Raw genomic sequence first — 44,376 nt, 5'->3', positions numbered from 1 at the left:
GCTGCCCGAACTGACCGGGCTGACCGGTTTGGCCGGGTTGGCCGGGCTGACCGAACTGACCCGGTTGGCCGAGCGGGCCAGGCTGACCGTAGTGGCCGGGCTGGCCGGGTGCGCCGGGCGCGCCGGGCTGGCCGAGCGGGCCGGACGTCACCGGCTGGCCGAAGACGTTGGTCGCCGAGCCGCCGGCCGGCGGGACGCCGAGGCCGACGCGACCGGTCTGGTACGCCGGCGAGGTCTGGGCGGGCGGGAACCCGGCTCCGGGCAGGGGCGCGGTGGTGCCGGGGCCGGTCGACGCCTGCGGCTGGCCCGACGGGAACTGCGCGGTGTGACCGGGGCCCGTCGCCTGGGGCGGCACGGACGGGAACTGCGCGGTGTGACCAGGGCCGGTCGTCGCCTGGGGCGGGCCGGACGGGTACTGCGCGGTGTAGCCGTTGGTGTGGCCATTGGTGTGGCCGGCCGGCGCCGCCCACGGCACCCCGGACGCCGGAATCCCGGACGCTGGAACGCCCGAGGCCGGAATCCCGGAAGCCGGGACGCTGTCAGCCACCGCACCACTGCCGCCCGAGACCGGCGCGGCCGCCGAGCCCCAGACCGGCGAGGCCGGGGAAGCGGGCAAGGTCGGCGGGGCCGGAGAGTCCGCGGCCGGCGGGGCCGGGGAGTCCACGGCGGCCGGGAAAGCGGGCAAGGCCGAGGAGTCCGAGCCGGCCGCCGCCGGCAACGTCGAGAAGTCCGTAGCCGGCGGCGGAGGAGAGTCCGCGGCGGCCGGGAAAGCGGACAGGGTCGGCGACTCCGTGGCGGGCGGAGCAGCAAACAGGGTCGACGGGTCCGGGGCGGCCGGCGAGGTCGAGAGATCCGCGGTCGGCGAGGCCGCGAAGTCCGTGGCGGTCGGGAAAGAGGGAGGTTCCGATGGTTCGGGAGAGTGCGGCTCGGTCGCGCCAGGGGCGGTCAACGGCTCGGGCCGCGACGGCTGCGACGATGGGGAGTCGGTCTCCCCGGCGGTGGACGGCGCGGCCCCCGGCGCGCTCCACTGGCGGTCCTGGTCACTCATGTTGTCCACCTTGCACACCACACCTCCGCCGAAACTGGATTCTGGCTGGGAGATAGCCGAGAGCCGCGAAAACCCCAAAGGGCCCGAGGCCGGCACGAACGGTACGAGCGGCCCCGGGCCGGGGAAATCAGGGCGTCCAGTCGGGTCGCAGCGGGTACGACGACACCCCGTCGCGGGTCGTCTTCGTGGCCAGGATCTGGTGCAGCTGGATCTCGTTGCGCTCGAAGGCGAGCCGGGACCCGGCCATGTAGAGGCCCCACACCCGGGCCGTACCCAGCCCGATCTCCTCCACGCACGCGTCCCAGTGCTCGACCAGGTTGCGGTTCCAGCCGGCGAGCGTCAGCGCGTAGTGCTGGCGCAGGTTCTCCTCGTGCTGCACCTCGAACGCGGCGTCGTGGACGGCGCTGACCAGGCGGCCCGGGGAGGCCAGCTCGCCGTCGGGGAAGACGTAGCGGTCGATGAAGGCGCCGGTCTTGTGGGAGGCCCGGTTGTCGGCCCGGGTGATGCAGTGGTTGAGCAGCCGGCCGCCGGGCTTCAGGCGGTCGCGGAGCGCCCCGAAGTACCGGGGATAGTTCCGGACGCCGATGTGCTCGGTGAGGCCGATCGAGCTCACCGCGTCGAACTGCTCGATGGGCGCGTCGCGGTAGTCGAGGTGCCGCACCTCCGCGAGGTGGCCGAGGCCCTCCCGCTCGATCGCGGCCTGCGCCCACTCGGCCTGCTCGCGGGAGAGCGTGACGCCGAGGGCCTTCACGCCGTACTCCCGGGCGGCGTGGCGGACCATGCCGCCCCAGCCGCAGCCGACGTCGAGGAGCCGGTCGCCGGCCTTCAGCGCCAGCTTGCCGGCGACCAGGTCGTACTTGTTGGCCTGGGCCTGCTCCAGCGTGTCCGACGGCGCGTGGAAGACGGCGCAGGTGTAGGTCATGGACGGGCCGAGGACCTTCTCGTAGAAGGCGTTCGACACGTCGTAGTGGTGGTGGATCGCCTCGGCGTCGCGGCCGCGGCCGTGGCGCAGGCCCTGGATGGTGCGCCGCCAGGCCGGGACGGCCTCCTGCGGCGGGGGCGGCGGCGGGCGCAGCCGCTCCCAGCCGAGGCCGCGGACGAGCCGCAGGACCTCGCCCGGGCCGGGCAGCCGCAGGTGCAGGCCGGTGGAGAGCCGGCGCAGCGCCTCGTACGGGTCGCCGGGGTGCACGCCGCGCACCTCGAGGTCCCCGGTGACGTAGGCGCGCGCCATGCCGAGGTCGCCGGGGGCGGTGAGCAGGTACGACAGCCCACGCTCGGAGACGATGTGCAGCTCGACCCGCGCGTCGGCCGGGCCGACGGAGCTGCCGTCGTAGGCGGTGATCCGCACGGTCGGCTCGCCGGCGGTGACGGCGCGGACGATGTCCGCGACCTTGGGCACCGGCGGCCGGCGGCGGCCGCCCGGTGTGGAGGAGTAGGTGCGTGATCGGTTGGTGATGGTCATCGTCGCCCCACAACCTTGTCGTAGAGGTCGGTCAGTCGGTGGTCGGGGTCGTAGCGGTCCTTGGCGGCGCGGTACGCGGGACCGCCGTAGAGCCGGTCGAAGGTCTCCCGGTCGTAGTAGGCGTCCGAGTAGAGGGACTTGTGCCCGCCGAGCTCGAACACCCGCTGTTCGACGGCGCGGTTGACGTCGCCGTCGCGGGCGCCGGGGGCGATCGGGACGGTGCCCCAGAAGCCGACGTTCACGTACGGGGTGCCGGCGTGCATCGGGTACAGCGGCCACTCGCGCTCGCGCAGCCGCAGCGGGCAGAGCCACAGCGGCGCCATCGGCACGTTGGCCGCGAACCAGCGCAGGAACTCGGCGGTGCGGTCCAGAGGGAGCTCGACGTCCTGCACCACGCGCTCGCGGTCGGGACGGCCGAGCCGGCGCTCGATCCGCGCGGCGACGCCGTAGCGGTTCTCCAAGCGCACGATGCGGTGGTAGACGTCGCTGCGGCGGTACCGCCGGGGCCAGATCCGGCGGACGGCCGGGTGCTGGGCGCCGAACGCGGCCGAGCACCAGAACCAGTCGGTGTCCCAGCGCCACAGGTAGTCGTAGGCGGTGAGCCCGTCGGTCGCCTTCGCGCGCAGCGACCGGTAGTAGACGTCCTGGCCGGTGTAGTCGCTGGCCGGGCCGTCGCTGCCGAACCGGCCGAGCACGAGGTACGACTCGCCGGGCCGGAACACGACGCCGTCCATGACGTCGACCGGGTGGCCGGCGTATTCACCCGTCCGCATCACCTCGCCGACCGCGGCGAGCAGCTCGTCCAGGTCGTCGAAGCGCAGGTTGCGCAGCAGCACCCGCTCGCCGATCGGCTGGAGCTCGATGCGCAGTCGGGTCGCGTAGCCGAGGCTGCCCAGCGAGTTGGGGAACGCCGCGAACAGCTCGGCGTGCTCGTTGTCGGCGCGCGCGGTGACGACCTCGCCGCTGCCGGTCAGGATGTCGAGCTCCGACACCGACTCGTGCGGCAGGCCGTGTTTCCAGGACGTCGCCTCGATCCCGAGGCCGGTGACGGCGCCGCCGAGCGTGATGGTCCGCAGCTGCGGCACGACCAGCGGCATCAGCCCGTGCGGGAGGGTCGCGTCGACCAGGTCCTCGTACGTGCACATGCCCTGGACCTCGGCGGTGCGGGCCACCGGGTCGACCTCCACGACCCCGTCGAGGCCGCTGACGTCGAGCCCGGCGAAGCCGGTCGCGGCGCGCGGCCGGAACAGGTTCGACGTGCGCTTGGCCAGGCGGACGGTGTCGCCGGGCGGGATCGCGGCGTACGAGGCGCGCAGGGCATCGACGGCGTGCCGATGCCGGGGCCAGCCCTTGAGAGGAGCCATTCGACCACCTCCTTCCGTATGCATCGAAGCAGAAAGTGGAGGCATGCCTCAGGCCAAACTTGCACAGTTGGCAAACTTGCGCCAACGCGGGGTGATCCAACTCACGGGGCCGGACTACCCAGGCGCCGCTGTAGATACCGGCGCTCCGCGTCGTTGCCGACGAGGTCGAGCGCCTCGCGGTAGGCCTCGGCCGCCTCGGCGGTCCGGCCGAGGCGGCGCAGCAGGTCGGCGCGGGTGGCCGGCAGGAGGTGGTAGCCCTCGAGCTCGCCGCCCGCCCGGAGCGCATCGACGAGGGCGAGGCCGGCCGCGGGCCCGTCGGCCATGGCGACGGCCACCGCCCGGTTGAGCTCGACGACGGGCCCGGGCGTGAGGCGGGCGAGCTCGCCGTACAGCAGGCTGATCTGGCGCCAGTCGGTCTCGGCGGCGACCGGGGCGGTGGCGTGGCACGCGGCGATGGCCGCCTGGACCTGGTAGCGGCCGGGCCGGCGGCGGCGCAGCGCCCGATCGAGGACGCCGACGCCCTCGTCGATCATCGCCCGGTCCCAGCGGCTCCGGTCCTGCTCCTCCAGGGTCACGATGTCGCCGGCCGCGTCGACCCGGCACTCGCGGCGGGCCTCGTGCAGGAGCATCAATGCGAGCAGCCCGTGTACCTCGGGCTCGTCGGGCATGAGCGCGGCCAGCACGCGGGCCAGCCGGATCGCCTCGCCGCTGAGCCCGGTGCGCAGCAGCTCGGCGCCGGCGGTGGCCGCGTAGCCCTCGTTGAACAGCAGGTACAGCACGGCGAGCACGGCCCCGAGCCGCTCCGGCAGCAGGTGTGCGGGCGGCACCCGGAACGGGATGGCCGACCGGCGGATCTTGTTCTTGGCCCGCACGAGCCGCTGGGCCATGGTCGGCTCCGGCACCAGGAAGGCCCGCGCGATCTCGGCCGTGCTGAGGCCGGCCAGGGTGCGCAGGGTGAGCGCCACCCGGGCGTCCAGGGCGAGCGCCGGGTGACAGCACGTGAACATGAGCTCCAGGCGGTCGTCCGGCACCGCGGACGCGTCCTCGCCGAGCGGGTCGTGCCACGGCGCCCGGGACTCGTCCACCGCGACCTCCCGCAGCTTCTCGGCCTCGACGGCCCCGCGGCGCAACCGGTCGAGCGCCCGGTTGCGCGCGGTCGTGGTGAGCCAGGCGCCCGGCCGCCGCGGCACGCCGTCGGCCGGCCAGCGCACGAGGGCCTGGGCGAAGGCGTCTTGGGCGCACTCCTCGGCGAGGTCCCAGTCGCCGGTGAACCGGATCAACGTCGCCACGATCCGGCCCCACTCGTCGGCATAGACGCGGGCGACAGCGTCACGCACCTCCTCTGACGAGGTCACGGGGCCTCCGCTTCGCTGCGACCCCGCGACCTCCTCTGAAGAGGTCACGGTTCCCAGAAGGGGCGGACCTCGATCAGCCCCGAGCGGGCCACCGGGTGCTGGGCGGCGACCTCGATCGCCTCCTCGAACGACTCGCACTCGACGATGTCGAAGCCGGCCATCTGCTCGCGGGTCTCGGCGAACGGGCCGTCGGTGAGCACCACGTCGCCGTTGCGCACCCGCACGGTGGTGGCCTCGGCCGGCGGCACGACCCGGTTGCCGAGCACCCGCACGCCGCGCTCGTCCATCTCCTTGACCCAGCGCAGCACGTCGTCACCGGTGGGCTCGTCGGTGACCGGCTCGTCCTCGACGGCGATCATGAGCAGGAATCGCATGACGTCTCCTCCTTCGCGGGGATGGTTCCGTCACGACGACGAACGGCTCACCCGCTCCTCGACACCCCCGGCGGAGGAGATTCCCCGTTGATCTCCCGCCCGGTCTCGCGCCACGCGAGCCGGCCGTCGGTGCCCGCGCCGACGAGACGTCCCTCGTAGCCGGCGAGCACCGTGCGGCCTGCCGCGTACCCGAGATTTTCCCACGCTTCGGCGCCCGGCGATGTCCCCGAAGTCCCCGGGACCGGCCGGCGCATCCGGATCCGGCCGTCTGGGCAGGCCCCGACGAGCAGGCCGCCGACCGCGGTGAGGGTGCTGACGCCGCCGCCGTCACCCGCGGTGACCCAGTCGTCCGGCTCCGCAATCGGCGCGCACCACAGGCGGTCGTCGGCGGTGACGGCGAAGAACCGCCCGTCGGCGACCGCGAGGGCCCGCGTGCCCGGCGGCGCCGCGCCGACCGGCTCCCACTCCGCGGGTTCGCGCACCGGCGGGCGGTGCAGCAGGCGGCCGCGCTCCGTCACCCCGTACAGGCCGACGGGCCGGCCCCCGACCGCCTCGCGCGGTGCGGCCAGGCACACCGGCGGCTCACCGCCCGCGACCACCGGCCACCAGGGGACGTTCTGGCCGCTCGCGCGGCGCACCAGCAGTACACCTGCCGCATCGATCGCCCAGAAGGCATGCTCACAGGCCGTGAGCGCGACCAGGTCGGGCGCCGGGCCGATCACGTCCCACGGCGGCGGGGCGGGCGGCGCCGACAGCCGGTCGAGCACGTTGCGGGTGATCCGGTCGGTCACCGGGTCGCCGAGCGACGCGCCCCAGTTCACGGTGGCCGCGGTGAACACCGTGCCCCCTCCCCGGCGGAAGACGCCCATGGTCGCGTGGCCGCCCTGGCCGTACCGCCGCCAGTGCCGCAGGTCGGCGGTGGCGAGCACGACGAACGAGGGCGGCGTGCCGTCACCGCCGGTCACCACCGGAACACCCCCGTCCTCGGCGAACAGGGCCGCGTCGGTCTCGTAGCCCACGGCGCCGAGCGCGAAGCCGTCACCGTCGCGCAGGCCGGTGCCGGCGAAGACCCAGTGGGCGGCGAAGCGGGCGGTGTACTCGGTCTCCTTCATGACGTCCATGAAGTCGCCCCAGGCGCCGGCGCCGTGCCGGTAGCTGACCCCGGTCATGGCGTTCTCCGGCCGGTGCACCGGGGCGGCCGACCACTCGACCGTGGCCCGCGCCGGGTCGGTGGCGGCGAGCGGGTCGCGGACGGCGTCGCGGTAGCAGACCATCGTGCGGCCGCCGTCCTCGAAGCGGGCCTGCCAGTAGGCGGTGTTGGCGGCGAAGCAGGCGAGGTTGCCGCCGGCGTCGACGAAGGCCTCGACGGCGTCGCGCATCTCCTTCGACCAGTACTCGTCGTGGCCGTTGACGACCAGCAGCCGGTAGTCGCGCAGCAGCTGCGGGCCGCGCTCGTGCAGGTCGAGGCCGGAGCAGAAGTCGGCCGCGTGGCCCGTGCGGCGCAGCCAGCGCAGCAGGCCCTCCTCCCAGCGCTCCGGCGGCGGGCCGATGCCGGGGCAGTCGAACGAGACGCGGTCGGCGCGGCCGGCCTCCTCGAAGTAGTACAGGCTCTCGCCGGGGACGCCCGCGCGGTGGTACGCGAGCCAGGTCGGGAACGGCACCGAGACCAGGATCGGCGCGGCCGGCGCGGCGGCCCGGACCACGAACCAGACCTCGTCGCCGGCGACCTCGGCGCGGTACAGCGAACTCGGCCAGCCGGACGGGACGGCGAGCTCCCACACGGGCGCGGTCGCGTGACCGATGTGGACGATCCGGTCGTCGGTGGCGTCGTACACGGTCACCGGCGAGTCCTCGCTCAGCGCGAACCGCAGGGTGCCGCCGGGCTCGCAGGAGGTGGCGTCGGCGTAGGCGGGCACTGCGGGTCAGGCGGGCTGGAGCGCCTCGGCGACGAGCAGCGCCTCGATGCCGCGCAGGTGCGCCTCCACGGCGGTCTCCGGGAACACGCTGACGTCGGCGAACAGGGTCAGGTCGAGCACCTGCGGGACCGCGTTGACGTGCAGGAAGTACCGGGCGCCGTACTGCTCGACCGGCTCCCACCGCAGCGTGGTGCCGGGCAGCAGCGCGCTGATGTCGCGGACGTCGGTGCCGGGCGGGGTCTGCGCGTCGAAGCGGCGGTCGTTGAACGAGCACGACAGGTCGACGCCGTGCTCCGCGAGCAGCTTGTCGAGGTCCTCCGGGTCGTACTGGGCGTGCAGGTACGCCTGCATCGACGCCTGCGCCGTCCGGCGGATCACGGTGCGCAGGTCGTCGTCGCCGACCTCGACCACGCACAGCCCGTCCTGCGACGCCGGCCCGACCGAGCCGGCCAGCCCGGGGCGGAACCGGTTGCTGACGATGACCTGGAGGACGGCCTCCCGCGCGCCGGTCTGCCGGGCCAGCTGGAGCGCGGCGGCGGCGAGGATGACGGTGGACCCGGACACCTGCTCGCGGTCGGCGAGCGCGCTGACGGCCAGGTCACCGGCGGGCGAGCTGAGGGTGGCGCTGGTGTACCGCGGGGGTTCGCCGGTCTCCTGGAACCGCTGCCGCGGCACCGCCCGCAGGTGGCGGTCCCAGTAGCGCAGCGCCTTGGCGCTCTGCCGGCGGCCCTGCGGCGAGGCCTGGTGCAGGGCCAGGTCGTACGGCTGGCGGTCGGGCGGCTCCGCGCTCGGCGCGCCGGCGAGCCCGGCGAGCACGTCGCCGACGAGGGTGTCGAGGCCGCCCCGGTCGGTGACGAGGTGGCAGATGACGAAGACGGCGTGGGTGACGACGCCGCCGGAGCGGACCATCCCGACGCGCAGCGGCCACTCGTTCGCGTAGTCGAACGCGGGCGCGGTGAGCGTCTCCTGGAGCTCCCTGGCTGCCCGGGCGGGGTCCCCGGCGTCCACCAGGTGCACCTCGATCACGCCCTCTCGGGCGACGACCTGACGCCCGTCGCGGACGTTGGTGCGCAGCGACTCGTGGCGGGCCATGACGTGCGCGACGGTCCCGGTGACGCGCTCGACCGGCACGCGGGTCGCGATGCCCTCGTCCTCGATGGCGGTCACCCAGCTCAGGTTGAGGCTCGCGTCGTCGGGCACGAGCCGCTGGATCGCCCGCCAGATCGCCGTCTGACCCCAGCTGAGCTGACACTCCCCGCCGCGTCCGCCCGTGAACCGCACGGCGACCCGTTCCGTCATCACACCCCGGCTTCCGTGCTCGTCAGATGGGTGGTTCCGGCAGCGCTCATTGCATCGGCCATGGTCGACGACTGTCAATACGTGGCCAACCCGACCATGCCCGACCACCTCGTTCACTCCCGGTAGGCGAGCCAGTACACCGCCCGCCCGCGGGACCGTGGGCGCATGACGGTGAAGGATCTGGCGACCCTGACGCCGAGCGGGTATCCGGCGGTCTCCCTGCTGATGCCGACCCATCGCACGCCGCCCGAGAACCAGCAGGATCCGATCCGGCTGCGCAATCTCCTCGCCGAGGCCAAGCGGCGGCTGGAGACCGACGAGGCCGTGCCGAAGCCGGTCGCCGCCCAGGTGTACCAGGAGATCGCCGACGCCGCCGAGCAGTTGGACCTGCGGCAGGTCGGCGACGGGCTGGCGCTGTTCGCGTCGCCCGGCCAGGTGCACGTCCGGCTCCTCGACACGACCGTCAACGAGCGGGTCGTCGTCGCCGACACCTACGAGGTGCGCGACGTCGTCGCCGACGCGGCGCGGCGGCACCGGTACTGGGCGCTCGTGCTGTCCGAGCAGCCGACCCGGCTGTGGAGCGGCGACGGGGACGACCTGGTCGAGGTGCGCTCGCACGGGTTCCCGTTCACGCACGAGGGGCCGGGCGGGACGACCGGGCTGCCGCGCGACTACGGGCAGAACCCGAGCGCGATCCGCGACGAGCGGCACCGGCAGTTCTTCCGGGACGTCGCCTCATCGCTCGCCGACGTCGACGCGCTCGACTCGCGGCCGGTGTTCCTGCTCGGGGTCGAGCGGTACCTCGCGTTCTTCGCCGAGGAGTGGGGGCGCCCCATCGCCGGGGCCGTCCAGGGCAACTACGACCACGCCGGGGCGCACGAGGTGTACCGGCTGCTGGCGCCGCAGCTCGCCGCGTACGACAACATGCGGCAGGTGGCCGCCCTGGAGGCGCTCGACGTGGCGCGCGGCGCGAACCGCTTCGCGGCCGGGCTGGCCGAGGTGTGGAGCCTGGCGCATCACGGGCGCGCGGCCCACCTGCTGGTCGAGGAGAGCTACCACAGCCCGGCCTGGGTGCACGGCGACCACCTGCACCCGCCGGACCAGGAGCCCAGGCACGACGAATCGGCCACGCTCATCGACGACGCGGTCGACGACATCGTCGAGGCGGTGGCCCGCCACGGCGGGGAGGTCACGTTCGTCGGGGACGGCAGCCTCAGCGGGGATGCGCGGGTCGCGCTGATCGTCCGCTACTGACCTACTGGCATTTGGCCAGGCCGGCTCGCACCTTCGTCGCCAGCACCCGGGTCGCGCTCTGCGCCACCCGGTCGGCGAACGCCGGGTCGGCCTTCGCCGCCGCCAGCAGCGCGTCCGTCCACGGGCCGGCGTCGGACAGGCGCACCGTGAGGGCCACGTCGCCGCCGGCCCGCACGAACCGGACGGCGCGCTGCGCCAGGGGTACACCGGAGACCGCTTTGGCCGCACCGAGGTCGTCGGAGAGCACCATCCCCTGGAAGCCCAGCCGGTCCCGCAGCAGCCCGGTCACGATCTTCTCGGAGAAGGCGGCGACGGTCGCGTCGGGGTCGAGCTTCGGATACGCCGCCGACGACATCATCACGGCCGCCGAACCGGCCGCGATCCCCTGGCGGAACGGCTCCAGCGCGGGATCCTCGGCGGTCGTCAGGTCGTCGCGCGCGCCTGTCGACGTGTCGGTGTTGACCCGGACGCGGCCGAGGCCGGGGAAGTGCTTGAGCGTGGTGAGCACCCCGGCACCCTGCACGGCGGCGACGACGGTGGCGACGTCGTCGGCGACCGGGCCGGGCGACGGGCCGTACTGCCGCTGGAACTTGCCGATGGGCGGGTTCGCGGTGCCGATCTCCTGGGGTACCACATCCGCCACCGGGGCGAGGTCGAGCGTCACGCCGATCTTCTGCAGCCGGCCCGCCCACTCCGCCGTGTTCGCGGCGAGCGCCTGCTGGTCCAGCTTGCCCTGGTTGACGGCGGTCGGGATCGCCGGGAAGTCGGGGCCCTGCAGCGTCTGGACCTGCCCGCCCTCCTGGTCGACGGCCACGTGGAGGCGCACGTCGCCGGCGGCGGCCTGCAGCTGGTCGACGGCCTGCTTGAGCGTGGCGGCCGAGGCGGTGCTGCGGCCGGCGAGGAAGATGCCGCCCAGGTGGTACCGCTGGATCGCCGCCTTCGCATCCACCGGCGAACCGACCGGGGTGCCGATCATGAGCAGCTGGCCGACCCGCTCCTCGAGCGACATGCGCCGCACGATGGTGGCGGCGCAGTCCGCGGTGGGGCTGGGGCTGACGCCGGGCAGCTGGGCGGTCGCCGCGGGGGGCGCGGGATGGCGCGGGGGCGACTCGCCGCCCCGCGTGAGGGCGTAGGCGATGCCCACCCCGACGACCAGCACCACGGCCACGGCGGCCGCCGTCCATCCCATGCGCACGGACCCAGACTTCCAGAGTCCCGGGCCGGGCGCAGGTCGCGTTTCCGACGGCGTCACAGGCGAAGCTCGGCCACGAAGCCACTCGCCGCCTCGCTGTCGGCCCGGCGGTCGGCGAAGTTGGTGATGAACGCGTGCTGGAAGCAGGCGCCCAGCAGCAGCGCGGCCACGGCGACCAGGTCGGCGTCGGGGCGCACCCGGCCGAGGGCCTGCTCGGCCCGCAGGTAGTCGGCGAGGGCGTCGTTCGCGCGGTGCGGGCCGAGGTTCTGGGCGCGCAGCTGGTCGCGGTGGGCGCCCAGGATCGCCGGGTCGGAGAAGATCGACGCGAACATCGGGAAGCCGTCGCGGTAGAAGCCGATGGCCACGGTGGCCAGCTCGGTCAGGGTCGCGCGGAGGTCGCCCTCGCCGGCGCGGGCCGGGAGGGTCTGCAGCATCGGGATGAACTGGGGGCCGCGCTCGTGGAGCACGGCGACCATGAGGTCGACCTTGTCGCGGAAGTGCTTGTAGAGGGTGGCCTCGGAGAACCCGGCGGCGCGGGCGATCTCCCGCGTCGTGGCGTTGGCCAGGCCGTGGGTGCGCAGCACCCCCGCCGCCGCGTCCAGGATCACGTCCCGCGTCGCCACCTTCGCGCCCTCCAGCCCTTGACACCATGCGTTGCCCCGCTACACAGTGTAGAGGTTAGTGAGTGCTCACTAACCCACAGGGTTGTTGGCCCGAACGGAGCCAGGGGGATCCCATGAAACTCACCGTGTTCGGCGCCACCGGCGGGATCGGGCGCCAACTCATCACGCAGGGGCTCGCGGCGGGGCACGAGATCACCGCCGTCGCGCGGCGGGACCCCGGCGACCTCGGGTGCGAGGTCGTGGTCGCGGAGCTCGGCGACCACGACGCGATCGCCGGCGCGGTCGCGGGCCGCGACGCGGTGCTCTCCGCGCTCGGGCCGCGCGGCACCGGGCCGTCGACCGTGCAGGCCGACGGCGCGCGGGCAGAGGTCGCGGCCATGCTCGCCACCGGCGTGCGGCGGATCGTCTCCGTCGACGCGGCCGGCCGGGTCGCCGACGCGGGCGACAGCCTGCTCATGCGCGCCGTCGCCAAGCCGCTGGTGCAGTGGGTGCTGCGGCACGGGTTCGCCGACCTGGCCGAGGCCGAGCGGGTGCTGCGCGGCAGCGGGCTGGACTGGACGCTCGTCGCGCCGCCGCGGCTCACCGACGGCGGGCACCGTCCATATCGGACCGTCGTCGACCGAAACGTCCGGAGTGGACGGACGCTGTCGCGGGCGGACGTGGCCCACGCGATGCTGCGCGTGGCCGGCGACCCGGCGACGATCCACCGCCGGGTCAACGTCGCCTATTGAGCGCATGACGCGGCCCGGGTCCGTCGGGAACGGACCCGGGCCGGACGAACGCGGCCGCCCCAAGGAGGAAGAACGGCCGCGCGCGTCACCGCGTGCCCGGGAAGTCCCTCGTCAACCCGGGCACTCCCGCGCGGTCAGCTCGTGACGCCGAGGCTGCCGAAGTCCACCATCCCGTAGTACTGGCTGATGAACACGTTCGTCAGCCGCGGGTTGCGGACGTTGAGCGCCTTGTCGTAGGTGAAGGGCACGAGCACCGACTCGTCCATGACGAGCTTGTTGATCTGGCTCCAGATCTCGGCCGCCTTGGTCTGGTCGGACTCGGCCTGCGCCTTGTCGATGAGGCTGTTGATCTCGGCGTTGTCCAGCTCGGAGAAGTTGTTGTTGCCGCTGGGCAGGATCTGCCGCCCGTCGACGAGCACCTTCAGGAAGCCGGAGGCGGTCGGGTAGTCCGCACCCCAGCCGGCCATCATCAGGCCGTAGCCCTTGGCCTTCGTGTTCGACGGCGCGCCGATGGTCGAGCGGAAGTACAGCGACGCGTCACTCGGGTCGAGGCGGGCCGTGATGCCGATCGCGGCGAGGGACTGCTGCAGCGCCTCGGCCGTCTTCGGCTCCTTGCCGGAGTTGCGGGTCGCGATGACCGTCTCGAAGCCGGTCGGCTTGCCGCACAGCGCCAGCTCTTCCTTGGCCTTGTCGAGCTGCGGCTTGCCCGACTTGGTGTTCAGGGGGTCGAGCTTCGGGTCGTGGCCGGCGATGTTCGGCGGCAGCATGTTGGTGGCGATGTCGCCGCCGGCGTCGGGGCCGCCGCGGGCGGTCTGCATCGTGACCTTGTCGGTGGCGTAGATGACGGCCTTGCGGCAGTGGATGTTGTCGAACGGCGCGACCTTGGTGTTGATGGCGAAGTACCGGATGAAGCCGGTGACCGGCGCGTCCGCGTTCTTCTTCACGTCCGGGTTCAGCAGCACCTTGGCCTGCGAACCCTGCTGGACACCGGTCTGCGCGGTGTCGAGGTCGACCTGGCCGGAGATGAGCTGGTTGTCGATCTCCTCGACCGCGGTGCCGAAGACGACCTCGATCTGGTCGGGCAGCGCCTTGCGCACCGAGTCGGTCTTCGGGTCCCAGTTCTCGTTGCGGAGCAGGACGGCCTTCTTGCCGGCGTCGTACGACTGGAACTTGTACGGGCCCGACGAGACCGGCTTGTCACCGTACTTGACGCCGGTGTCCTTGTCCTTCGGCACCGGGCCGGCGCCGGGCATGGCGAGCAGGTACGGGAAGTCGCTCAGCGGCGCCTTCAGCGTGAACACGATGGTCTTGTCGTCGGGCGTCTGCACCGACTTGAGGCCGAGCTTGTTCGGGTCCGGGTCCTTGTACGGACCGGGGTACTGCTGGTCCTGGTCGAGGGCGTCGATGAGGTACGTCGGGCCGCCGGAGAGCACGTCCTGGGCGAAGACCCGCTCGATGCCGTACTTGACGTCCTTCGAGGTGATCGGCGAGCCGTCCTCGAACTTGAGGCCGTCCTTCAGCGTGAAGGTGTACTTCTTGCCGCCGTCCTCGACCTTCGGCATCTCGGTGGCCATGTCGGGCACGAGCTTCAGGCCGTCCTCGCCCGGCTTGGCCTCGTTCGTCAGCAGCGTGCGGACGAAGTACCCCTTCATGAAGTTCCAGATGTTCGCGTAGTACGTGCGCGCGGGGTCGTACGAGTCGGGGTCGTCATGGTTGGTGAGCTTGAGGGTGCCGCCCTTCTTGTCGGACGGGTTGACCACAGCGGTCAGCGCGGCGTTGAAGCCGCCTTTCTGCCCATCGGACTTGCTGGTATTGTCGGTACTTGAGCCACCCCCGCAGGCGGACAGCACTAGCGCCGCGGTGACCGTGCCGGCCACCAGCGCACCTGATCTTCTATTCACGTGTCGGACCTCTCAAGGACGCCGCGGTTGGGGTGCCGCGGACGGTTTTCGGGCACGCGGGCAGCACGAATCAGCCGACGTCTACTGTGGACCCTCCAGTGTGGACTGGGCGCGGGCATGCACCGCCCCCACCACAAGGGTCGCCGGAAACGCCGACGGAGCCGATGGTTTGCTGCGTCGCGATCAACGGCGATGTGCGTCGCCGTTCACTGTGCAATGACCTCGGGCACGCGGAGACGGTTGCACCGCCGGATGCATTGCTACATCACGGATTGGTCACCGTGCGCCTGAGCAGCGCGATGTTCTCCGCCTCGTCGGGGTCCGGGGTGGGCACGTCGAGGAAGGCCTGGAGCACCTCGACGGCGACGTCGGGTGCGAGGCGCTTGAGGCTCATCGCGAGGACGTTCGCGTCGTTCCACAGCCGCGCGCCGCGGGCGATCCACGGGTCCCAGGCGACGGCGGCGAGCACGCCCGGCACCTTGTTCGCGGCGATCGCCGTGCCGGTGCCGGTCCAGCACATCACGACGCCGAGGTCGGCGGCGCCGTCGACGACGGCGCGGCCGACCCGCTCGCCGAGCACCGGCCACGCGACGCCAGCGGCCCGCACGTCGAGGACCTCGTGCCCAGCGGACACGAGGTGCTCGACGACCGCCCGGGTGGTCTCGTTCTCGTCGTCAGCCGCGAACGCGATGCGCATGCTGCGAAACTAGCAGTCGCGGCGCGCGGAGGCGCTGCGTCAGCGCGACGCACAGCAGTACCGCCAGGGCCGCCACCATGGCGGGCACCGGCACGTGCTCGTGCAGCAGCAGGGCCGACCAGGCGAGGGTGAGCACCGGCTGCGCGAGCTGGAGCTGTCCGGTGCGCGCCACCCCGCCGCGCGCGAGCCCGGCGTACCACGCGAAGAACCCGAGGAACATCGACACCACGGTGAGGTAGCCGAACCCGGTCCAGGCGGCGGCCGAGGCGTGCGGCGGGTGGCGCAGCGCCACGACGGCCGTGACCGCCGTGGTCGCCGGCATGGCCAGCACGAGCGCCCAGCAGATGGTCCGCGCGCCGCCGAGCTCGCGGGCCAGCGCGCCGCCCTCGGCGTAGCCGAGCCCGCACAGCGTGACCGCGACGAGGAGGTACAGGTCGGAGAGGCCGGCCGCGCCGCTCACCGCGCCGCCGGCGATCAGGAAGGTCAGCACGGCCGCCAGCCCGGCCCCGCCGGCCAGCCAGAACGCGGGCGACGGGCGCTCGCCGGCGCGCAGGACGGCGAACCCGGCGGTGATCGCGGGCAGCAGCGCGACGACGACGGCTCCGTGCGCGGCGGTGCGGTCCTGCAGCGCGAGGGAGGTGAAGAGCGGGAAGCCGACTACCACGCCGAGCGCGACGACGGCCAGGCGACGCCACTGGTGCCCCGTGGGGCGCGGGGCCCGCGACGCGGCCAGGTACACCATCGCGAGCAGCCCGGCGCCGACCGCCCGCCCGAACGCGACGAACCAGGGGTCGAGGTGCTCGACCGCGAGCCGTGTCGCCGGCAGGGACACGCTGAACGCCAGCACCCCGAGCAGGCCCGTTATCGCGATCGGTGGAGTAGCGTTATCCTTGGCTCTCATGAATGACGATAACGCAGCCGCTCGCGTTATCCAAGATCTCCGAGCGCTCAGTCACGGCGCCCCGGCCGGCACCCGGCTGCCCACGGTGCGCGAGCTCACCGCGCGGCACCAGGCGTCGCCGGTGACGGTGGCCCGGGCGATCCGCCGGCTCGCCGCGGAGGGCGTGGTGGACGCGCAGCCGGGCCGGGGCACGTTCGTCGCCGCCCGCGCCGCGGGGCCGGTGGCCGACCTCTCGTGGCAGTCGATTGCGCTCGGTCCGGGCCCGGCCGGCTCGGACTCGATGCAGGCGCTGCTCGCCGTCCCCCGGCCGGGCATGATCCCGCTCTCCGGCGGCTACCTCGACGCCGACCTGCAGCCCGCGGCCGCCCTCGGCGCGGCGCTGGCCCGCGCGGCCCGCCACCCGGCGGCGTGGCAGCGCGGGCCGGTCGAGGGGCGGGAGGACCTGCGGGCGTGGTTCGCCCGCACGGCCGGCGGCGCGCTGCGGGCCGACGACCTGGTGCTGTGCCCCGGTGGGCAGGCGGCGCTGTCGACCGCGTTCCGCGCGCTGGTCGCACCCGGCGATCCGGTGCTGATGGAGGCTCCGACGTACCTCGGGGCGCTGGCCGCGGCCCGCGCCGCCGGACTGCGGGTGGTCCCGGTCCCGGCGGACGCCGACGGGGTCCGCCCCGACCTGCTGGCCGCGGCGTTCCGGCGCACCGGGGCGCGGCTGTTCTACTGCCAGCCGCTGTATGCGAACCCGCACGGTGCGGTGCTGTCGGCGTCCCGGCGGCCGGAGGTCATGGCGGCGGTGCGCGCGGCGGGGGCGTTCCTGCTGGAGGACGACTACGCCCGCGACCTGGCGATCGACGGCGACCCGCCCCCGCCGCTGGTCGCCGACGACCCGGACGGCCACGTCGTGTACCTGCGCTCGCTGACCAAGCCGGCCGCCCCCGGCCTGCGCCTGGCGGCCATCGGCGCCCGCGGTGCGGCCGGCGCCCGCCTGCGCGCGGCACGCGTCCTCGACGACTTCTTCGTGGCAGGCCCGCTGCAGCAGGCCGCGCTGGACTTCGTGACGTCGCCGGCCTGGCCCCGCCACCTGCGCTCGCTGCGGCTGTCCCTGGGCACCCGCCGCACGGCGCTGCTCGACGCGCTGCGGCGGTTCCTGCCGGAGCTGCTGCCCGCCCGGGTGCCGTCGGGGGGCCTGCACCTCTGGACCACCCTCCCCCACGGCGTGGACGACGTGTCGCTCACGACGGCCGCCGCGGCGGAGCAGGTGGTGGTCTTCCCGGGCCGCCCGTGGTTCGCGGCTGAGCCCGACGCCGCCCACCTCCGCCTGACCTTCGCCGCGGCGGCCCCGGACCAGCTGCAGGAGGGCGTCCGCCGCCTGGCTCGCGCCCTGGCAACGCTGCGACCGTGACCCGCCCTTGATCAATGGCAGGATCCGGCTGTCATGGCAGCCAGAACTCGCCATGGATCATGGCGCGGACGCAGCCGCGACGCAGGCCGACGGCGTCCACCCATGATCATGGGAGCGATCTGGCTGCCATGACAGCCAGATGTTTCCCACGATCATGGCCACCGCCCGCTGCACGGCCAGCAGCCTGTTGGCGAGCGGGGCCGCGGCCGCGGACTGCCGACGCGACCCCGGCGAATGCGGCGCGGCACGGGCACGGCACGGCACGGGCACGGCACGGCGCGGGCACGGCACGGCACGGACGGGCGCAGCACGGACGGCGCGGGCGGTCGCGGCACGGCGCGGGTGGCCGGGCGTGGGTCAGGCGGACTTGGGCGGGGCCCAGGTCGGGCCGGACAGGATCTCCAGCAGGCCGAGGAGGTTCAGGACGCGGCGGACGCCCGGGCTGGGGTTGACGATCCACAGGTCGCTGTGGCTGCCGCGGGCGTGGGCCCGGGCGGCGACCAGCTTGCCGATGCCCGTCGAGTCGATGAAGGTCACCAGTCCGAGGTCGACCTCGACCGCGGTGGCCCGGACGTCGTCGATGGCGCGGTGCAGGACCGTGCGGAGCTCGGCGACGTTCTCCATCGTGATCTCGCCCGCGACCCGGACGCGGATCGCCTGGTTGGGCAGGGGGTCGACCGTGATGTGCAACTCCGGGAACACTGCGAAACGATCGACCTGGCTCATCCGGCTCACCTTCCCACGATCCGAGCCGCTCTCACGATACGGGCTCCCGGCCGGGGAGTCACGCATCGACGGATCGCCCCGGCCGGGCGATCCCGAACGGGCGGGACCAGGGCCGAACTCCGGCCCAGGCGCCGGTCAGGCGACCCCGACCGGGCGGAACTGGACGCTCACCCGCGGCCCGACCGGCCGCGCCGTCTTCGGGATCGCGTGCTCCCACGTGCGCTGGCAGGAGCCGCCCATGACGATCAGGTCGCCGTGGCCGAGCGGGAACCGCAGGCTCTCGCCGCCGCCGCGGGGGCGCAGGAGCAGGGCGCGCGGCGAGCCGAACGAGACGATCGCCACCATCGTGTCGAAGCGGGAGCCGCGGCCGATCGTGTCGCCGTGCCAGGCGACGCTGTCGCGGCCGTCGCGATAGAGGCACATGCCCGCGCTCACGAACGGCTCGCCGAGCTCCTCGACGTAGTGTGCGGTGAGGCGGCGGCGGGCCTCGGTGAGCAGGGGGTGCGGGAGGAGCTCCCCCTCGCCGAACCACCGGAGGAGGCGGGGCACGTCGACCACCCCGTCATACATCCGGCGGCGCTCGGCCCGCCAGTCGACGTCGTCGAGCAGGGTCTGCAGGACCGCGTCGCTGCCGAGGACCCAGCCGGGCAGATGGTCGACCCAGGCGCCGCGGCTCAGCTCGTGCCGCGCCACGTGCCCGTCGAGCGGGCCGAGCGCCGGCTCGGCCGCGACGGCGGTGTCGAACATCGAGGGCTGGTACGCCAGGTCCATCATGCCGCCCACTTTACACGATGTTCGAACATGCGTACGAGGAACCCGGTGAACGCTATCGGGTGGATTCGCGGTTGAACAGCTTCTTGGACCAGAGGTAGCCGCCGAGCCCGATCGCGACGCACCAGCCGACGGCGATGGCGGCACTGTTGCCGATCGGCGTGCCCAGCAGGAGGCCGCGGATGGTCTCGATGAGCGGGGTGAACGGCTGGTACTCGGCGAACCAGCGCAGCGCGGTCGGCATCGAGTCGGTGGGGACGAAGCCGCTGCCGAGGAACGGCAGCAGGATCAGCGGCATGCCGACGTTGCTGGAGGACTCGACGGTCCTGCTGGCCAGGCCGAGCGCCACCGACAGCCAGATGAACGCGAGCGCCATCAGGACCAGCACGCCGACCAGGGCGAGCCAGTCGCCGGGGCCGGCCGACGGGCGGAAGCCGATGAGCAGCGCGACGCCGGTGACCGTCGCGATGCCGAGCATCGTCTGGATGAGGCTGCCGACGACGTGCCCGGTGAGGACGGAGACCCGGGCGATGGCCATCGTGCGGAACCGGTCGACGATGCCCTCGGTCATGTCCATGGCGACCGAGATGGTGGTGCCCTGCACGGCGGCGGTGATCGTCATCAGGATGATCGCGGGCGTGACGTAGTTGACGTACTCCGCGCGGCCGCCGGACGGGCCGCCGATCCCGGCGCCGAGGGTGCCGCCGAAGACGTAGACGAAGAGCAGCAGGAACACGATCGGCATGCCGATGAGGGTGATCGTCATCGACGGGTAGCGGACCATGCGCCGGAGGTTGCGGCGCAGCATGGTCGCCGAGTCGGTCAGGGCGAAAGAGCTCATGAGGTGGCCACCTTCTGCGTGCCGGTGAGGGCGAGGAAGACGTCGTCGAGGTCGGGGGTGTGCACGCTGAGCGAGTCGACCCGGACCGCGTGCCGGTCGAGCCGGTCGATCAGGGCCTTCAGCTCTGCCAGGCTGCCGTCGTGCGGGACCCGCAGGGCGAGCGCCTCGCTGTCGCGGGACGCCTGACCGACGGCGAGCGCGGCGGTCTCGAGGTCGTGGGGGTCGGCGAAGCGCAGCAGGACGTGGCCACCGGGGATGCGGCGCTTGAGCTCGTCCGCGGTCCCTTCGGCGACGATGCGGCCGTGGTCGAGCACCGCGATGCGGTCCGCGAGCTCGTCGGCCTCTTCGAGGTACTGCGTGGTCAGGAAGATCGTCACGCCGCCCGCGACGAGGTCGCGTACGATCTGCCACATCCCGCGCCGGCTGCGCGGGTCCAGGCCCGTGGTGGGCTCGTCGAGGAAGATCACCTGCGGGGTGCCGACCAGGGTCATGGCCAGGTCGAGCCGCCGGCGCATGCCGCCGGAGTAGGTCGCGGCCGGCTTGCTCGCGGCGTCGGCCAGGTCGAACCGGTCGAGCAGCTCGGCGACCCGGCGCCGGCCCGCCGCCCGGCCCAGGTGCTGCAGGTCGGCCATCAGGGCCAGGTTCTCCCGGCCGGTCAGCAGGTTGTCGACCGCGGAGAACTGGCCGGTGACGCCGATCGCGGCCCGGACCGCGTCCGGCGAGACCGCCACGTCATGCCCCGCGACCCGCACACTTCCCCCGTCGGCCCGGATCAACGTCGACAGGATCTTCACCGTGGTGGTCTTGCCCGCGCCGTTCGCACCGAGCAGCGAGAACACGCTCCCCCGCGGCACGTCCAGGTCGATACCGTCCAGCACGACATGCTCACCGAACGACCTGCGCAGTCCACGCACCGCGATCGCCGGCTCGGATGAAACGGTCATGAGAAGGGCTCCCTTCAGGAGGTCTTCAGGAGGTCTTCAGGAGGTCAGGAACGGCGGACGGTGATGTCGCCGAAAGAGGTGTGCACCCGGACCTCGACGGTCTCCGCGGAGTCCGCGGGCCCCTGGTCGGTGCCGTCCAGCGCGTTGCTCACCCGCCCGTGGCTGGTCTTCAGGTCGAGCCAGGCGGCGGTGCCCGCGGCGACGCCGATCTCCACGTCGCCGGCCGCGGTGTTCAGCGCGACCGAGCCGCGCACGACCCGGCCGACCCGGATGGTGCCGTTGGAGGTCCTGGCGTCCACGCCGGCGCCGGCCCGGTCGACGACGATGCTGCCGTTGGCCGACCGCACCCGCAGGTCGCCGGCGACGGCGCCGATCTCGGTGTTGCCGTTGGAGTTCTTGACAACGGCGGTGCCGCCGATCTCGCCGATCTGCACCTGCCCGGTGCCGGTGGCGACCTCGGCGTTGCCGGCGACGGTGTCGACCGCGACGTGGCCGGTGGTGTCCAGCCGGGCCGGGCCGGTCCGGTCGAGCCGGAAGTGCCCGACGGTCGCCTTGAGCCGGCACTCGCCCAGCACGCCGGTGCTGTGGACGTCGCCGACCGCCACGTCGCCGTGCACGGCCGAGCCGGCGGGCAACTCGACCAGGACGTTGACCGACCTGGTCTTCTTGGAGAAGTCGAACAGCCGGGGCTTCGGCCCGCGGACGGTCAGCGTGCCGTTGGCGTAGTCGACCCGGGTCAGCTGCGCGGCCTGCACGTCGGACTCGTCGGACTCGTCGCTCGGCCGCACCTCGACCACGGTGTCGGCGCGCTCGCTCGCGACGAGCCGCACGTCGCCGACGGCGAGGTCGATCGTGACGGAGATCGGTTCGGGGGTGGCGAAAACAGGCATGGTGGTCCCCTCGTGACGGGTCGGAGAAGGAAAACTGCAGCTGGGGACTAGCGAGCCCAGCCGGTGTACCGCTGTGGGCCGGGCTTGCTGCGGAAGCCGGAGCCGTGGTCGCGCAGCGCGGCCGCGGCGGCCCGCACGAGCCACGCGTTGACGGAGCGGCCCTCCTTGGCGGCGGCCTCCTCGACCGCGGCCTTGAGCTGCTCCGGGAGGCGGACGTTGATCCGCGCGGTGGCGCCCTCCTCGAAGTCGACCGGCGCCGCGCCCTGGTCGGCGGCGCCGGCCGGGAACTGCTCCGCCGGCTGCGGCGTCACGACGAACTCCGGGTCACGGCCGCGCAGGCGCACCTGGACCGAGCCGGGGGCCAGCTCCCGGGTGATCTCGTCGGCCGCGGCCGACAGTGCCTCGAGCAGGGCGAGCCGGATCGCCGACTCCATCGACACGGTCAGCCGGTCGATCAGCTTGGCGTTGTCGTCGCCCCCGGCGTCCGCGGCCGTCAACAGCTCCCGGCCGAGCGAGGCCACATACGGTGTCAGGTCCATGGCACCACTATGGCACACAATGGTACCGCCAGCAAGCAGGTTGGCTCAGAGGTGGCACCACGTATGGTTGGGTGGTGACGTCGATCAATGACAGCGCGCGCAAGATCGACCGCGGCGACACCGCCGCCGGGTGCCCCGTCGAGCTCGGGGACGACGGTGTCTGGCACGTCACCGGGCACGCGGCCGGGCGGGCCGTGCTGCGCAGCACCGGCACCGTGCAGGCCGGCCTCGGGGTGGAGACCGTCGAGAAGCTGCCGGCGCGCATCCGGCGGCCGGTGCTGTACCGCGACGGCCCCGAGCACCGCGAGCACCGCCGCCAGACGGCCCGCTTCTTCACGCCGCGCCGGGTCGACGAGCACTACCGCGACGTCATGGTCCGGATCACCGAGGAGCAGCTCGGCAACCTGCGCCGCGCCGGCACCGCCGACCTCTCCCGCCTCAGCTTCCGGCTCGCCGTCGAGGTCGCCTCCGCGGTCGTCGGCCTGACCGAGAGCCGCCCCGGCCTCGACCAGCGCCTCGAACAGTTCTTCCCGGAGAAGTTCGGCAGGCCCGGCTTCACGAGCATCGCGGGCCTGCGCTGGTTCTTCAGGCAGAACCGGCAGTTCCTCGAGATCTACCTCAAGGACGTCCGCCCGGCGGTGCGGGCGCGGCGCCGGCAGCGCCGCGACGACCTGATCTCGCACCTCATCGACGAGGGGTGCCGCGACGGCGAGATCCTCGGCGAGGTCATCACATTCGCCGCGGCCGGCATGATCACCACGCGCGAGTTCATCAACCTGGCCGCCTGGCACCTGTTCACCGACGACGTGCTGCGGCAGCGGTACCGCGAAGCCGCCGAGCCCGAGCGCTTCGCGATCCTGCACGAGCTGCTGCGGCTGGAGCCGGTGGTCGGCAACCTCAAGCGCCGCACGACGGCCGAGCTGGAGCTGCCCGCCGGCGACGCGACGGTGACGGTGACGGTCCCGGCCGGCGCCCTGGTGGACGTCGCCGTGAGCACCGCGAACCTCGACCCCGCCGCGGTCGGTGAGCGCCCGGCCGAGGTCTGCCCGGCCCGCCCGGTGGAGAGCGGCGTGGCGCCGGCCGGGCTGTCGTTCGGCGACGGCCCGCACCGCTGCCCGGGCGCGCACGTGGCGATCCAGGAGTCCGACATCTTCCTGACCCGCCTGCTCGACCTGCCGGGCGTGCGGATGGTCCAGCCGCCGCGGGTCGCCATCAAGCCGGACATCTCCGGCTACGAGCTGCGCGGCCTGACGGTCGCCGCGAACCAGGCCTAGCCGACCCGTCCGCCAAGGCGAACGGCCGCCGGGAGCAGTGCTCCCGGCGGCCGTCCGGTGTGGGAATGCGGACTACGGGTTGATGGTGAGCGTGAACGTGCTCGTGGTGTTGCGGATGTTCTCGGCGTTGTTCGAGAACGTCAGGTTGTTGAACGTCGCCGAGCCCACGGCCGGGCCCTGGCCCGGCTCCGGCAGCTCGTTGACCCAGATACCGATGCCGCTCTTCGCGTCGAACGCGTCACCGCTGCGCTGCGCGCCGCTGATGGTGATGTTCGTGAAGATGGTGTCCGTCACCGGGTTCTCCGGGGACGAACCGGTGTACTTCGTCTGGAACATGATGCCGGAGTAGGTCGGGTCGACGATGTCCACGTCGGACACCCGGATCCCGCGGAACTCCTTCGAGGCCGAGAAGCACCAGATCGCGCCGAACGCCTGAGCACCCCAGAAGTGACCGCCCGCTCGCACGAGGGACACGTTCTGGATCGTCGTCGGGGTCGAGCCGGGGCCGAAGCCGACGAACGGGTAGCCGAAGTTCAGCGAGCTGATCGTGATGCCCGAGTACGTCAGCATGTCCGCGATGTACAGGTTGCGGAACGTGTTGTTGTACCCGCCGTAGACCGCGAGGCCGGCCGCGCGCCAGGTGAGCGTCGCGGACAGGTTCTCCCACAGGTTGTCGTGGTTGCCCACCGAGCCACCGCCGTCGGTTGCGGAGAACAGCGCGAACGCGTCGTCACCGTTGGACCGGGCGTCGATGTTGTTGAGGTGGGTGTTCGTCGTGTCGTTGGTGAAGTTGACGCCGTCCGCGAAGGTGTTGCGGATCCGGCTGTTCGTGATCGTGATGTTGTTGTTCTTCACGCCCCAGTACATGCAGACCGTGTGCTCGACCCAGACGTTGTCGATGGTCAGGTTCTGCACGTTCGACAGCTCGCCCCACACCTTGCCGGGGCCGTCGATGCGCTCGACGTAGTTGCCGAAGAACGCCAGGTTCTTGAACGTCGACCCGTTGGCCGTGGACTCCACGCGGAAGCCCGCGTCGGTGTTCTGCTGGCCCTGCGGGGTCTGGAGCTTCGTGTACCACGGGCCGGCGCCGACGACCTGGATCGCCTTGCCGTAGATGCCGATCTTCTGGTTCGTCTCGTACGTACCGGCCGGCAGGTAGACGCCGACGGCGGTCGCGCTCTGGCGCGCGGCGTCGAAGGCGTTCACCAGGTCCTGGTGCGTGAAGCCGGCCGGGGTGATGTACGTGGCCGGGTTCGGGTTGGCGATCGGCGAGACCTGCTCGAGGTTGATGAAGTCGACCGCGAAGGTGCCGCTGTTGGCGGCGTCCTTCTGCAGCTTGATCGTGCTGCCGGCATTCACCGTCGAGTCGAGCATGATGCTGGCCTCGTCGTAGATGTGCCGCGGCCCGGCGCCGGGCGAGTTCGTCGGGGACGCCTCGTTGCCGTACAGCCACGAGTACTTCGACGTGAGCGGGATCGCCTTGTGGAAGGCGCCGTTGACGTAGATGTTCAGCGTCGAGTTGGTGCCGTCCGGGATGGAGAACCGCACGACGAGCGTGTTGGTGTTCGCCCGCGTGGTCCACTGCACGTACTGGCCGTTGCCGTTGAGCGTGACGGCCTTGCGGCCGGACGCCTCGCCACCGAGGTCGCCGATGATCCGGTTCGGCCCGACGACGGACGCGCCGCCGCCGACCGTGCCGTCCTCGGCCTCGTACATGTCGTACGGCATGTTGGCGCCGCGGCCGACGAACAGCGGGCTGTCGCTGGTGTTGTTGGCCTGCTTGACCGACAGCTCGTTGCCGTCCACGGCGATCACGGTGCGGACGGTGTACTTCCCGTTGGCCGCGGTCCACGTGCCGAGCGTGATCTGCGGCGAGCTGGCGCCCGCGGCGATCGCGCCGGTGTAGGAGCCGGTGAGCGTGGCCACCGTCGCGCCGGACGCGTTGCGCACGGTCAGCGTGACGCCGTGGGCGCCGCCGGCCGAGGCGATCGTGCCCTGGTTCAGGATGACGACCCGGAAGGTGACGGTGTTGCCGCCCGACGGGTTGTTCGGCGACCAGGACACCGGCGCGGCGACCAGGTCGGAGCTCTGCACCGGCGCGACCGTCAGCGACGTCGGGCTGGTGTAGCTGTTGTTGGCGTCGTTGGTCTCGATGACCGAGTTGTTCTCGTCGACCTTCGCGGTGAGCTGGTACGTCCCCGCCGTGCGCGGCCCGATGTTGGCCGTGACGGTCGTCTGGGCGCCGGCCGCGAGACCCGCGACGGCGGCGCTGCCGGCCAGGGTGGTGCCGAGGTAGAAGTTCACCGTCGTCGAGCCCGAGGCGGCCGTGCCGTTGTTGCGGACCGTCGCCGACAGGTTCACCGAGTCGGTCTCGACCGGCGACGCCGGCGACGAGCTGATCGAGGTGACCTGCAGGTCGGGGTTCGGCGCCGCGGTACCGAAGACCTGGAACTCCGCGACCTGACCGGACGGCGCGCCGCTGTTCGACGTGAACCGCAGCTGCACGTCGGCGACGGTCGCGGTGACCGGGATGGTGACCGTGTTCTGCGAGGACGGGTTGAACGTGTAGTTCGCCGCGCTCACCAGGTTCGAGGTACCGCTGGCCGACTGCTCACGGCCGAGCACCTGGATGTTCTGCGTGCGGGAGCCCCACGCGCTGTCCGGGTTGAGCTTCACCACGACCGAGGTGATGGTGTGGTTCGCGCCGAGCTTCACGGTGAGCGTCGCCGGGAACCCGGCCGCGCCCTCCCAGTAGGTGGTCACGTCGTTGTCGTTGGCGTTGGTCGGCACGAACGTGAAGACCGAGCCGCTCGCCTCGATCGGCTTGCCCACCGCGACGTTGGTGCCGGTCGGCGGGTTGGTGCCGGTGCGGGTGACCGTGTTGCTGTTGGCCGACGTGTTGCCGGCGGCGTCGCGCGCCTGCACGTAGTACGACACCGTGGCCGTGTCCGGCTGGTTGTCGGTGTAGGTGAGCACGTTCCCGGCGACCGAGCCGCGCAGCGAGCCGTTGGCGTAGATGTCGTACCCCGTGACGCCCACGTTGTCGGTGGAGGCGTTCCACGTCAGGCGGATCTGGCCGCTGGCCGGCTGGGTGTAGGCGAGGCTGCCCGGGGCCGTCGGCGCCTGGGTGTCCGGCGCGGTGCCGGTACGGGTGACCGTGTTGCTGTTGGCCGACTGGTTGCCGGCGGCGTCCTTGGCCTTCACGTAGTACGCCACGGTGGCCGAGTCCGGCTGGGTGTCGGTGTAGGTGAGGACGTTGCCGGCCACGCTGGTGCGCAGCGAGCCGTTGGCGTAGATGTCGTACCCCGTGACGCCCACGTTGTCCGTGGACGCGGTCCAGGTCAGGCGGATCTGGCCGCTGGCCGGCTGGGTGTACGCGAGGTTCCCGGGCGCGGTCGGGGCCTGGGTGTCACCGGTGCTCGGGCCGTAGACCTCGAGCTCGGAGATCTGTGCCGCGGCCCAGCCGGTGTTCGCCGAGATGTTGATCCGCACGTAGCGGGTCGTCGTCTGGCTGAACGGGATCGACACCGTGTTGCCGGTGCCCGGGGCGAAGTTGTACCCCGCGGAGGCCACGATGTCGGAGAAGGAGCTGCCGGTGGTGCTGCCCTGCACGGCCAGCGTCTCGGTGCGCGCACCCCAGCTGGCGGGCAGCTTCAGGACGACCGAGCTGACGGGCACCGCCGAGCCGAGGTCGACCTGCAGCCACTGCGGGAAGGCGCCCGAGCTCTCCCAGTAGGAGTTCTGGTCGCCGTCGCCGCCGTTGCCCGGCACGTACTGGCCGTTGCTGGTGCTCGACGTGAACGTCTTGCCGGCGGCGAGGTTGGTGCCGGAGGTGGAGACGCCGTAGATCTCGAACTCGGAGACCTGCGCGGCCGGCCAGCCGGTGTTCGCCGTGATGTTGAGGCGGACGTACCGCGTGCTGGTCGCGGTGAAGTTGATGGTCACGGTGTTCTGGGAGGCCGGGTTGAACACGTAGCCGACCGAGCCCACGATCGTGCTGAAGCCGCTGCCGTCGAGGCTGCCCTGCACCGACAGGGTCTGCGTGCGGGTCTGCCAGGCGGTGTCGTTGGGCAGCTTCAGCTTGATCTGGTCGATGTTGCGGGCGGTACCGAGGTCGATCTGCGCCCACTGCGGGAAGCTGTTGTTGGCGCTCTCCCAGTACGTCGCCTGGTTGCCGTCGTTGATGTTGCCGATCCCGTTGGCGCCGTTGGTGGTGCTCGACGTCGCGGGCCGGCCGCTGGCGAGGTTCGGCCCTCCAGCGGCCTGCGCGGGCACCGCCTGCGCCGTCATCGCGACCAGGGCGGCGACGGCGAGCGTCGACAGCACCCTTCGCGTCACGTGCCTGTTCCTCATCGGATTCCTTAAGTCCTGCGAGCGGGGTGTGGGTGAGTTGCAGGGGTTCGCGGCGTTGGCGGTGGCCGCCTGCACGGGGCGACGGGGACCGGTTGGCGGTGCGGTCGGCGTCTCCGGCAGGTCCTGCTGTGGTCGAGTTGCGGACGGTAGCGAAACTCTGACGATCGCTTGTAGGAATCTTGCACAGCTGTGCGCCAAATGTTGCAGACTTGCTACCGTCGCGTCAACGGCTCCGGCCAAAAAGGCGCGTCGATGCCCCGCCCCGCACTTTATTGACCTTCGCATGTGGTTCTGTCGCTTCCCGTGCGCTTCTTGCGTTTGATCGTGAGCGGTCCTCCGCCGTGAGCGCGCACAGTTTCGAAACGTTCCTGATTCGTTGCCCGGGGGTCTGGTGTTGCCGGGATGTTTCGTGGTTGATTCGTCGGACTGACCGACGAATGAGGCGCGTCGATGACGCCGGCGCCGCACCTTCCGGGGGAGGGACATCGATGGTGACCAGGGCGACGGTGAGCAAGGAACGGGCCGGCGCGGGCTCCGCGGCCGAGCCGACGGATCAGCTGGCCCTGCGCCGTGCGAACCTCTCCCGCACGCTGCGGCACATCCGGCAGAACGGCCCGCGCTCACGCGCGGCGATCGCCGCCGCGACCGGACTGCACAAGGCGACCGTGTCGAGCCTCGTCGACGAACTGCTCGACCGGCGGCTGGTCCGCGAGCTCGGCCCCGAGCACTCCGGCAGCGCCGGCCGGCCCGGCCGCGGGATCGCGCTGAGCCCCGACGTCGGCGCCATCGGCATCGAGATCAACGTCGACTACCTCGCCGTGCACGGCAGCGACCTCACCGGCCGCACCGTCATCGAGAAGCGGGTCAGCTTCGACGCCCAGGGCCGCGACGTCGAGCGCTGCCTCGACGACCTCACCGAGGCCGCCCGCCGCTCGCTCGCCGAGCTGACCCGCCGCGGGGTCACGCCGGTCGGCCTGACGGTCGCCGTGCCCGGGCTGGTCGACGTGTCCCGCGGCGTGGTGGTACTGGCGCCGAACCTCGGCTGGCGGGACGTGCCCGTCGCCACCCGGCTCGCCCACGGGTTGTCGCCCGAGCTGTGGATCGGCGTCGACAACGACGCCAACCTGGCGGCGCTGGCCGAGTACACGTGGGGTGTCGCGGCCGGCACGGACGACCTGGTGTACCTCACCGGCGAGGTCGGCGTCGGCGGCGGCGTGATCGTCAACGGCCGGCTCCTGCGCGGCGCCGACGGCTTCTCCGGCGAGGTCGGCCACCTGCCGGTCGAGCCCGGCGGCGACCGCTGCGGCTGCGGCCGGGTCGGCTGCTGGGAGACCAAGGTCGGGCTGGCCGAGCTGGTCCGCCGGGCCACGCCCGACGCGGCCTACGGCATCGGCGACGGCCCGATCCCCGACCCGCAGGAGCGCGTCGCCGAGATCGCCCGCCGGCTCGCGGCCGGCGACCCGGGCGTGGCCGCGGCCGTCGCCGAGGTCGGCTCCTGGCTCGGGCACGGCGGGGCGATCCTGGTCAACCTGTTCAACCCGCGGGTGATCGTGCTGGGCGGGTACTTCGCCGAGCTCGCCGACCACCTCATCCCGTCGGCGCAGGCCAACCTGGCCCGGATGGCCCTCGCCTCGACCGCGGCCCGCTGCCACTTCGTCGCCTCGCACCTCGGCTTCACGGCCGCGGCCCGCGGCGGCGCGGGCGTGGTCGTCGAGCGCATGATCGACGACCCGGCCGCGGTGATGCTGGCAGGCGCACGCTAGCGAGCGCAGCGCCCACGAACGTCGGTGGACGGCGCGCTAGACGCGGGAGCGGAGGCGGCGGAGCATCCGGGCGTCCTCGAAGCCCGTCGCCCGGGCGGCCGCCTCGACCGTGGCGCCGTGGCCGATCAGATGTTCGGCGCGCTCCAGGCGGAGCATCTGCTGGTACCGCAGCGGCGTCAGGCCCGTCGCCTCGCCGAACGCCCGCGTCAGGGTCCGTTCGCTCACGCCCGCCGACGAGGCCAGGGTGCGCAGCGGCAGGCGCTCCGTGAAGCGGCCGTCGATGAGGTCCTGCACCCGGTGGACGACGTCCGAGAGATGGGCCCGGTGGCGCAGCATGGCGCTGTCCTGCGGCTCGTCGCCGTTCCGGCGGGCGTAGACCACCATCTCGCGAGCCACGCGCGCCGCGACGGCCGGGCCGTGGCGGGTGGCCACCAGGTGCAGGGCCAGGTCGATGCCGCTCGCGATGCCGGCCGACGTCACGACGCGCTCGTCGATGACGTAGAGGACGTCGCGCAGGATGCGGGCCGCCGGGTAGCGCGCCGCCAGGTGGTCCTGGAGGTCGTGGTGGGTCGTGCAGCGGCGGCCGTCCAGCAGGCCGGCCTGGCCCAGCGCGTCGGCGCCCGCGCACACGCTCGCCACCGTGCCGCCGGCGCGATGATGGGCGGCCAGCCGGCGGCGGGTCGAACCGGTCAGCACGCCGTGCACGCCGAAGCGGCTGCCGCGCCAGCCGGGCACCAGGATCAGGTCGTCCGGGGCGAGGTCCGGCCAGGCCACCTCGGCCCGGACGGGCACGTCCTGCGCGGTGGGCACGTCCTCCTGCTCGGCGACGTAGTGCAGGCTGTACCCGAGGCCGAAGTCGCGGACCGTCGAGAAGACCTGGGCCGGGCCGGCCAGGTCCAGCAGGTGCAGCTGCGGCACGAGCAGGAAGACCACCTTCACCGGGAGAGGACCTCCTTGACCGTCGCGACGGTGGCGAACCGGCCGTCCAGCGCATATTCGGTCCGGGCGATGATGTCGGCCGTCGACAGCGTGCGGGGGCTGGCGAGGATCTCGTCGTAGGGGCGGCCGCGGTCGTCGCGGTGCGCGATCGGGAACGTCGCGGTCGCCTCGGTCACGTAGGTGACCTCATAGCCCAGGTCGCCGGCCACCCGGGTGGTCGTCTCGCAGCACAGCTCGGTCTGGATGCCGGTCACGATGAGGTGCCGGACGCCCTCGGTGGTCAGCAGCTGGGCCAGGCCGGTCGTGGTGAACGCGTTCGCCGAGGTCTTGGTGAGCACCGGCTCGCCGGCCAGGGGCGACAGGCCGTCCATGAGCCGCACGTGGTCGTGGCCGGCGTCGGGGTCGAAGACGTTGCCGGTGCCGGGCTCGTGGTGCAGGACCCAGACGACCAGGTCGCCGCGGCGGCGGGCGTCGTCGATCAGCGGGTTCACCGCGTCGACGATGCCGGGGTTGGAGCAGGCGGCCCAGCTGGGCCGCTGCCGGAAGGACTCCTGGATGTCGATGACGAGCAGCGCGCTTCTCATACCTCCGATCCTGCGGCCGGAACGGGCGTGGCGCCAGGCACCGGCTGGCCGCCGACCGGACCGATCCGGTCATCCGCGTGCCGGGGTGTGGACAGCCACCACAGCGCGATCAGCAGCAGCGACAGCACGAGCAGCGCCGGGCCCAGCGCCTCGACCGTCGTGCGGGTGAGCAGAAGACCGATCGCGCTCGGTACCAGCGCTCCACCCAGGCCGGCCGCGGCGATCTGGAGGCCGATCACCCGGTCGGCCAGCGCGGCGCCGACGCGCTCCGACGTCGTCAGGGTGAGCAGCGGGAACACGGGCGCGGCGGCGAACCCGATCAGGGCCAGCCCGGCGACCGCCAGCCAGCCGGGGCCGGGCACCGCGACCAGCGCCGACCCCAGCGCCATCCCGGACAGGCTGGCCACCAGCACCGCGTGCGAGCCGAACCGCTCGGCCACCACACCCTGGACGACCCGGCCCAGGAACAGCATCGCCCAGTAGCCGGACACGCACAGGCCGGCGATGCCGGCGTCGACCTCGCGGCCGCGGGTGAGCAGCAGGAACGCCCACAGGCCGGCACCGGCCTCGACGGCGACGTACACGGCGAACGCGACCACGCTCAGCCACACGGCCGGCCGGGCCAGCACACCGCCGGGCGCCGGCGGAGCGGCGTGATGCTCGGGGAGGGGCGTGCGGCCCCAGCGCCGCGCGTTGAACACGAACGACAGGGCGAGCGCGAGCTGGGCGGTCGAGACGATCGCGTACCCGAGCCGCCACACGGCGCCCGCCTCGATGACGCCGGTCATGATGAGCGGCCCGATCGCGACGCCGAGCCCGAAGCAGGCGTGCAGCCAGTTCATGTGCCGCGGCCCGAACTCGGTCGCCGCGTAGGCGTTGAGACCGGCGTCGATGGCGCCGCCGCCGAGCCCGCCGAGCAGCGCGCACGGGATGAGGAACCAGAGGTTGGGCGCGACGCCGTAGCCGGCGAGGGCCAGGCCCGCCATGGCGGTGCTGACCGCCAGCAGCCAGCCGACGCCGATCCGGCTGAGCAGGAACCCCGCGGCGATGCTGGAGCTGAGATAGCCGGTGGTCGAGGCGACCAGAAGGTAGGCCACCGAGTCGAACGACACGTCGAACGTCCGGGCGATGGACGGCCAGCCGACGCCGAGCAGGCCGTCGGGCAGGCCCAGGCTGATGAACGCGAAATAGGCCAGCACCAGCAGCGAGGCCTTCACCTTGGTCACCGGGTGATCTTACGGGTTCCCATTATCCAAGAACATCATCCCGTACTTCAAGACGCGGATACTACTGTGTGGGACATGCCAAGCAACGTGTACACCCACGGGCACCACGAGTCGGTCCTGCGCTCCCACCGCTGGCGCACCGCCGAGAACTCGGCCGCCTACCTGCTGCCCGTCCTGCGGCCGGACCAGCACCTGCTCGACGTCGGCGCGGGCCCCGGCACCATCACGGCCGACCTGGCCGGACGGGTCGGCCGGGTCACCGCCCTGGAGGCCACCGCCGACGCCCTCGACGTGACCCGCGGCGGCGCCGGGCACCTGGCCACCGTGGACTTCGCCGTCGGCGACGTCCACGAGCTGCCGTTTCCCGACGACTCGTTCGACGTCGTCCACGCCCACCAGGTGCTCCAGCACGTGGCCGACCCGGTGCTCGCGCTGCGCGAGATGGCCCGGGTGTGCCGGCCGGGCGGCTGGGTGGCCGCCCGCGACAGCGACTACGCGGCGTTCACCTGGTTCCCGCAGCTGCCGGAGCTCGACGACTGGATGACGCTGTACCAGCGGATGGCCCGCGCCAACGGCGGCGAGCCCGACGCAGGCCGGCGACTGCTGTCCTGGGCCCGCGCGGCCGGCCTGACGGCGGTGACGGCGACGTCGAGCACCTGGTGCTTCGCGAACGCCGACGACCGCGCCTGGTGGGGCGGCATGTGGGCGGACCGCGTCCGCAGCTCGGCGATGGCCACCCAGGCGCTCGACAGCGGCGTCCCGGCCGCGGAGCTGGACCGGCTCGCCGAGGGCTGGCGCACGTGGACGGCGGCCGAGGACGGCTGGCTGTCGATCCTGCACGGCGAGATCCTGGTGGCCGTCACCTCATGAGCGCGGGGCACGGCCGGGCCCGGCACCCGGCCGTGACACCATGCGCGGCATGCTGCCCGCGGACCTGCACACGCATTCCGAGTTCTCCTGGGACACCGCCACCGGCGACATGGCCGGCTCGTGCGCGCGGGCGGTCGAGCTGGGGCTGCCGGCGATCGCGTTCACCGAGCACACCGACTTCGTGTCGTGGACGGTCGAACCGGCCGGGCTGCCCGACCGGATGGCCCGGCGCGTGGTCGACGGGGAGCTGGTGCCCCCGCCGCTCGACGTGGCCGGGTACCTCGAGGCGATCGACCGCTGCCGCGCGAAGTACCCGGGCCTGCGGATCATCGCCGGCGTCGAGCTCGGCGAGCCGCACTGGTTCGCCGGGCCGACCGCGGCCCTGCTCGCGTCGGCGCCGTTCGAGCGGGTGATCGGCTCGCTGCACTCACTGCTGGTCGACGGGCGGTACCGCCTGGTCGAGGACGAGTACCAGCTGCGGCCGGTCGCCGACGTGCTGCGCGACTACTTCGCCGAGACGGTCCGGCTCATCGAGACGTGCGACGCCTTCGAGGCGCTGACCCACTGGGACTACCCCGTCCGCTACCTGCCGGCCGGCCAGCCGTTCCGGCCGGAGGACTTCGAGGAGGAGCTGCGCGCGGTGCTGCGGTCCCTCGCCGGCACCGGGCGGGCGCTGGAGGTCAACACCCGCCGGGCCGTCGAGCCGCTCGTCCTGCGCTGGTGGCGCGAGTCGGGCGGCCGGGCGGTGAGCTTCGGCAGCGACGCCCACCGCCCCGACCTGGTCGCGGCCGGCTTCACCGAGGCCGCGGCGCTGGCCGAGGCGGCGGGCTTCGGACCGGGCCGCCACCCGTGGGACCACTGGCTGGTCGGCCGCTGACCGACCCGGTCGGGGCCTGGTCACGGCCTGTCGGCTCTGGACCTATCAGGCGACCAGCGCGGCCGAGTCCACGAGGCGGGCGGCGACCGTCGCCAGGCGGTGGCCCTGGTAGCGCGCCACCGCCAGGGTCTCCTCGCTCGGCCCGCCCTCGGAGCCCGGGTGCCCGACGCCGTAGGGGTTGCCGCGGGCCGCGAAGATCTTCGGGTCGGTGTATCCGGGCGGCACGATGAACGCGCCCCAGTGATAGAAGGTGTTGTACAGCGCGAGCAGCGTCGACTCGTTGCCGCCCTGCGCGTTGGCCGCGCTGGTGAAGGCGGTCGCCGCCTTGTCCGCGAGCAGGCCCTGCGCCCACAGCCCGCCCGTGGTGTCGATGAACTGCTTCAGCTGCGCGGCCACGTTGCCGTAGCGGGTCGGCGTGCCGAGCGCGTAGGCGTCCGCCCACAGCAGGTCCTCGTGCGTGGCCGGCTCGATGTGCGCCGTGGCCTCGATGTGCGCGCGCCAGGCCGGGTTGGCGTCGATCGCCGAGTCCGGCGCCAGCTCCGGCACCCGGCGCAGCCGGACCTCGGCCCCCGCGTCGGCGGCGCCGGCGGCGATGGCCTCGGCGAGCGTGTGCACGCTGCCGGTGGCCGAGTAGTAGATGACGGCGACGTTGGCCACCATGACCCCTCCAATAAAATGGAATAGTTTCCGCTTACCGCCGACAACGGTAAGCGGAATGAGTTCCACTTGCAAGGGATGCGAGGATCGTCACGTGAACCGCCGTGAGCCACCCCTGCTGCCGGTCGTCGGCCAGCCCCCGGCCGAGCGGGCCGACGCGGCCCGCAACCGGCAGCGGCTGGTCGAGGCCGCGCAGCGGATCGTGGCCGCGAAGGGCGTGCAGGGGCTGGCCCTCGACGACGTGGCGAAGGAGGCGGGCGTCGGCGTCGGCACCGCGTACCGGCGCTTCGGGGACGTCAGCGGGCTCGCGTACGCGCTCATGGAGGGCCACGAGATCCGCTTCCAGGAGGCGCTCCTGAGCGGCCCTCCGCCGCTGGGGCCGGGCGCGCCGCCGGCCGAGCGGATCCGCGCGTTCGTGCACGGGATGCGCGACCTGCAGCGCGAGCAGTGGGAGCTGCGGCTGCTCGCGTCGTTCAAGGCCCCCGAGGGGTACGGCAGCGGCCCGTACCCGGCCTACCACCTGCACCTGACGACGCTGCTGCGGGACCTGGTGGAGGACCCCGGCTACTGGGCGAGCATGCTGCTCGCGCTGCTGCAGCCGGCGCTGCTCGACCACCAGCAGCGGGTGCTCGGCATCGGCGACGACCGGATCCGGGCCGGCCTCGACTCGGTCCTCGACCGGCTGTTGCGCTAGTCCGCTGGGCTAGTCCGGGCTAGTCCTCGGGACCGGCCTCAAGGTCGCCCTCGGTGTCCAGGTACGCCTGCCGCAGCCCGTCGAGGGTCTCCGGCGCCGGGTGCTCCCACAGGCCGCGGTCGGCCGCCTCCAGGAGCCGCTCGGTGATGCCGTGCAGCGCCCACGGGTTCGACTCGTCGAGGAACTTGCGGGTCTCCGGGTCGAAGACGTACGACTCGGCGAGCTTCTCGTACATCCAGTCGGCCACGACGCCGGCCGTGGCGTCGAAGCCGAACAGGTAGTCGACGGTGGCCGCCAGCTCGAACGCGCCCTTGTAGCCGTGCCGGCGCATCGCCGCGAGCCAGCGCGGGTTGACCACGCGGGCCCGGAAGACGCGGGCGGTCTCCTCGCTCAGCGTGCGGGTGCGCACGGCGCTGGGGTTGGTGCTGTCGCCGACGTACGCCGCCGGGGCCCGGCCGGTCAGCGCGCGGACCGTGGCGACCATGCCGCCGTGGTACTGGAAGTAGTCGTCGGAGTCGGCGATGTCGTGCTCGCGGGTGTCGGTGTTCTTGACGGCGACGGAGATCCGGCGGTACGCCTGCTCCATGTCCCCGCGGGCCGGCAGCCCGTCGACGCCGCGGCCGTAGGCGTAGCCGCCCCACACCGCGTAGACCTCGGCCAGGTCCTTGTCGTCGCGCCAGTTCCGGCTGTCGATGAGCGGGAGGATGCCGGCACCGTAGGCGCCCGGCTTGGAGCCGAAGATGCGCAGCGCCGCCCGCCGCTCGTCGCCGTGCTCGGCGACGGCCTCGGCCACGTGGGCCCGGACGTAGTTGTCGGCCGGGTCCTCGTCGAGGCCGGCGACCAGCCGCACGGCGTCGTCGAGCAGCGCCACCACGTGCGGGAACGCGTCGCGGAAGAAGCCGCTGATGCGCATCGTGACGTCGATGCGCGGCCGGCCCAGCTCATCCAGGCCGACCGGCACCAGGTCCACGACGCGGCGCGACGCGTCGTCCCACACCGGGCGCACGCCCAGCAGCGCGAGGGCCTCGGCGATGTCGTCGCCGGCGGTGCGCATCGCGCTGGTGCCCCACATCGACAGGCCGACGCTCCGCGGCCAGTCGCCGTTGTCCGCCCGGTACCGGGCCAGGAGGGAGTCGGCCATGGCCTGGCCGGTCTCCCAGGCGAGCCGGCTGGGGACCGCCTTCGGGTCGACCGAGTAGAAGTTGCGCCCGGTCGGCAGCACGTTGATGAGGCCGCGCAGCGGCGAGCCGCTGGGGCCGGCCGGGACGTAGCCGCCGGCGAGCGCGTGCAGGACCATCGTGAGCTCGTCGGTCGTCCGCGCCAGCCGGGGCACGATCTCCTCGGCGGCGAACCGCAGCACCCGTACCACATCCGGAAGGTCCGAAACGTCGGATGCGGCGGCCGGGTCCCAGTCGCGGGACTCCATCGCCGAGACCAGCTCCCGGGCCCGCGCCTCGAAGTCGTCGGTCGAGCTGCGGTCGGTCGAGGACTCCGACATGCCGAGGGCCTCGCGCAGGCCGGGCAGGGCCGCCACCTGGCCGCCCCACATCTGCCGGGCCCGCAGCATGGCGAGGACCAGGTCGACCCGCGCCTCGCCCGCCGGCGCCACGCCCAGCACGTGCAGGCCGTCGCGGATCTGCACGTCCTTGACCTCGCACAGCCAGCCGTCGACGTGCAGCAGGAAGTCGTCGAACCCGGCGTCGTGCGGCCGGTCGTCGAGGCCCAGGTCGTGGTCGAGCCGGGCGGCCTGGATCAGGGTCCAGATCTGGGCCCGGATCGCCGGCAGCTTCGCCGGGTCGAGCGCGGCGATCGTGGCGTGCTCGTCGAGCAGCTGCTCCAGGCGGGCGATGTCGCCGTAGGTGTCGGCCCGGGCCATCGGCGGGATGAGGTGGTCGACCAGGGTCGCGTGGGCGCGCCGCTTGGCCTGGGTGCCCTCGCCGGGGTCGTTGACCAGGAACGGGTAGATCAGCGGCAGGTTGCCCAGCGCCGCGTCGGCACCGCAGGCGGCGGACAGGCCGACGGTCTTGCCGGGCAGCCACTCCAGGTTGCCGTGCTTGCCGACGTGCACGACGGCGTGGGCCCGGAACTCGTCGGCGAGCCAGCGGTACGCGGCCAGGTAGTGGTGGCTCGGCGGGAGGTCGGGGTCGTGGTAGATGGCGACCGGATTCTCGCCGAACCCGCGCGGCGGCTGCACCATCACCACGACGTTGCCCTCGCGCAGCGCGGCCAGGACGATCTCGCCGTCGGGGTCGCGCGAGCGGTCGACGAACAGCTCCCCCGGCGCCGGCCCCCAGTGCCGCTCCATCTCCTCGCGCAGCGCGGCGGGCAGCGTCGCGAACCAGGCGCGGTAGCTCGCCGCGGAGATGCGGATCGGGTTGCCCTGCAGCTGCTCCTCGGTCAGCCAGTTGACGTCCTGGCCGCCGGCGGCGATGAGCGCGTGCATCAGCGCGTCGCCGTTCTCCGGGAATCCCCGGCCGATGTCGTACCCCTGCAGCCGCAGCTCGGCGAGCAGCCGCACCACGCTCGCGGGCGTGTCCAGGCCGACCGCGTTGCCGATCCGCGCGTGCTTCGTCGGGTACGCGCTGAGCATGATCACGACGCGCTTCCCGCTCGCCGGCACGTGGCGCAGGCGGGCGTGCGCGACGGCGATGCCGGCGACCCTCGATGCGCGTTCGGGATCGGCGACGTACACCGTGAGGCCGTCGGCGTCGATCTCCTTGAACGAGAACGGGACCGTGATGATGCGGCCGTCGAACTCGGGGATCGCGACCTGGGTGGCGGTGTCGAGCGGGGACATCCCGTCGTCGCTGCCGTCCCAGGTGTCGCGGCTGCCGGTGAGGCACAGGCCCTGCAGGATCGGCACGTCGAGCGCGGCCAGGGCGCCGACGTCCCACGCCTCGTCGGCGCCGCCCGCCTGCGCCTCGGCCGGGCGGGTGCCGCCGGCGGCGAGCACGGTGACGACGAGGGCGTCGGCCTGGGCGAGCGTCTCCAGCAGCTCGGCGGGGGCGGTGCGCAGCGAGGACGCGAACACGGGCAGGGCGCGGCCGCCCTCGGCCTCGATCGCGTCGCACAGCGCGCCGACGAACGCGGTGTTCCCGGCGACGTGGTGGGCCCGGTAGTAGATGACCCCGACGGTGGGGCCTTCCGTGCCGGGGCGGTCGACGACCCCCCAGGCGGGCGTCTCGACCGGGGGCAGGAAGCCGTTGCCGTCGAGCAGGACCGTGTCGCTGAGGAACCGGTGCAGCTCGGCCAGGTTGGCGGCGCCGCCGTGGGCCAGGTAGGCGTGGGCCTCCGCGGCCAGGCCGGCGGGCACCGTCGAGTGGCGCATCAGCTCGGCGTCGGGGGCCTGCTCGCCGCCCAGGACCACGACCGGCGTGCCGGTCGCCAGCAGCGCGTCGAGGCCGTCCTCCCAGTCGCGGTAGCCGCCGAGGATGCGCACGACCACGAGATCGGCCCCGTCGAGCAGGCCGGGCAGGTCGTCGACGGCGGTGCGGGACGGGTTGGCCAGCCGGTAGGCGGCGCCGCTGGCCCGCGCGCTGAGCAGGTCGGTGTCGGACGTGGACAGCAGCAGGATCACGCCGGGGTCCTCCCTCGGGGTCCGCGCCCCAAGTGTGTCGGGATGGGTCCGGCGGCGGAGAGTCTCCTGGCTCCCGGATCGGCGCTCACCCCCGGCCTTCCCGGGCTGGTGCCCGGTGGCCGTCTGGTGGAGGCTCGCTCCCCGGTCACAGTGGCGGGACCGCGCCGGACTTCCACCGGCTTCCTCCACACGTCGCCGTTACAGCACCGCCAACTCTCCTCGACGCGGCTCGCCCCCGTCAAGCGCAGGTAGTATCCGGCCCGTGCACGGACGCGACGCTCCCGACCGCTGCCCGGGCGCCGTGCAGGTGCACCCCGCGGCCGACGGCGGCCTGGCCCGCGTCCGGCTGCCGGGCGGGCTGCTGACGGCCGCCCAGCTGCGCGTGCTGCGATCGGCTGCGATCGATCTTGGCGACCCGGTGCTGGAGCTGACCTCGCGGGGGAACATCCAGGTCAGGGCGCTGCGGCCAGGCGCGCCGGCGGTGCTGGCGCGGCGGCTGCACGAGGCCGGGCTGCTGCCGTCGGAGGCCCACGAGCGGGTGCGCAACATCATCGCCTCGCCGCTGAGTCCCGCGGTGCGGCCGGTGGTGGCGGCCTTTGACGCGCTGCTGTGCTCGTCGTCGACGTTGGTCGATCTGCCGGGGCGGTTCCTGGTGACGGTCGACGACGGGCGCGGGGACGTGACGGGGCTCGGCGGGGACGTCGGGCTGCTCGGCGACCGGCTGCTGCTCGCTGGCTGCCCGACGTCGCTGCACGGGGGTGCTGACCTGCTGATCCAGGCCTGCCAGGCGTTTCTGGACGAGCGGGCGGCGCAGGGCTCGCAGGCGTGGCGGCTGGGTGAGCTGGCCGACGGGCCGGCGCGGGTCGCCGCGCGGCTCGGGACCGACGTCGGTCGATCGCTGGAGCTGCCGCCGCGACCCACTCCGGTCGGCCCCCTTCCGGCGGGGGCCGTCGTCGTCGTGCCGCTCGGGTTGTTGACGCCGGAGCAGTCGGCGGTCCTGGCGGACGTCGCCGAAGAGATCATTGTCACGCCGTGGCGGACTCTGGCGGTACACCGGCTGCCGATGGCGGAAGCTGAGCGCCTGGCCGCCGCCGGGCTCTCCAGCGACCCGGCGTCGCCGTGGATCGGCGTCACGGCCTGCGCCGGCCGGCCCGGCTGCACCAAGGCACTGGCCGACGTCCGGGCCGACGCCCGCTTTGCGGTGTCGGATGCGCCGGAGCCGCTGCCGGTGCACTGGGTGGGTTGCGAGCGGCGCTGCGGTGCGCCGAAGGGAAGGCACGTGGAGATGATCGCGACGGGTTCGGGGTACCGGCGGGTGGCGCCGTGAGCGACTACATCCGCGACGGGGCCGAGATCTACCGGCGGTCGTTCGCCACCATCCGCGCCGAGGCCGACCTGTCCTCCCTGGAGCCCGGCGTCGCGCAGGTGACCGTCCGCATGATCCACGCCTGCGGCATGGTCGACCTGCCGCGCGACGTCGCCTGCTCGCCCGGCGTCGTGGCCCGGGCCCGGCAGGCGCTGCGCGACGGCGCGCCGATCCTGTGCGACGCCGAGATGGTCGCCGCCGGCGTGACCCGGGCCCGGCTCCCCCGCGCCAACGACGTCGTGTGCACCCTGCGCGACCCGCGGGTACCGTCGCTCGCCGCGCAGCTCGGCACCACCCGCAGCGCCGCCGCGCTCGAGCTGTGGGGCGACCGGCTCGGCGGCGCGGTGGTCGCGATCGGCAACGCGCCGACCGCGCTGTTCCGCCTCCTGGAGCTCGTCGCCGCGGGCGCGCCGCGGCCGGCGGCCGTGCTCGGCATCCCGGTCGGCTTCATCGGCGCCGCCGAGTCGAAGGTCGCGCTCGCCGGGTCGGGCCTCGACTTCCTGGTGGTGCACGGCCGGCGCGGCGGCAGCGCGATGGCGGCGGCCGCCGTCAACGCGATCGCGGACGAGAAGGAATGACCACAGTGGACAGTGGGCGGCTGTACGGCGTCGGCCTCGGCCCGGGCGACCCCGAGCTGATGACGGTCAAGGCGGCGCGGCTGGTCGCGGCGGCCCCGGTCGTGGCGTACCACAGCGCCCGGCACGGCCGCAGCATCGCCCGCTCGATCGCGGCATCGTTGCTGCGGGCCGACCAGATCGAGGAGGCCCTGGTCTACCCGGTGACGACTGAGCAGACCGACGACTACCGCGGGACGATCGAGGAGCACTACGACGCCTGGGCCGCCCGGCTCGCCGCACACCTCGACGCCGGCCGCGACGTGGTCATCCTGTGCGAGGGCGACCCGCTCTTCTACGGCTCGTACATGCACATGCACAAGCGGCTCGCCCACCGGTACCCGACCGAGGTCGTCCCGGGGGTGACGTCGATCTCGGGCGCGGCGGCGGTGCTCGGCCGCCCGCTGGTCGAGCGCGACGAGGTGCTCACCGTCCTCCCCGGCACGCTCCCGGCGGCGGAGCTGGCGGCCCGGCTGGCCGCGACCGACTCGGCGGCGGTGATGAAGCTGGGCCGCACGTTCCCGGCGGTCCGCGACGCGCTGTCGGAGTCCGGGCGGCTCTCCGAGGCCTGGTACGTCGAGCGCGCGACCACGTCACGCGAGCGGATATCACCACTGGCCGATGTCGATCCGTCGACGGTCCCCTATTTCTCCCTGGCCCTGGTACCGAGCCGCCTGCACACCGCCTCCCCGGTTCCGGACATTTCCGAAGCTTCGGTCTCGCCGCCCATCGGCGACGTGGTCGTCGTGGGGCTCGGCCCCGCCGGCCGGGACTGGCTCACGCCCGAGGCCCTCGCCGCCGTCGAGGCGGCCGACGACCTGGTCGGCTACGGCCCCTACCTCGACCGCGTCCCGGCCAACCCGCGCCAGCGCCGGCACGCCTCCGACAACCGGGTCGAGGCCGAGCGGGCCGAGTTCGCCCTGGCCCTGGCCCACTCCGGCCGCCGGGTCGCGGTGGTGTCGTCGGGCGACCCGGGCGTGTTCGCGATGGCCGCCGCGGTGCTGGAGGTCGCCGCCGAGCCCCGCTGGAAGGACGTGCCGGTGCGGGTGCTGCCCGGCCTGACCGCGGCCCAGGCGGTGGCGAGCCGGGTCGGCGCGCCGCTCGGCCACGACTTCTGCGTGCTGTCGCTGTCGGACCGCCTCAAGCCGTGGGACGTCATCGCCCGCCGGCTGACCGCCGCGGCCCAGGCCGACCTGGTGATCGCGATCTACAACCCGGGCTCGCGCAGCCGCACCTGGCAGGTCGCCGAGGCGCGCGACCTGCTGCTGGCCCACCGCTCCCCCGACACCCCGGTCGTACTCGGCCGCGACGTCGGCGGCCCCGGCGAGCGGGTGCGGGTGGTCCGCCTGGCCGACCTGGACCCGGCCGAGGTCGACATGCGCACGCTGCTCATCGTCGGTTCGTCCCAGACCCGGACCCAGGAACGCGACGGCGCGCCGCCGGTGGTGTGGACTCCCCGGCGGTACCCCGGAACGGCCTGAGGCGCGGGCCGCTCCCCGGCTTGCCACCACGGGCCGTTCGGGGTCGAATGAATTACATGGGTGTGATTCGGCTCGGCACGTCCTCGTGGGCGGACCGGCAGCTGCTGACGTCGGGCTGGTACCCCCGCTCGGTCCGCACCCCGGCCGGCCGGCTGGCCCACTACGCGAGCCGCTTCGACCTGGTCGAGGCCGACACCAGCTTCCACGCGATCCCGGCCCCGGAGACCACGGCCGCCTGGGCCGCCGCGACCCCGGACGGCTTCACCTTCGACGTGAAGGCGTTCGGCCTGCTGACCGGCCACCCGACCCGCCTGGCCGCCCTGCCGTCGGACCTCCGCCCGGACGGCGTGGACGTCACCATCCGCCTGCGCCGCCGGGACCTGCCCGAGGAGGCGGTGGAGGAGCTGTGGCACCGGTTCCACCAGGCCCTGGACCCGCTGGACGAGGCGGGCCGCCTGGGCACGGTGGTGCTGGCCTTCCCGTCCTGGCTGGCGCACGGCCCGGCGGCGACCCGCCGGGTCCTGGACACGATCGAACGCTGCGCACACCGCCCGGCCGCGGTGGAGCTCCGCCACACCTCCTGGTTCGAGGGCACCCGGGCCACGGAGACGCTCCGGATGCTCCAGGAGGCGGGCGCCGCGTACGTGTGCGTGGACACCCCGCTGTCACCGCCACCGCTGCTGGCGGTGACGGCGGAGCCGGCGGTGGTCCGCTTCCACGGCCACGAACCGGGCCCGAAGGAGTTCACGTACTCCGACCGCGAGCTGCAGGACTGGGCCGCCCGCCTGCACCACCTGTCGGCCGACGCCGAGGAGCTCCACGTGCTGATGAACACCTGCTGCGCCGGCCAGGCCCAGCGCGACGGCGAACGCCTGGCCGAGTTCCTGGCCGCCTCGGCCCCGCGCCGGGGCCTCCGCGCCGTCTAGGCGATCTTCAACTGCTCGTCGCCGAGGTCGGCGATGACCTAAAGTCCGTCGCCGACTCCAGCCGGGCCAGGGCCTCGGCAACGGTGGCGACGGCCTCTACGGACGGCGGGAGGGGTGGGCGGTCGACCATGACGACCGGGACGGCCAGCGTGCGGGCGGCCGTCAGCTTGGCTGCCGTCATGTCGCCGCCGCTGTCCTTGGTCACCAGGACGTCGATCGCGCGGGCGCGGAGCAGGGCCGTCTCGGTCTCGACCGTGAACGGGCCGCGGTCCAGCAGCACCTCGACGTTCGGGGGCAGCGGGGGCTCCGGCGGGTCGACGCTGCGGGACAGGAACCACGGCGCCGTCAGGTGGGCGAAGGCCGGCAGCGACTGGCGGCCCGTCGTCAGGAACACCCGGCCCGCGTCGCGGATCGCCTCGGCCGCGGCCTCCAGGGAGGGCACCCGCTGCCAGCGGTCGCCCGGGCCGGAGGTCCAGCCGGGGCGGCGCAGGACGAGCAGCGGCACGCCCGTCTCGGCGGCCGCCGCGGCCGCGTTCGACGTGATGCGCGCGGCGAACGGGTGCGTGGCGTCGACGATCGCCGCGACCCGCTCGGCGCGGAGGTAGTGGGTCAGGCCGGCGACACCGCCGAAGCCGCCGACGCGGACCTCGCCCGGTGGCAGCGACGGCTGGGCGACCCGGCCCGCCAGGGACGAGACGACCCGCACCCCGGTCAGGGCCGCGGCCAGGCGCCGGGCCTCGCCGGTGCCGCCGAGGATGAGCACCGTCCGCACCGCGCCAGCCTAGCCGGGCCGGGGAAGGATCCCGGCCCGGCCAGGGCTGACGGTCAGGGGTAGTTGACCCAGTTGGCGACGTTCGACGAGGAGTTCGACGGGCCGCCCGTGTTGTTGATGATGCGGGCGATGGTGCCCGTGCCGCCCAGCGACACCGTCACCATGTTGTGGAACTTCAC

General features: G+C 73.3%; 36 protein-coding genes, 1 pseudogene and 1 riboswitch. Of the genes and pseudogenes, 12 read left to right on the top strand and 25 right to left on the bottom strand.

Going from position 1 to position 44,376, the window contains the following annotated elements:
* From ABZS66_RS29410 to ABZS66_RS29380, 7 genes and pseudogenes are all read right to left on the bottom strand, one after another.
* Window positions 1-547: pseudogene (locus ABZS66_RS29410) on the bottom strand (hypothetical protein); the annotation flags it as partial.
* A gap of 628 nt (window positions 548-1,175) precedes the next feature.
* Window positions 1,176-2,510, bottom strand: a complete 1,335-nt coding sequence (locus tag ABZS66_RS29405; protein ID WP_354763209.1) for a class I SAM-dependent methyltransferase — start codon at window positions 2,508-2,510, stop codon at window positions 1,176-1,178.
* The gene (locus ABZS66_RS29400) at window positions 2,507-3,874 is read right to left on the bottom strand and encodes an FAD-binding oxidoreductase (protein ID WP_354763207.1); all 1,368 of its coding nucleotides are present in this window, start codon (window positions 3,872-3,874) and stop codon (window positions 2,507-2,509) included. Before ABZS66_RS29400 ends, ABZS66_RS29405 begins: the two co-directional genes overlap by 4 nt.
* 101 nt (window positions 3,875-3,975) lie before the next feature.
* Entirely contained in the window at window positions 3,976-5,229 is a 1,254-nt protein-coding gene (locus tag ABZS66_RS29395; RefSeq protein WP_354763205.1) for an RNA polymerase sigma factor, read from the bottom strand.
* Window positions 5,230-5,273: 44 nt separating this feature from the next.
* Window positions 5,274-5,603 (bottom strand): YciI family protein, encoded by a 330-nt coding sequence (locus ABZS66_RS29390; RefSeq protein ID WP_354763203.1) that lies wholly within the window; start codon window positions 5,601-5,603, stop codon window positions 5,274-5,276.
* 47 nt (window positions 5,604-5,650) lie between these two features.
* On the bottom strand, window positions 5,651-7,519 hold the full coding sequence (locus ABZS66_RS29385; protein ID WP_354763201.1) for a N,N-dimethylformamidase beta subunit family domain-containing protein: 1,869 nt from the start codon (window positions 7,517-7,519) through the stop codon (window positions 5,651-5,653).
* Between the two features lie 6 nt (window positions 7,520-7,525).
* Window positions 7,526-8,818: a condensation domain-containing protein gene (locus ABZS66_RS29380; protein WP_354763200.1), complete on the bottom strand. Its 1,293-nt coding sequence runs from the start codon at window positions 8,816-8,818 to the stop codon at window positions 7,526-7,528.
* Between the two features lie 165 nt (window positions 8,819-8,983).
* On the opposite strand from ABZS66_RS29380, the gene ABZS66_RS29375 reads away from it, so the two are divergent.
* Window positions 8,984-10,072: a hypothetical protein gene (locus ABZS66_RS29375; protein WP_354763198.1), complete on the top strand. Its 1,089-nt coding sequence runs from the start codon at window positions 8,984-8,986 to the stop codon at window positions 10,070-10,072.
* A 1-nt stretch (window position 10,073) separates the two neighbouring features.
* On the opposite strand, the gene ABZS66_RS29370 is transcribed toward ABZS66_RS29375, so the two are convergent.
* Window positions 10,074-11,261, bottom strand: a complete 1,188-nt coding sequence (locus ABZS66_RS29370) for a glycoside hydrolase family 3 N-terminal domain-containing protein (protein WP_354763196.1) — start codon at window positions 11,259-11,261, stop codon at window positions 10,074-10,076.
* A 59-nt stretch (window positions 11,262-11,320) separates the two neighbouring features.
* Window positions 11,321-11,887 carry a helix-turn-helix domain-containing protein gene (locus ABZS66_RS29365; RefSeq protein ID WP_354763194.1) on the bottom strand — a complete coding sequence of 189 codons (567 nt, stop codon included), beginning with the start codon at window positions 11,885-11,887 and terminating at the stop codon, window positions 11,321-11,323.
* 113 nt (window positions 11,888-12,000) lie between these two features.
* Between ABZS66_RS29365 and ABZS66_RS29360 the strand changes: the two genes are divergently transcribed.
* Window positions 12,001-12,618: an NAD(P)H-binding protein gene (locus tag ABZS66_RS29360; protein WP_354763192.1), complete on the top strand. Its 618-nt coding sequence runs from the start codon at window positions 12,001-12,003 to the stop codon at window positions 12,616-12,618.
* Between the two features lie 134 nt (window positions 12,619-12,752).
* On the opposite strand, the gene ABZS66_RS29355 is transcribed toward ABZS66_RS29360, so the two are convergent.
* The 3 genes from ABZS66_RS29355 to ABZS66_RS29345 form a co-directional block, all read right to left on the bottom strand.
* Window positions 12,753-14,519, bottom strand: coding sequence for an ABC transporter substrate-binding protein (locus ABZS66_RS29355; RefSeq protein ID WP_354763190.1), 1,767 nt, complete (start codon window positions 14,517-14,519; stop codon window positions 12,753-12,755).
* A gap of 265 nt (window positions 14,520-14,784) precedes the next feature.
* Complete coding sequence (locus ABZS66_RS29350; RefSeq protein ID WP_354763188.1) at window positions 14,785-15,216, bottom strand: RpiB/LacA/LacB family sugar-phosphate isomerase; 432 nt, start codon at window positions 15,214-15,216, stop codon at window positions 14,785-14,787.
* Window positions 15,194-16,117, bottom strand: coding sequence for a DMT family transporter (locus ABZS66_RS29345; RefSeq protein WP_354763186.1), 924 nt, complete (start codon window positions 16,115-16,117; stop codon window positions 15,194-15,196). The genes ABZS66_RS29350 and ABZS66_RS29345 overlap by 23 nt, the downstream gene beginning before the upstream one ends.
* Between ABZS66_RS29345 and ABZS66_RS29340 the strand changes: the two genes are divergently transcribed.
* On the top strand, window positions 16,116-17,513 hold the full coding sequence (locus tag ABZS66_RS29340; RefSeq protein WP_354763185.1) for a PLP-dependent aminotransferase family protein: 1,398 nt from the start codon (window positions 16,116-16,118) through the stop codon (window positions 17,511-17,513). The genes ABZS66_RS29345 and ABZS66_RS29340 overlap by 2 nt on opposite strands.
* 357 nt (window positions 17,514-17,870) lie before the next feature.
* Here ABZS66_RS29340 and ABZS66_RS29335 read toward each other — a convergent pair whose 3' ends face one another.
* The 6 genes from ABZS66_RS29335 to ABZS66_RS29310 all read right to left on the bottom strand — a co-directional run bounded on the left by ABZS66_RS29335 (window position 17,871) and on the right by ABZS66_RS29310 (window position 22,224).
* The gene (locus ABZS66_RS29335) at window positions 17,871-18,239 is read right to left on the bottom strand and encodes an STAS domain-containing protein (protein ID WP_354763182.1); all 369 of its coding nucleotides are present in this window, start codon (window positions 18,237-18,239) and stop codon (window positions 17,871-17,873) included.
* Window positions 18,240-18,374: 135 nt separating this feature from the next.
* The gene (locus ABZS66_RS29330) at window positions 18,375-19,010 is read right to left on the bottom strand and encodes an alpha-ketoglutarate-dependent dioxygenase AlkB (protein WP_354763227.1); all 636 of its coding nucleotides are present in this window, start codon (window positions 19,008-19,010) and stop codon (window positions 18,375-18,377) included.
* A 55-nt stretch (window positions 19,011-19,065) separates the two neighbouring features.
* Window positions 19,066-19,851 (bottom strand): ABC transporter permease, encoded by a 786-nt coding sequence (locus ABZS66_RS29325; RefSeq protein WP_354763180.1) that lies wholly within the window; start codon window positions 19,849-19,851, stop codon window positions 19,066-19,068.
* On the bottom strand, window positions 19,848-20,795 hold the full coding sequence (locus ABZS66_RS29320; RefSeq protein ID WP_354763178.1) for an ATP-binding cassette domain-containing protein: 948 nt from the start codon (window positions 20,793-20,795) through the stop codon (window positions 19,848-19,850). The genes ABZS66_RS29325 and ABZS66_RS29320 overlap by 4 nt, the downstream gene beginning before the upstream one ends.
* 44 nt (window positions 20,796-20,839) lie before the next feature.
* Window positions 20,840-21,685, bottom strand: a complete 846-nt coding sequence (locus tag ABZS66_RS29315) for a DUF4097 family beta strand repeat-containing protein (RefSeq protein WP_354763176.1) — start codon at window positions 21,683-21,685, stop codon at window positions 20,840-20,842.
* Between the two features lie 47 nt (window positions 21,686-21,732).
* Entirely contained in the window at window positions 21,733-22,224 is a 492-nt protein-coding gene (locus ABZS66_RS29310; RefSeq protein WP_354763174.1) for a YlcI/YnfO family protein, read from the bottom strand.
* Window positions 22,225-22,298: 74 nt separating this feature from the next.
* Here ABZS66_RS29310 and ABZS66_RS29305 point away from each other — a divergent pair, with 74 nt between their 5' ends.
* A complete protein-coding gene (locus ABZS66_RS29305) occupies window positions 22,299-23,498 on the top strand; it encodes a cytochrome P450 (protein ID WP_354763172.1) in 1,200 nt (399 codons plus the stop codon).
* 72 nt (window positions 23,499-23,570) lie between these two features.
* Here ABZS66_RS29305 and ABZS66_RS29300 read toward each other — a convergent pair whose 3' ends face one another.
* Window positions 23,571-27,851, bottom strand: coding sequence for a discoidin domain-containing protein (locus ABZS66_RS29300; RefSeq protein WP_354763170.1), 4,281 nt, complete (start codon window positions 27,849-27,851; stop codon window positions 23,571-23,573).
* A gap of 488 nt (window positions 27,852-28,339) precedes the next feature.
* Between ABZS66_RS29300 and ABZS66_RS29295 the strand changes: the two genes are divergently transcribed.
* Complete coding sequence (locus ABZS66_RS29295) at window positions 28,340-29,614, top strand: ROK family transcriptional regulator (protein WP_354763168.1); 1,275 nt, start codon at window positions 28,340-28,342, stop codon at window positions 29,612-29,614.
* A 36-nt stretch (window positions 29,615-29,650) separates the two neighbouring features.
* On the opposite strand, the gene ABZS66_RS29290 is transcribed toward ABZS66_RS29295, so the two are convergent.
* Genes ABZS66_RS29290 through ABZS66_RS29280 form a run of 3 tightly spaced genes read right to left on the bottom strand, consistent with a single transcriptional unit; the run spans window position 29,651 to window position 32,363 of the window.
* Entirely contained in the window at window positions 29,651-30,553 is a 903-nt protein-coding gene (locus tag ABZS66_RS29290) for a DJ-1/PfpI family protein (RefSeq protein WP_354763166.1), read from the bottom strand.
* On the bottom strand, window positions 30,550-31,137 hold the full coding sequence (locus tag ABZS66_RS29285; protein WP_354763164.1) for an isochorismatase family protein: 588 nt from the start codon (window positions 31,135-31,137) through the stop codon (window positions 30,550-30,552). Before ABZS66_RS29285 ends, ABZS66_RS29290 begins: the two co-directional genes overlap by 4 nt.
* A complete protein-coding gene (locus ABZS66_RS29280) occupies window positions 31,134-32,363 on the bottom strand; it encodes an MFS transporter (protein WP_354763162.1) in 1,230 nt (409 codons plus the stop codon). Before ABZS66_RS29280 ends, ABZS66_RS29285 begins: the two co-directional genes overlap by 4 nt.
* Before the next feature lie 75 nt (window positions 32,364-32,438).
* On the opposite strand from ABZS66_RS29280, the gene ABZS66_RS29275 reads away from it, so the two are divergent.
* Both ABZS66_RS29275 and ABZS66_RS29270 read left to right on the top strand, forming a co-directional pair.
* On the top strand, window positions 32,439-33,233 hold the full coding sequence (locus ABZS66_RS29275; protein WP_354763160.1) for a methyltransferase domain-containing protein: 795 nt from the start codon (window positions 32,439-32,441) through the stop codon (window positions 33,231-33,233).
* A gap of 49 nt (window positions 33,234-33,282) precedes the next feature.
* Window positions 33,283-34,110 carry a PHP domain-containing protein gene (locus tag ABZS66_RS29270; protein WP_354763158.1) on the top strand — a complete coding sequence of 276 codons (828 nt, stop codon included), beginning with the start codon at window positions 33,283-33,285 and terminating at the stop codon, window positions 34,108-34,110.
* A 45-nt stretch (window positions 34,111-34,155) separates the two neighbouring features.
* Here ABZS66_RS29270 and wrbA read toward each other — a convergent pair whose 3' ends face one another.
* Window positions 34,156-34,770: an NAD(P)H:quinone oxidoreductase gene (gene wrbA, locus ABZS66_RS29265; protein WP_354763156.1), complete on the bottom strand. Its 615-nt coding sequence runs from the start codon at window positions 34,768-34,770 to the stop codon at window positions 34,156-34,158.
* A 91-nt stretch (window positions 34,771-34,861) separates the two neighbouring features.
* Between wrbA and ABZS66_RS29260 the strand changes: the two genes are divergently transcribed.
* Window positions 34,862-35,461, top strand: a complete 600-nt coding sequence (locus ABZS66_RS29260) for a TetR/AcrR family transcriptional regulator (protein ID WP_354763154.1) — start codon at window positions 34,862-34,864, stop codon at window positions 35,459-35,461.
* A gap of 19 nt (window positions 35,462-35,480) precedes the next feature.
* On the opposite strand, the gene cobN is transcribed toward ABZS66_RS29260, so the two are convergent.
* Complete coding sequence (gene cobN / locus ABZS66_RS29255) at window positions 35,481-39,038, bottom strand: cobaltochelatase subunit CobN (protein WP_354763152.1); 3,558 nt, start codon at window positions 39,036-39,038, stop codon at window positions 35,481-35,483.
* A gap of 38 nt (window positions 39,039-39,076) precedes the next feature.
* Window positions 39,077-39,264: riboswitch (cobalamin riboswitch) on the bottom strand.
* A 36-nt stretch (window positions 39,265-39,300) separates the two neighbouring features.
* Here cobN and ABZS66_RS29250 point away from each other — a divergent pair.
* From ABZS66_RS29250 to ABZS66_RS29235, 4 genes are read left to right on the top strand one after another with little or no spacing between them, the layout of a single operon-like run.
* Window positions 39,301-40,365, top strand: a complete 1,065-nt coding sequence (locus ABZS66_RS29250; protein WP_354763150.1) for a precorrin-3B synthase — start codon at window positions 39,301-39,303, stop codon at window positions 40,363-40,365.
* On the top strand, window positions 40,362-40,982 hold the full coding sequence (locus ABZS66_RS29245) for a precorrin-8X methylmutase (RefSeq protein ID WP_354763148.1): 621 nt from the start codon (window positions 40,362-40,364) through the stop codon (window positions 40,980-40,982). Before ABZS66_RS29250 ends, ABZS66_RS29245 begins: the two co-directional genes overlap by 4 nt.
* Window positions 40,979-42,499: a precorrin-2 C(20)-methyltransferase gene (locus ABZS66_RS29240; RefSeq protein ID WP_354763146.1), complete on the top strand. Its 1,521-nt coding sequence runs from the start codon at window positions 40,979-40,981 to the stop codon at window positions 42,497-42,499. The genes ABZS66_RS29245 and ABZS66_RS29240 overlap by 4 nt, the downstream gene beginning before the upstream one ends.
* 56 nt (window positions 42,500-42,555) lie before the next feature.
* Window positions 42,556-43,425 carry a DUF72 domain-containing protein gene (locus ABZS66_RS29235; protein ID WP_354763144.1) on the top strand — a complete coding sequence of 290 codons (870 nt, stop codon included), beginning with the start codon at window positions 42,556-42,558 and terminating at the stop codon, window positions 43,423-43,425.
* A 7-nt stretch (window positions 43,426-43,432) separates the two neighbouring features.
* On the opposite strand, the gene ABZS66_RS29230 is transcribed toward ABZS66_RS29235, so the two are convergent.
* Window positions 43,433-44,197 (bottom strand): cobalt-precorrin-6A reductase, encoded by a 765-nt coding sequence (locus tag ABZS66_RS29230; RefSeq protein ID WP_354763142.1) that lies wholly within the window; start codon window positions 44,195-44,197, stop codon window positions 43,433-43,435.
* Window positions 44,198-44,376 lie beyond the last annotated feature (179 nt).

Origin of the sequence: Dactylosporangium sp. NPDC005572 (genome assembly GCF_040605515.1) — a bacterium.
Lineage (GTDB): Bacteria > Actinomycetota > Actinomycetes > Mycobacteriales > Micromonosporaceae > Dactylosporangium.
Note: the sequence above shows the minus strand (reverse complement) of the source record. Positions and strands in the feature narration are given on the sequence as shown.

Coding starts and splice junctions, on each gene's coding strand:
- ABZS66_RS29330 (WP_354763227.1), bottom strand. CDS start 19,010: ATGGACCTGGCGTACCAGCCCTCGATGTTCGACACCGCCGTCGCGGCC.
- ABZS66_RS29270 (WP_354763158.1), top strand. CDS start 33,283: ATGCTGCCCGCGGACCTGCACACGCATTCCGAGTTCTCCTGGGACACC.
- ABZS66_RS29340 (WP_354763185.1), top strand. CDS start 16,116: ATGAATGACGATAACGCAGCCGCTCGCGTTATCCAAGATCTCCGAGCG.
- ABZS66_RS29295 (WP_354763168.1), top strand. CDS start 28,340: ATGGTGACCAGGGCGACGGTGAGCAAGGAACGGGCCGGCGCGGGCTCC.
- ABZS66_RS29325 (WP_354763180.1), bottom strand. CDS start 19,851: ATGAGCTCTTTCGCCCTGACCGACTCGGCGACCATGCTGCGCCGCAAC.
- ABZS66_RS29370 (WP_354763196.1), bottom strand. CDS start 11,261: ATGGGATGGACGGCGGCCGCCGTGGCCGTGGTGCTGGTCGTCGGGGTG.
- ABZS66_RS29315 (WP_354763176.1), bottom strand. CDS start 21,685: ATGCCTGTTTTCGCCACCCCCGAACCGATCTCCGTCACGATCGACCTC.
- ABZS66_RS29275 (WP_354763160.1), top strand. CDS start 32,439: ATGCCAAGCAACGTGTACACCCACGGGCACCACGAGTCGGTCCTGCGC.
- ABZS66_RS29240 (WP_354763146.1), top strand. CDS start 40,979: ATGACCACAGTGGACAGTGGGCGGCTGTACGGCGTCGGCCTCGGCCCG.
- ABZS66_RS29310 (WP_354763174.1), bottom strand. CDS start 22,224: ATGGACCTGACACCGTATGTGGCCTCGCTCGGCCGGGAGCTGTTGACG.
- ABZS66_RS29360 (WP_354763192.1), top strand. CDS start 12,001: ATGAAACTCACCGTGTTCGGCGCCACCGGCGGGATCGGGCGCCAACTC.
- ABZS66_RS29235 (WP_354763144.1), top strand. CDS start 42,556: ATGGGTGTGATTCGGCTCGGCACGTCCTCGTGGGCGGACCGGCAGCTG.
- ABZS66_RS29350 (WP_354763188.1), bottom strand. CDS start 15,216: ATGCGCATCGCGTTCGCGGCTGACGACGAGAACGAGACCACCCGGGCG.
- ABZS66_RS29375 (WP_354763198.1), top strand. CDS start 8,984: ATGACGGTGAAGGATCTGGCGACCCTGACGCCGAGCGGGTATCCGGCG.
- ABZS66_RS29380 (WP_354763200.1), bottom strand. CDS start 8,818: ATGACGGAACGGGTCGCCGTGCGGTTCACGGGCGGACGCGGCGGGGAG.
- ABZS66_RS29345 (WP_354763186.1), bottom strand. CDS start 16,117: ATGAGAGCCAAGGATAACGCTACTCCACCGATCGCGATAACGGGCCTG.
- ABZS66_RS29400 (WP_354763207.1), bottom strand. CDS start 3,874: ATGGCTCCTCTCAAGGGCTGGCCCCGGCATCGGCACGCCGTCGATGCC.
- ABZS66_RS29285 (WP_354763164.1), bottom strand. CDS start 31,137: ATGAGAAGCGCGCTGCTCGTCATCGACATCCAGGAGTCCTTCCGGCAG.
- ABZS66_RS29335 (WP_354763182.1), bottom strand. CDS start 18,239: ATGAGCCAGGTCGATCGTTTCGCAGTGTTCCCGGAGTTGCACATCACG.
- ABZS66_RS29300 (WP_354763170.1), bottom strand. CDS start 27,851: ATGAGGAACAGGCACGTGACGCGAAGGGTGCTGTCGACGCTCGCCGTC.
- wrbA (WP_354763156.1), bottom strand. CDS start 34,770: ATGGTGGCCAACGTCGCCGTCATCTACTACTCGGCCACCGGCAGCGTG.
- ABZS66_RS29405 (WP_354763209.1), bottom strand. CDS start 2,510: ATGACCATCACCAACCGATCACGCACCTACTCCTCCACACCGGGCGGC.
- ABZS66_RS29390 (WP_354763203.1), bottom strand. CDS start 5,603: ATGCGATTCCTGCTCATGATCGCCGTCGAGGACGAGCCGGTCACCGAC.
- ABZS66_RS29320 (WP_354763178.1), bottom strand. CDS start 20,795: ATGACCGTTTCATCCGAGCCGGCGATCGCGGTGCGTGGACTGCGCAGG.